The following is a 53,669-nucleotide window of genomic DNA, read 5'->3' as shown; positions in this document are numbered from 1 at the left end:
TTTCATTTCTACTGAATTACTTCCTTCAGCTCTCTGAGAAGGGCTTTGCGGCCTTTAAATCGTTCGTCTGCCCAGAGGCGTTCATAGGCTTCTTGCTTATCTTGTGGTAACTTTCTTCTATAAGTATTCAACAATTCATGAAGGGCGTAGTAATCATCCAGCCACAATCCTCCTTCTGGTAGGCGATGGCTAATTTCCCCTACTTCTTCATAGGCCATTCGGTCTAGGCGACGTTTTTGACTCTCTTGTTTTCTGACGCTATCTAGGATTCGATTGCGGAATTTTGTTTTGAAGTAGACATAGAGTTTCTTTTCTTCTTCTACTACTAGTTCTGGATGGGCCTCGAGGAGTTCATAGAGACAGATCAGTCCTTCTTGATCCCAATCCTCTTTTTCCCACAGGTGAAGATAGTAATCTTTTCTACATTTATGGACAATTCCTTTTACTTTCTCATAATACTTTTCAAGCATTTGCTTTCCCCCTTTCTCTGCTTGTAGTATAGCAGAGAAAGGGGGAAAGAAGGGCTTTGATTTCTGTCTTGTGTTTTTTTGAGTCTGTAATGTTATTGATTATAAGTTTGTAATTCACGTAAAGGTGACTAGTTTTTCATAATCTAATTTTCTGACAAAAAAAGCCCACTGTTGTAGGCTTTCTGTAAGATATTTCTTAAAATTAAAGCATTTTGTTGTAGAATTCAACGACAAGGGCTTCGTTGATTTCTGGGTTGATTTCATCACGTTCTGGCAAGCGAGTCAATGAACCTTCCAATTTTTCAGCGTCGAATGATACGAATGCTGGACGTCCAAGAGTAGCTTCTACTGCTTCAAGGATTGCTGGAACTTTCAATGATTTTTCACGAACTGAGATCACTTGACCTGGAGTTACGCGGTATGATGGGATATCAACGCGTTTTCCGTCAACAAGGATATGACCGTGGTTTACGAATTGACGAGCTTGACGACGAGTAGTCGCAAGACCAAGACGGTAAACAACGTTATCCAAACGACGTTCCAAAAGGAGCATGAAGTTGAAACCAAGGATTCCTTCTTTAATCTTAGTAGCTTGTACGAACAAGTTACGGAATTGTTTTTCACCTACACCGTAAGTGAAGCGAAGTTTTTGTTTTTCAGCCAATTGCAAACCGTATTCTGACAATTTAGAACGGTTGTTTGGTCCGTGTTGTCCTGGTACGTAGTTACGACGTGCCAATTCTTTACCTGTACCTGTAAGTGAAAGGCCAAGGCGACGAGCTTGTTTCCAAGATGGTCCTGTATAACGTGACATGTGTATGTCCTCCTGATATAAATAATATTTCGGTGGAAATAGTCACTTAGAAAGCCCTGATTCGTGCAGATGCCCTTCGCCTAAACAGCCAAGGTTACTTATCAGAAGACATCTGTTGACGAGCTTCATGCTTTCCTGCTGATATTTCACACAATGGATATTGTACCACGAATGGTTAGATTTGTAAAGGGGGTTTAAGCTTTATTTTCACTGCCAGAGAGATGGAGAACGAGAGTAAAGGTGCTTCCGAGGCCGTACTGGCTGCTGACTGTGATTTCTCCACCCAATTGATGGGCCAATTCACGCGCAATCGCAAGCCCTAAGCCATGACCACCTGTTTTCATGTTACGCGAAGTCTCTACACGATAAAGGCGTTTGAAAATATTCTCTAAATCCTCTGGGGCAATCCCCTGTCCCTCATCGGTCACACTGATTGAAAGCTGGTTATTTCCCAGCTTAGCCACCACTTCCAGCTTGGTTTCTGGAGCTGAGTATTTAAAAGCGTTATTGACCAGATTCACCAAGATACGAGAAAGTTTGGCATAATCTCCTTCAATCCGGGCAGACTCTGGGATTACCTGCAAATGAACATCTCGTTCCTCCTGCTCAATCAAGAACTGAAATTCACTCATGCACTCAATCAAGAGCTGGTCCAGAAAAATACTGTCTTTGCTGGTCGTTTCGACCTGATTTCTAGCTGTGTTTAGGGTCAAAAAATTCAACTCCTCAACCAGTTTATTGAGTCTTTCAGTCTGGCGTCCAATGGTTGCTAGATAATGGTCCTGTTCTCCTTCTTTGATAACCCCATCCAAAATCCCTTCTACCGTCGCTTGGATCGAAGTGATGGGGGTCTTGATATCATGCGATAGCTGGGCAATCATCAAGCCCTTTTCTCGCTCGCTTTCTTCCAAGGAATCAAAGGTCGCCTGCAAATCATGGGACATTTCATTGAAGGCTTGGCCTAATTGCTGAAATTCTACAGGCCCTTGAACCTCCAGATTTGATGGAAAGTCCTTGTCCGCTACCCGCTTGGCATGTTCCTTAAGTTTAGCCAATGATGTAAAGACTGGCGACAGAAGAAAGAGACTAATCCCAGCACCAACAAAACTAGCCACGAAAGTCATACCCACTAGGAAATAAATCTCTCTTTCTTCAATTAGCATTCGCTGGATGGCCCAAAAAACCACGATAATCGTTAGGAGTGTTGAAATGATATACCCCACTAAAATATAACTTTTTAATTTCATTGATTACCTCGTGCTTTCTCAATTTTGTAGCCCAAACCCCAGACAGTTTTTATAGTAGGCGTTTCTGCGCTAGCATGTTTAGCCAACTCCTGTCGAAGAGCATGAATATGAACATTCAAGGTATTAGTATCATCCACATAGGCCTCTTGCCAGACCTTTTCATAGAGGTCTGTCTTAGAAAAAACGCGCTCTGGATTGCTAGCTAGAAGCCATAGAAGTTCGAAGGATTTGACTGTCAAATCAAGCGCCACATCTCCGACTTGGACCTCATGACTACCGTGATTCATCCGTAAATCCCCGAGACTGACGACTTCTGTCTCACCTCCACGATGAAGGCGACGCAAGATATTGTGGACACGCAAAACCAGTTCACGAGGGCTAAAGGGCTTGGCAATAAAGTCATCTGCCCCTAAGCTCAGGCCATAAATCTTGTCCTGCTCGCTAGTCTTAGCCGTGATAAAGAGAAAAGGCTGATCTGGAGATTGATACTGAACCTCACTAATCAAATCATAACCATCCATCCGAGGCATCATGATATCTGTAATAATCAAATCAATTGGTTTTCTCTTGAAGATTTCTAAGGCCTCTACTCCATCATGGGCCACCAAAACCTGATATCCTGCCTGAACCAGATAACGTTGATGAATATCTGTGATTTCTACCTCGTCGTCAACGAGTAAAATTGTCTTTCCCATCTGTCTCTCCTTTGAAAAAAACAGTGCTATACCACAATAGTATAACACTATTTTAATCTCTTTACGAACATTCTAAACGATATCTAGATTTTTCATATCCTAGATAGAAAGTCTGTAGCTAGACTAGTCATTTTCTTCTTTTTTAGCTTTCAAACCGAGTCCACCTAGCAGGCCGGCCAAAGCTAATCCAAAGAATCCAAGAGTAGCCATTGATGTTTGGGCTTCACCAGTATATGGAAGCATGTCTTTTTGGTCTTTCATTTGATTAGCCATCATTGAACTTGATACCTTGTTATTAGATGCCATTTTGCTTGAGGCTGCTGAAGCTTGATCTTGTTTCATGCTTGGCGTTGCCATAGGCTGGCTAGCATTCATGGTTTTGTCCTGCTCTTTTTTAGGCATCATCTTATCCTGGCTAGCAGCTGGCATTTGAGATTTCATCGGATTGAGAGACTTATACCCATTCAAATTAACAGTCAAATCCTTAGTCGCTACAAGGTTGCTCAAGTCTGCCTTGCCGTCCTTCGCACCATAAACCTTGATAGTTGCCTTGTAGCTGTGAGTTCCATTTTGTTTCAAGAGATCAAGTAAGTCTTTATCAGATTTACCTTGAGTTCCTGCCAAATCTACTTCATAGAAGTAAAGACCTTTGCCCAATTTCTCTACTGGTGGGAGAGCTGGATTTTTAGCCGAACCATTGTCTGACCATGGAGCCTTGTCTGAGGCTTTCAAGATAAGGCGTGTCAACATACCGTCACCGGCGAAGAATTCATATGGAATGACTTGGTTAACACCGGCTGTGAATGGACCTGGGAAATTAGCTTTGTCCAAGTATGTAGCTGGAACATCTACTGTGTCTTTGGTATTGTCAGCCACGCCCTTTTGCACTTCAGCTGGAGTAGTCAAGCCATTCAAGTTCACTGTCAATTCTTTAGTTGCTACGAGGTTGCTCAAATCAGCTTTGCCATCTTTGGCACCGTACACCTTGATGGTTGCCTTGTAGCTTTTCGTACCATTTTGTTTCAAAAGGTCAAGCAGCTCTTTATCTGATTTACCTTGAGTACCTGCCAAGTCCACTTCGTAGAAGTAAAGACCTTTGCCCAATTTCTCTACTGGTGGGAGAGCTGGATTTTTAGCTGAACCGTTGTCTGACCATGGGGCCTTGTCTGAGGCTTTCAAGATAAGGCGAGTCAACATACCGTCACCAGCGAAGAATTCATATGGGATAACTTGGTTAACACCGGCTGTGAATGGACCTGGGAAGTTGGCTTTATCCAAGTAAGTAGCTGGAACATCCACTATGTCTTTGGTGTTGTCTGCCACGCCGTTTTGTACTTCAGCTGGGGTGATTGCTGGTTGCGCTTCACTTGCTTCATGGTCTTGTCCAGCAACTGTAGCTGCAGGACTTTCCACAGGTTTAACTGCATCTTCTATTTGGTTCTTAGAGTCAGCTTGGGATTGCACTTCTTCTTTTGGTGCTACTACTGGCTCTTTAGCAGTTTCGTCCGCTTTTTCTGGAGAGCTTGTAGTATCCAAGCTTGCTTTAAGTGTTGATTCTGCCTGTTCTGAAGGAAAAGCTACATCAACTGCTTTCTTGAGAACCTCTGCTGGTAAGTCGCTCTTTTCACTCACCGAAGTAGCATCTGTCCCAACTTGAGCAGGGGTCGGATTGACCACATCGGCACGTACAGAACTTGGTTGACCAACTAGGATAAAGAAGCCACTGGCCACAACAACTGAGGCAACACCGACACTGAGACGGCGAATAGACCAACGAGTATAGCTTTGATTTGGATTGAATTTCATAGGATTCTCCTTAGAGTTTTCTTTTTTTGATAGCTCTAGTATAATCTCCTAAAATTAAAAAGGATTAAGAAAAAGTTAAAATTTTTCTTAAATCCCTCTTATAAATTACTTATATTAGTTATCTATTCACTAATTTCAGCGAGTTTGTCTAAATGCTGATTATTAACTACTCCCATGATGTAGGTATTGGCTTGTAAGATATCGTCTGGTCCAAACTGGACATCTAGTGGCGAGTTTTCTTGATCTCGAAATCCTAGGACATTTAGCTTGTATCTTCCACGGAGATCTAGTTGATTTAAGCTTTGACCCACCCAGACTTGAGGAATTTCCATCTCAACAATGGAAACATTTTTATCTAACTGGAAAACATCAACACTATTATGGAAGAGAATCGTTTGAGCAAGTGACTGTCCCATCTCATATTCTGGTGAAATAACAAAATCTGCACCGATTTTTTCTAAAACCTTCTTTGCTGTATGGCTTTTAACCTTGGCAATAACTGTTGGAACACCTAGACTCTTACAGTGCATGACTGCAAGAACACTTGACTCTAGGCTTTCCCCTGTCGCAACCACTACAGTATCGCAAGTATCAATACCTGCTGAGCGCAGGAGTTCTTCATCGGTAATATCTCCTACAACACCGCTCGTTAATACTGGTTCAAATTGATTGATACGTTCTTCGTGATTATCAATGGCGATAATGTTCATATCTAGCTTTGAGAGCCCTTCTAGAACACTTGAACCAAACACACCTAGACCTAAAATTCCTATTGTACGTTCTGACATGATTTTCCTTTCTTATCCAATGGTAATATCTGCTTTCATATAATGCATCATATCTTTTTTGCTTGGTTGATAATCTGCTAGACTGACCAGCAAGGTCAATGGCCCGATACGTCCGATAAACATAAGCAACATGATGACGCTTAGAGCTAGCTGACCTAGATTCGGTGTTAGATTGGCTGTAACACCAACTGTCGCAAGGGCTGAAATAGTCTCAAACATGAGATGAATAAAGGGCGGATTGCCACTAGTTGTTAATCCAAGTAAGACTAAACCTAATAAAAATGTTAACAAAAAGATGATAAAGACACTAAAAGATTTTTGGACAGTTCGTGGATCGATGGTTCGTTTGGCAATATTTACATGGGGTAGACCAAGTAGCTCCGTTCTAGCGAAGAGGATTAAGACTAGGAAGGTTGTAATTTTCAAACCACCCGCCGTTCCTCCAGGAGCTCCACCTAAAAACATCTGAAGGATATAAATAAGTAGGGTAACAGGACGTGCTTGTGTAAAATCAATAGAAGCAAATCCTGCCGTCCGCATGCTAACGGTTTGGAAAAAGCTGACTAGAACTTTTTCTGGGAAACTGAGATTGCCAATTGTTCCAGTATTACCCCACTCTGTCAGTAGGGTAGTCACCGTTCCAAAAAGGAGAATTCCCACTGTCAGCATCAATACCAACTTCGTATGAAAGCGAAGTCTTCGCTTTCTTTTACTACCTACTTGTGTCGCTAGGTCAAACCAGACCATGAAACCAAGACCGCCTGTGATAATCAAAGCAGAAATTACAAGATTTACCAGTGGATCTGTTTGGTAGGCTACTAAACTGGTCGTTCCAAAATTATCAAAACCAGCATTACAAAAAGCGGAAATGGCTAGAAAAGCAGAGGTAAAAAGACCTCGCCCCCAACCAAACTCAGGAACAAAACGAAAACTAAGGAGCAGGGCTCCCACAGCTTCTACCAAAAAGGTGGTTAGAAAAATCGATTGGATGAAGCTTTTCAAAGATCGAGTTTCGCCATAATTAAAACTTTCCTGGATTGTTTCTCGGTTTCTAAGACTCAATTTTTGCTTACTCTGAATATAGAAAACTCCGATAAAGGTCATGAGACCTAAACCACCAATCTGAATTAAGAACATGCAGATTAGCTGACCCCAGATATTATAAGTGGACGCTACAGGTTGGGTAAAGAGCCCCGTCACACAGACCATAGACACGGTAGTGAAAAGGTGGTCAAAATAAGTTGCTCTGGAAGTTGCTACCTGTACAACGGGTAGGCTCAAAAGTAGGGAACCTAGTAAAATGACTAGGGCAAAACTCAAAAAAATTCGACGAGCAGGTGACATCTGAGCCAGACTCTGCTCTATTTTTTCTCTTAATGATTTGAATAACATAGCTACATTGTACCACAAAACAGTTAAAGCCGTCACATATGACTAACGATTTCAAGACAGAGTTCTAAGGCCTTGTCAAAAGCTTCTGCGCCCCAATCGCGACTATCATAATTTTCTAAATCCGCCAGAGAGTCGGCTGTAAATAGAAGTTGTCCCCAAACGACTCCTCGAAGTTGGGCAACTGCTGCAAGAGCTGCACACTCCATCTCCACAACAGCACAGCCTTCTTCCTTGCGATAGGCAACCTTTTCAGCTGTCTCTCTGTAAAAACCATCTGTCGACCAAGTCATTACCTCTTCATAAGGAATACCTAGTTGTTCCAAAACTTGCTCGATAGCAGAAATCGCTTGAACATGTACATCCATATAACGAGAAGGCGCTGCATAGTGGTAGCTCGTCCCCTCATCTCGCAGAGCGCGAACAGGGACGAGAAAGGCATTTTCCTCAATATCGGCTAGGACTCCACAAGTACCAGTGGAAATGATTTGCTCCACACCATAGCCAATCAACCAATCCATAAACTGGGCGGCCGGGGCAGAACCTACAGGAGCTTGGGCTAGACAAACTTTTTCACCTTTGTAGTCCATGACATAAACCGGGTAGGTCTTAGTGGCAGAAACAAACTCCCCTACGCAATCTGCTTCTACTTCCTGAGCATAACGGTCAATCTCCTCCTCCAAAAATGCATAGATGCACTTCTTTGGCAACTTCAAGTCTAACTCCTCATGCGTTGGCATAAGGACCGCTTGGGGATTGTCGTCAAACTCTAAAATGGGAATCGCATGTTTCTGAATCATAGAATACCTCCTCTAAATTTTTACTATTATATCAAATACAAAGGGAAAGTCAAGATGGGAGGCTAAGTCAAATCAGAAAAACCTACCTTAAGTAGGAAACAACAATTAAATGCTTTTTCCTCTACTAACAAAATTGCTAAAACTTAGGAATTATTTTATAATAGATTGAATTAAAAAAAGTGAGGGAGTTTTATGAAATTCTATTCCTATGACTATGTGCTCAGTCAGATCAGTCAACAGAATTGGGCCATGATTATCGTATCAGCTTTACTGCTTATCGTGACTGGATTTTTTGCATTTAAAGCTTTCAAAGATAAAAAAGGGAGCAAGTTCCGTGAATTATCGCTCATTTCTATTTTGACCTTAATCGCATTCGTTTTGATAAGCATTACGAATCTTCAAAACAGTCAATCCAATGATAATCAATTCCGCTCTTCCCTAAACTTTATCGAAGTCGTTTCAAAAGAATTAGGTGTAGATAAAAAAGAGGTCTATGTCAATACCTCAGCAGTAACTGATGGAGCTATTATTAAGGTTGGCGACAATTTTTATCGTGCCATTAGCGGGACTGACCAAGATAGCTATTTGTTAGAAAAGATGGAACTCTATAAATCAGACGTTGAACTCGTGGAGGTTGAAAAATGATAAGCTTTTTTGCTACGATTGCAATTAAATTGGCCTTGGGGCTACTTTCTCTTGTTTTTGTTATTAACGTAACAGGTAAAGGAAATTTAGCACCAAGTTCTGCAGTAGATCAAATCCAGAACTTTGTTCTCGGGGGTATTATCGGTGGGGTTATCTACAATAGCTCGATTACCATCATCCAATACGTAACAATCTTAATCATCTGGACTATTCTCATCCTGCTCCTTAAATGGTTGAATACCAATATTTCCTTTTTCAAACACTTAATTGACGGGAAACCAACTATTATCATCAAAAATGGTAAGTTAGATCCTGAAGCCTGTCGCACAAAAGGTCTTGCAGCTGCAGATGTAGCTCTTAAATTGCGCGCTCAAGGAATCTTCCAATTGAAGGATGTCAAGAGAGCTGTGATTGAGCAAAACGGACAGCTGATTGTCGTAAGAATGGGTGACGAGAATCCTAAGTACCCAATCATCACAGATGGTGTTGTCCAAGTTGAAATCTTAGAAACCATTGGCAAATCCGAGGAGTGGCTAACTGAGAAATTGAAAGAAGAAGGTTTCGAAGAAGTCTCAAATATCTTTATCGCTGAATATGATAAAGGTCAATTGAATATTGTAACCTATTAAAAAATAAACTGATGCTTTTCGTATCAGTTTTTTGCTTTTTAGCATAAAAGGGTATATACTTAAACCAATATCTGATGTAATTTAGATAATACAAAAAATTAACGGAGGTATCCCCCATGTCAATCGAAGAAAAATTCAACCAAGCTAAAGGTTCTGTTAAAGAAGGCTTTGGTAAACTAACTGGCGATACAAAAACTCAAACAGAAGGAGCTGCAGAAAAGGTAGCTTCAAAAGCTAAAGAAGTTGCTGAAGATGCAAAAGAAGCTGTCGAAGGTGCAGTATCTGGCGTAAAAAACATCTTTAAAAAAGACGGAGAATAATTCTTTCTCGTCCTAATAACATAAGAAACTCTTATTCCAAGCTGTTAATATGCTAGGGATAAGAGTTTTTTCTTTAAATTATTATGTTTTTTAATATTAGAAAATACTTCTTATGATGTGTTGCTCAACCTAAAGCAAAAAGAACTAATTCCTATACTCCTCCTATTTCCACAAACCACCTAAGATTTGTTTTTCCAATAAGCCTAAGTCCTCTTCTCTCATTTCGCCATTGACGCCAACGACATATAGTTGAGAGAAGTAAGCTAACAATGGACCTATACAGATGCGAACCATTTGAGGAATCGTTATCTCTGGATTTACACGTGGATCTGCTAGCAATTCCTTATGAAGCACTCGAAGTTTATCTTGAATAGCATTCCAGATAAAAATCTGTTCATTTTTTAGTTTTTTATTTGAAAAACTCTCTTGTAGAATGATTTTCATCAAGGCACGATTTTTTTTGAGATAGCTCATACGATTATGGACGAGATAACGAACCCTCTCTTCTGTCGTTTCAAAAGCTAAGAGTTCCTCAAAAAAACTACCGAGAATGCCTGGGACTACAGGATGTAAAATAGCCGTCAGTAAATCATCCTTCGTCTTAAAATACTTAAACAAAGTTGCCTGGCTTAGTCCAGCACGCTCCGCTATGTGAAGAGTTGAGGTCCCATGGTAACTCCTGGTTGATATGAGATCCACTGCTGCCTGCATGATTTTTTTCTTTCCTTGAGGGTAATTCGCTTCTTCTAAGTAATCTTCAAACGATTCAAAAACAGTCTTATCCATCCAATCTTCACACCTTTTTAGCATTATTTATGTTGATTTCTAAACTTTACGATAACGACGCAATCCAACAATATTGAGAATTGTTAAAATGATCAAGAAAATCATTAAAACACCAAGATTTGACAAAATATCACCAAGATTGTGTCCGTAAAGAATAATCTGGCTTATTGCATCACCAGAATAGGTTAATGGCAAAAATTTCCCCACAGTTGGAGCCCATTCTCCCATGGATGACAATGGAATAATTCCTGAGAAAAAAAGTTGGGGCATAATCACGAGAGGAATAAATTGCATCATTTGGAATTCTGATTTTGCTAGAGTAGACAAGAGAATTCCAAAAGCTAGTGCTACAAGAGCCAGTACCACATTAACTATTATAACATTTAAAATATTTCCTACAACTTCTACATCTAGTAGCCAAATTGCTGCTAAAACGACAACTGCCGTTTGAAAAATCGCAATAATACCGTAAGACAACATATAGCCATAGACGATTTCAGAACGTTTCACTGGGGTTGCTAACAAGCGATCCAAGGTTCCACTTGTTCGCTCTTTCAACAGTGCCATACCAGAAATCAAAAAGACAAAGAAGAAGACCACAAAGCCAATTAAAATTGGAATCATACGTGCAAAGAATCCAGTATTTTTATCTCCATATTGGTAAGATTCTTTGATTTCAGGCGCCTTTTCATCTAATTTCAATTGTGGAAGAGCTTGTTTGACACGAGATAATAACTGATCGGTGCCTTCATTGACGATACTTGTTCGTAACACTTGTCGTGTCATAGTTGTTTTAGAAGCATCCGTATTTGCGTAGTCGACCTGATACTCACCATCTTTATACGATATGACTGCATCTACTTTCTCGTCAGCTAGAGCTTTTTTAGCCTGATCTAAGTCTTGATAAGTCTCGACGTCCACATGATCGAGCTCATCCATTTTTGTTACCAAACCAGTTGGTAGATCTTGTGTCGCTAACTTGACATTCACGGTTGTACTAGCTGAAAACATGAGGTTCATCAGCCACATAATAAATACCGGCGCTACAAACATCATAGCCAAGGTTCGTTTGTCACGAAGCAATTCTTTGATAACTTTTTTAGCAATAGCAATGGTTCTCATCTTACTCTCCTTCTGCTTTCAAAAAGACTTCTTCAATACTTGAAACTTGATAACTATCTTTTAAGTGTTGCGGTGTATCAAAAGCAATGATTTTTCCACCTAATAATAAGCCGACCTTATCCGTTAACTCTGCTTCATCCATAACATGGGTAGTAACTAATATCCCTACCCCATTGTCTCTAAGCGCGAATAATTCTTTCCAGATTTTCTTTCGAAGAGAAGGGTCGATTCCAACTGTCGGTTCGTCCAAAATCAAGAGCTGAGGATTCCCCAGAAGCGCGACGGCTAAAGACAAGCGTCGCTTCATTCCTCCAGAATAACCGGATACCGTTTTATTCAAATGCTCTGTCAGATCCACAACTTGAGCCACATGGGCAATTTCAGCTGTCAGATCTCTTTTGGATAGCCCTTTTAGCTGACCAAAAAATTCTAGATTTTCTTGACCTGACAAGGCCTCATAAAGAGCATCAGACTGAGCCATATAGCCAATATCACCTAAAATATGACGATTTGGCATAGTATGGTCCAAGACTAAAGCGATACCGCTATCCGCCTTTTCCATTCCTAGCATGGTTTTAATCATAGTTGATTTACCAGCACCTGATGGACCGATTAGACCAATGATTTCTCCAGGCTGTAAATCAAAACCAACGTGATCTAAGACCATTTGACGACCAAAAGATTTTTCTAAATCTTTTAAATGTAACAATTTTTTCATTTGAATCCTCCTAGGTGAGTATTTACTCACTTTTGAAATATAAAACTATTATAGTGAGTATCCACTCACTTGTCAAGTTGAAAGTTGATAGTTGAAAAAAATCTCCCTTCTCTTTCGAGAAAGGAGATTTTTATTTTATGGTCGTCCACCAGGGCCTCCATTTCCTTGAGGGCCACCGCCAGGTGCCCCTCCGCCTCCAGGCATAGAACTGACAATCTCAGTTTGTTTTTCACCATTGAGATAGATATCTCCGCCTGTGTAGGTCGCTGTTCCATCAAAGTCAAAACCAGTTTGACCAGTCATTTTGATGGTTCCTCCATTAACTGTAATATTACCATTTGAGTCAATTGGATCCGTGTCCCCTTGACCAACTTCAACCGTCAAGTTCCCACCATTCATAGTGAAGAAAATTTCACTTTGTTGAGCATTTTTGTTGGCTGCATTGACACCATCATCCGTTGAATAGATGGCGATATCTCCACCGTTGATAGTAATTGACTTACCTTCAAGCCCTTCTGTAGAATTCTTAACGGTATAGGTACCACTATCAATAACCAAATCACCTGATGCGTGGATACCATCATCTCCAGCAGTAACAGTGATGGTATTGTCAGAGAGATACATGGTTCCTACAGATGTGTCCTCATCATTGTCGACCTTAACTCCGTCTTCCTTGGCATCGATAGTCATAGTTGTGCCGGTAATGTTGAGTTCATCATTAACATTAAAGGCATCCCCGACTGCTGTGATGTTGTAGCTTCCACCTGTGATGTGAAGTGTATCATTTGCCTTGATACCATTGTTTTTCTTACCATCTACATTGAGAGTTCCTTTACCGTTGATGGTCAAGTCCACTTTAGAGAAGAGCGCTGCATCCGCTTTTTCGTCACTATTAGTTGCTGAATCTGATAGGCTATTAGTTGTGCTATCTGCTAGAGTTAGGTAAACATGACCGGCTGATGTTGCAGATATAGCAGCATTGGTATTGGTCATGGTCACACCCTTTAGAACAATATGTACATCATCAGTCTTTTCGGCTTCAATCTTGATTTGAACTCCGTCGGATTGACCAGATATGACATAGGTTCCTGCCTTGGAGATTGTAACGGTAGATCCTGATACGGCAACTCCATCACCTGATACCTTCGCTGTTGATTCTGACAAGGTTACAGTTGCTGCTGTCTTTTCATCATAAGAAGTATCATAGTCCTTGTCTGTAAAATAGCTAGTTTTCTTAGCTTCTGTAGTTGATGTCGTTTTCGTTGTCGCAGTATTGCTAGCTGTTGTATTTGAAGTTGACTGGGTACAAGCTGTCACTAGTGCTAGAGTTGCTATACTCGTTAATAAGAATGTCCATTTTTTTGCTTTCATGCTCGTTTCCTCGACTTTCATTTTACATGCTCTTAGTCTACGTGACTTTCCTAAAATAAGCCTAAATTTTTTCTGAAAGTTTTCTTAAGTTTAGTTTCAATTAAGTTAAATTTAACAAAAGTTTTAGAAAAGCCTCCTAAAATCAAACACAAGCAAGTTTACCTTGTTTAAAAATAGTATAACCTAAGATTAGAGGAGAAGGAATTATGAAACCAATCGAAACAACTTTTAAACGGATTGAAACCAAATATATTATCTCCAAAGATAAACTAGACAAACTCATCCAAGATTTAAAGGAATATTTGGTAGAAGATGACTATCCAATTTCAACCATTTCAAATATCTACTTTGATACGGAAGACTTTGATGTCCTCCTAGATGATGATTTTGGAGCTAAGCGAAAAGAAAAGGTGCGGATGCGGACCTATCTCAGCCACCCCAAAGCAGATAGTCAAGTATTTTTAGAAATTAAAACCAAGGACCAAGAAGGAGTTGGTCGCAAATTTAGACTACTCTCAACTCCTATTTCTATCCTTAACTTTATGACCAAAGGGCACTTGGATGCTAGTATTACTGATACAGTTGTCATTGAAAAAGTGAAAAAGCTTCACCAAGATTACAAGCAGGCTATCAAGCCTCGTATGTACATCTACTACGATCGTTATTCATTAAAAGAAAAAAAATACATCGAGGGCTGCAACTATAATAAAATTCGTATCACCATTGACCAAAATCTAATCTATAGAGATGAAAATGTCAGTCTCTTTGCAGGAAATCAAGGGGCTCCTCTATTAGATGACAATACTGTGATTATGGAGATTAAAGCTCCTGGAAACAAACCTCAGTGGTTACAAGACATTCTAGACAAGTATGGTTTGATGGAGCACAAATTTTCAAAATACAGTTGTGCTTACCACAAATCTCAAGGTCTTCCTTATGCACCACGTCCCAGTATAGAAAGCGCAGGTATCGCTTATGCTTAATCTTTTTAATTCCATTTTCAACAACGCCACTGCAAGTGCAGATCCCTTCCAACTACTGCTGTCACTTCTAGTCAGTCTAGTCCTCGGTTTGGCACTTACTTGGACCTACAAATATCGAACCCTCTACACCAGAGAATTTGCTATCAGCTTGACTCTGCTTCCTTGCCTTATGACCTTGGTTATTTTTCTGGTCAATGGGAGCTTGGGTACGTCAATTGCTGTAGCCGGAACCTTTAGTTTGATCCGTTTCCGTTCTGCAACTAGTGGTTCAAGAGAACTGATTGCGATTTTCCTAGCCATGATTATCGGTCTAGCTTGTGGAACAGGCTATCTCTTCTTGGCTATTCTCTTCACCCTCTTTATCTTGGGTGTTTGGTTCCTTTTGGAAAATCAACAGGTCAAAACTGACAATCAACGCCGTAGACTTTTAACAATCACGGTAACTAATCAAGAGAAGATTCAAGATGCTATCCAATCTGCTCTTGACCAATTCTGCTCAGAAATTGACATGATTACGATCAATAGCACAAATGCAGGGGACAACCTTAGCATTGTCTATGAAGTCGAGCTAAAAACAGATGCCGATGATTTCCAAGTGACTAGCTATCTTACACAAAATATTGATCAATGCGATGTGGCATTGACTAAAAAAGCTAAAAAGAGAAAAAATCTCTAAAGACGAAAAACGAGGCTGGGATAAAAATTCCGACCTCGTTTTTTGCTAGCAATAAGTTTTTGATACTGATACTGAGACTGGTTAGGCTATTCGATTTCAAAGAGCTCTTTTGAAAAAGACTTCACTTTCTCTTTCTACAACTTTTAATTTCCTTTAACTGGAATCTCTTTGATAACTCGTGCTGGATTTCCTGCTAGAACTACGTTGTCACCAAAGGATTTTGTAATGACCGCTCCTGCTCCTGCAACGACATTATCCCCTAAAGTAACACCCGGAAGGACAATGACACCACCACCTGCCCAAAAGTTCTTACCAATCGTGATGGGTTTGCCAAATTCTAATCCCGAGTTTCGTTCATCGGGATCCAGCGGATGAAGAGGTGTTAAAAACTGACAATTAGGACCAATCATGGCATTATCACCAATAGTAATCGGACATACGTCCAACATGGTCAGATTCCAATTGGAATAAAAATTTTCTCCCAAATGAATATTGACACCATAATCCACCACCAAGCGAGTATTGATATAGAGATTTTCACCAGTAGAACCAAACCATCCTTTGATGATTCCCATACCTTTTACTGGATCTACCTCTTCATTAAAAGTGGCTTGCTTTTGTCGCGCTGTTTGTGCTAGAGAACGGAGGTCTGGGGCGAATGGGTGATAGGGTTCTCCCGCGATCATTTTTTGATATTCTGTTTTCATGTTTTAATTTCCTTGCTTTTTTAGATGATTGTAGCATAGTATTGTATCTCGAGCAAGTTAAAATAAGTCGCTCTTTATGAATTGAAAATGTGAGTAGAACGCAAACCTAACATTAAATACAAAAAGCGAGCAAAGCCAGTTTTCTGACAATCAGAATTCTGCCTTGTTCGCTTTTTTATCTAGTGGATCCTTCTTAAGAATCTATAGTGAATGATTAATCTTTTCATCTCAGACCTTAAGTAACACCTACTTATTCACTCACTTCAACAGTTTCAACGACTTCTTCTACAGTCGTATCAACTGGAGCTTCTTCTTGTGAAGATGCTAGGTAAGACTCTTCGTTGACTGCTTGTGGTTCAAGGTTACGGTAACGAGCCATACCTGTACCAGCTGGGATAATCTTACCGATGATAACATTTTCCTTGAGTCCAAGGAGATGGTCTTTCTTACCACGGATGGCCGCATCTGTAAGGACACGAGTTGTTTCCTGGAAGGAAGCAGCTGACAAGAAACTATTGGTTTCAAGTGAGGCTTTGGTGATTCCCATAAGGACTGGACGACCTGTCGCTGGTACTCCACCTGCGATGAGAACATCCTTATTAGCATCTGTAAAGTCATTAATATCCATGAGGGTGCCCATGAGGAGATCTGTGTCTCCTGGATCCATGACACGAACTTTACGGATCATTTGACGAACCATTACCTCGATGTGTTTGTCTCCGATTTCTACCCCTTGGCTACGATAAACTTTTTGTACTTCACCGAGGAGATATGTTTCAACTGACAAGACATCACGTACAGCAAGGAGACGTTTTGGTTGGATAGAACCTTCTGTCAATGCTGCACCACGAGAGACTTGGTCTCCAACTTCGACACGCATACGGGCTGTAAATGGTACCACATATTCACCTTCGCCAGTTTCACCCTTAACAAAGACTTTCTTGGTACGAGTTGAAGCATCTTCCTCGATAGCAGTAACTTGTCCTTTGACTTCTGTGATGACCGCTTCCCCTTTAGGATTGCGGGCTTCAAAGATTTCTTGGACACGAGGAAGACCCTGAGTGATATCGGTATTTGAGGCAACCCCACCCGTGTGGAAGGTACGCATTGTAAGCTGTGTACCAGGTTCCCCGATAGATTGGGCAGCGATAGTACCAACTGCTTCACCGACTTCAACCGCATCACCAGTCGCTAAGTTGATACCGTAACAGTGACGGCAGACACCATGACGAGTGTTACATGTAAATACGGAACGGATAGTTACTTCTTCCACACCCGCATTGACGATTTCACGCGCTTTGTCTTCTGTGATCAATTCATTTGGACCAATGATAACTGCACCCGTTTCTGGATGTTTAACAGTTTTCTTAGTGTAACGACCATTGAGACGCTCTTCGAGAGACTCAATCATCTCTTTCCCTTCTGTAATAGAACGGATCAAGAGACCACGGTCAGTTCCACAGTCGTCCTCACGGATGATAACATCTTGGGCAACGTCAACCAAACGACGAGTCAAGTAACCTGAGTCGGCTGTCTTGAGGGCCGTATCGGTCATACCTTTACGAGCACCGTGAGTTGAGAAGAACATTTCGAGTACTGACAAACCTTCGCGGAAGTTTGAAAGGATTGGCAATTCCATGATACGTCCGTTCGGAGCAGCCATCAGACCACGCATACCGGCAAGCTGTGAGAAGTTTGAGATGTTACCACGGGCTCCAGAGTCCATCATCATAACGATAGGGTTCTTAGGATCTTGGTTAGCAATCAAACGTTTTTCAAGTTTTTCACGGGCAGCACGCCATTCAGCTGTAACAGCATTGTAGCGTTCGTCATCTGTGATCATACCACGACGGAATTGTTTTGTGATTTGTTCTACACGTTTGTGTGATTCTTCGATGATTTCAGCCTTGTCTTCAACGACTGGAATATCAGCAATACCCACTGTCAAACCTGCAAGGGTTGAATGGTGGTAACCGAGGTTCTTCATACGGTCAAGTAGGGCAGAAGTTTCTGTCGTACGGAAACGTTTGAAGATTTCAGCGATGATATTTCCAAGGTTTTTCTTCTTGAATGGAGGGTTAAGTTCAAGATTGCTGATTGCTTCCTTGATATCTCCACCAAGTGGCAAGAAGTATTTAGCTGGAACGCCTTCTGTCAAGTTGGCATTATTTGGTTCTTGCAAGTAGGGTAGGCCTTCTGGCATGATATCGTTAAAGAGGATTTTACCAACAGTTGTAAGCAAGATTTTGTGTTTTTGCTCTTCTGTCCATGGTTTGTTGAGGCTGTCTGTTGCGATACCAACACGTGAGTGCAGGTGAACATAGCCATTACGGTAAGCCATAACAGCTTCATCACGGTCCTTGAAGACCATTCCTTCACCTTCGCGACCAGCTTCTTCCATGGTCAAGTAGTAGTTACCCAAAACCATGTCCTGAGATGGAGTAACAACTGGTTTACCATCTTTCGGATTCAAGATATGCTCAGCAGCCAACATCAAGATACGAGCTTCTGCTTGGGCTTCTTCTGAAAGCGGTACGTGGATGGCCATTTGGTCCCCGTCAAAGTCGGCATTGTAGGCTTCACAGACAAGTGGGTGCAAGCGAAGGGCCTTACCATCAATCAAGACAGGTTCGAAGGCTTGGATACCCAAACGGTGAAGGGTAGGTGCGCGGTTCAAAAGCACTGGGTGTTCTTTGATCACTTCTTCTAGGATATCCCAGATACGTTCATCTCCACGTTCTACCAAACGTTTAGCCGCTTTAACGTTTTGCACGATATCGCGAGCTACGATTTCACGCATGACGAATGGTTTAAAGAGCTCGATAGCCATTTCACGTGGCACACCACATTGGTACATCTTAAGAGTTGGACCAACGGCGATAACAGAACGACCTGAGAAGTCAACACGTTTACCGAGCAAGTTTTGACGGAAGCGTCCTTGTTTACCTTTGAGCATGTGGCTCAATGATTTAAGTGGACGGCTACCTGGTCCTGTGATCGGACGACCACGACGGCCATTGTCAATCAAAGCGTCAACCGCTTCTTGAAGCATACGCTTCTCATTTTGAACGATGATACCTGGCGCGTTCAACTCAAGCAAACGAGCCAAACGGTTGTTACGGTTGATCACACGACGGTATAGGTCATTCAAGTCAGATGAGGCAAAACGGCCACCATCCAACTGCAACATTGGACGAAGATCTGGTGGAATAACTGGAAGGATGTTAAGAATCATCCATTCAGGTTTGTTTCCAGACTTGTGGAAAGCATCCAAAACATCCAAACGACGGATAGCTTTCACACGTTTTTGTCCAGTAGCTGTTTTCAACTCTTCTTTGAGTTCAGCAATTTCTTTTTCAAGATCTACTTGTTTCAAGAGGTCTTGGATAGCTTCGGCACCCATTTTAGCAACAAATGACCCGTAGCCATATTCACGCAAGCGCTCACGGTATTCACGCTCTGTCATGATAGACTTGTGCTCAAGTGGTGTATCCTTTGGATCAATTACCACGTAAGCAGCAAAGTAGATAACTTCTTCGAGAGCACGAGGGCTCATATCAAGGGTCAAGCCCATACGGCTTGGAATCCCCTTGAAATACCAAATATGAGATACAGGAGCTTTCAACTCGATGTGTCCCATACGTTCACGACGAACTTTCGTACGCGTCACTTCAACCCCACAGCGGTCACAAACAATCCCTCTGTAACGAATACGTTTGTATTTTCCACAAGCACATTCCCAGTCTTTTGTAGGACCAAAAATGACTTCGTCAAATAGTCCTTCACGTTCTGGTTTCAACGTACGGTAATTGATTGTTTCAGGTTTTTTGACTTCTCCATAAGACCATGAACGGACTTTACTTGGAGAAGCTAGTGTGATTTGCATACTTTTAAAACGATTTACGTCAACCACTATTTCTTCCCTTTCTATTCTAAGTGAGCTACTTATTCTTGTTCAGTAGCTTCTTCTGTTGCTTCCGCTTTTGCGCCTTCTTCAGCTTCAAAAGCAGCTTTTGCTTCTTCAGCAGCTTTTTTACGTGCTTTTTCAAGGTCATCTACGTGGATGACATCTTCGTCCATGCCCTCATCAAGATCACGAAGTTCAACTTCTTGATCATCTTCGTCAAGGACACGCATGTCAAGACCAAGTGATTGCAATTCTTTAACAAGAACTCGGAAGGATTCTGGAACACCTGGTTTTGGAATTGGTTTTCCTTTTGTAATAGCTTCATAAGCTTTCAAACGTCCGTTAATATCGTCAGACTTGTAAGTCAAGATTTCTTGAAGGACATTTGACGCACCGTAGGCTTCAAGCGCCCAAACCTCCATCTCACCGAAACGTTGTCCACCAAACTGAGCTTTCCCTCCGAGTGGTTGTTGCGTAACGGTCGAGTAAGGTCCGACTGAACGAGCGTGCAATTTATCATCAACCATGTGGTGGAGTTTGATCATGTACATGACTCCGACAGAAACACGGTTGTCAAATGGCTCACCAGTACGTCCATCGTAAAGGATAGTCTTAGCATCGCTATCCATACCAGCTTCTTTAACAGTTGACCAAAGATCTTCAGAACTTGCTCCGTCAAAGACTGGTGTTGCGATGTGAATACCAAGAGTACGAGCCGCCATACCAAGGTGAAGTTCCATAACCTGACCGATATTCATACGTGATGGCACCCCAAGTGGGTTCAACATGATGTCGACTGGAGTTCCGTCTGGAAGGTAAGGCATATCTTCTACAGGAACGATACGAGAGACAACCCCTTTGTTTCCGTGACGTCCGGCCATCTTATCTCCGACCTTGATCTTACGTTTTTGAGCGATGTAGACACGAACCAGCATGTTAACACCTGATTGCAATTCATCTCCATTTGCACGTGTAAAGATCTTAACATCACGAACGACACCATCGGCACCGTGAGGTACACGAAGAGAAGTGTCACGAACTTCACGAGATTTGTCTCCGAAGATAGCGTGCAAGAGACGCTCTTCAGCTGAAAGATCTTTTTCACCCTTAGGTGTTACTTTACCTACAAGGATATCCCCTTCTTTAACCTCAGCACCGATACGGATAATACCCATTTCGTCAAGGTCTTTAAGGGCATCTTCACCAACGTTTGGAATTTCACGAGTGATTTCTTCAGGCCCAAGCTTTGTATCGCGAGTTTCTGATTCGTATTCTTCAAGGTGGACAGATGTGTAGACATCGTCTTTGACCAAGCGTTCGCTCATGATAACGGCATCCTCGAAGTTGTAACCTTCCCATGTCATGTAGGCAACGATTGGGTTTTGTCCAAGCGCCATTTCTCCATTTTCCATAGAAGGTCCATCTGCGATAAAGTCGCCTTTTTCTACAACGTCACCAACTTTAACAAGCGTACGTTGGTTGTAGGCAGTACCTGAGTTTGAACGACGGAATTTTTGGATATGGTAAACATCCAATGAGCCATCTTCACGACGAACTTCTACTTTGTCAGCATCGGCATAAGTAACTTTACCATCATACTGAGCAATAACAGCCGCTCCAGAGTCATGGGCTGCTTGATATTCCATACCAGTACCAACGTAAGGTGCTTTTGGATCAATCAATGGTACAGCCTGACGTTGCATGTTGGCACCCATGAGGGCACGGTTGGAGTCGTCGTTTTCCAAGAAAGGAATACATGCTGTCGCAACGGCAACTACCTGTTTTGGAGAAACGTCCATATAATCAACACTTGAAGCTGGGTATTCTTGGTTAACCCCTTGGTGACGTCCCATGACAACTTTTTCAGCAAAAGTGCCATCTGCGTTCAATTTAGAGTTAGCCTGTGCTACTGTGTACTCATCTTCTTCATCAGCAGTCAACCAAACGATTTCGTTAGTTACTTTTCCAGTTTCACGGTCAACCTTGCGGTATGGTGTTTGAATGAAACCATACTTGTTGAGGTGTCCGTATGAAGACAAGTTGTTGATCAAACCGATGTTTGGTCCCTCAGGTGTCTCGATTGGACACATACGACCATAGTGAGTGTAGTGCACGTCACGCACTTCATATCCAGCGCGGTCACGTGTCAAACCACCAGGTCCTAAGGCTGACAAACGACGTTTGTGTGACAACTCAGAAAGTGGGTTGTGTTGGTCCATGAACTGTGACAATTGAGAAGAACCAAAGAATTCTTTAATTGCTGCAGTTACTGGACGGATATTGATAATTTGTTGTGGTGTTAGTACTTCGTTATCTTGAACAGACATACGTTCACGAACGTTACGTTCCATACGTGAAAGTCCAAGACGCACTTGGTTGGCAAGCAATTCACCAACAGCACGAATACGACGATTTCCAAGGTGGTCAATATCATCCACACGACCAATACCTTCTGCCAAGTTGAGGAAGTAGCTCATTTCAGCCAAGATATCTGCAGGTGTTACAATGCGAACTTTATCATCTGGATTCGCATTACCGATGATAGTTACAACACGATCTGGATCAGTTGGTGCAACAACCTTGAATTTTTGAAGAACAACTGGATCTGTTACTACAGCAGCATCATTTGGAATGTAGACAATCTTGTTCAAATCGCCATCCAAATGGCTTTCAATGCTCTCAATCACGCTACGAGTCATGATTGTTCCAGCTTCTACCAAGATTTCACCTGTTTCAGGGTCTACCAATGGTTCAGCAATTGTTTGGTTAAGCAAACGTGTTTTAACATTGAGTTTTTTATTGATTTTGTAGCGACCAACTGCAGCCAAGTCATAACGACGTGGGTCAAAGAAACGAGCTACAAGCAAGCTACGTGAGCTTTCAGCAGTCTTAGGCTCACCTGGACGAAGGCGTTCGTAAATTTCCTTCAAAGCTTCGTCTGTACGAGAGTCCATTGGGTTCTTGTGAATATCTTTTTCAACAGTGTTACGAACAAGATCGCTATCACCAAAGATATCAAAGATTTCATCATCGCCTGAGAAACCAAGCGCACGAACCAAGGTCGTAAATGGAATCTTACGAGTACGGTCGATACGAGTGTAGGCGATGTCTTTTGAGTCGCTTTCAAGTTCCAACCAAGCTCCACGGTTAGGGATAACAGTTGAACCGTAACCCACTTTACCATTTTTGTCTACCTTGTCATTAAAGTAAACACCTGGAGAACGCACCAACTGTGATACGATGATACGTTCACCACCGTTGATGATAAAGGTTCCCATCTCAGTCATGATTGGGAAATCACCAAAGAATACTTCCTGTGTCTTGATTTCGCCAGTTTCTTTGTTAATCAAGCGGAAGGTTACAAAGATAGGTGCTGAGTAGCTGGCATCGTGGATACGAGCTTCTTCAAGCGTATATTTAGGTTCTTTGATTTCGTAGCCAACAAATTCCAACTCCATTGTGTCTGTGAAGTTTGAAATTGGCAATACATCTTCAAACACTTCCTTCAGACCATGGTCTAGGAAATCTTTGAATGAATCAGTTTGAATTTCAATCAAATTTGGTAAGTCAAGAACTTCTTTGATTCTTGAAAAACTACGACGGGTACGATGTTTCCCGTATTGAACGTCATGTCCTGCCAAGATGATTCTCCTTTTTAAATAAAGTTCCAAGCTTAGTGACCTAAGCTAGTAATTATCGTTAGATGGTTCTAAAAACCCTATCAACTTATCCCCCTCGACTAATTTTCAGAATCTTTAAATCTTTGTTACAAAGGTCGAAAAACCTGAAAAAAAGCACAAAAAGAGCAGCTAAATCCGACTTTTTCAGGAGATTTAACTGCTGTGAGCCTTGTCCGGACAATATTTCAGACAAAACCTACGACAAATGATTATTTATATTATACCCTATTTAGCTAGATTTTTCAAGGGTTTTAAAATATTTTTCTCTTCCTCTAATCCGTTAATTATCTACATCTTTCTCTGGAAAATCAGGTCCATATTTAGGAAAACGCTTGCCTTAACTATTCCCTCATGCTATACTGTTATTGAAATTAATAGACAGGAGACATTTTATGAAAACAGCTAAAACCACTGTTACAATCGTTTCTGCACTTGCATCTGTCATCTTATTGACCAGCTGCGCCACAAAATCCACAGAAACACAAACATCCGCTAATAACTCATCTGACAATCAGATTACAATGACTTACGACCAACTACGGTCTAGAGAAAATACCATGTCAACTCTCTGGTATCAAAAAGCGGCCGAAACAAAAGCCTTGTATCTACAAGGTTATAATGTTGCTACAGATCGTCTAAAGGAATTACTGAAAACAGAATCAGACAAGCCTTATTCGATTGTTTTGGACTTGGACGAAACTGTCTTAGATAACAGTCCTTATCAAGTTCAAAATGTCAAAGACGGAACAGCATTCACACCTGAAAATTGGGATGTTTGGGTCCAAAAAGCTACTGCAAAAGCCGTTCCAGGTGCTAAAGATTTTCTCCAGTTTGCCGACCAAAACGGTGTCCAAATCTACTATATTTCTGACCGCTCAGTCAACCAAGTAGATGCTACCATTAAAAATCTAGAAAACGAAGGTATTCCTGTACAAGGACGTGACCACCTCATGTTCCTAGAAAGTGGCGTAAAATCCAAAGAAGGTCGTCGCCAAGCTGTTCAAGAAAAAACAAATCTTGTATTACTATTTGGTGATAACCTTGTAGACTTTGCAGATTTTTCTAAAACTTCTGAAGCTGATCGTGACAAACAACTTGAAGAATTGCAAAAAGAATTTGGTGAAAAATTCATCATCTTCCCAAATCCAATGTATGGATCATGGGAAACAGCGGTCTACGGTGGTAATAAACTAGATGCCAAAGGACAAGTAGAAGAACGCGAAAAAGCCTTGCAAGGTTTTGACAAGTAAAGGAAGCTTGCTACTCAATAAACTCATAAGTACATAGAGGTAAGCAAAAGCTTCTCAACTTACAAGTTCAAAAAAGCGGACAAGAAAGAATTCTGATAACCAGAAAACTTTCCTGTCCGCTTTCGCTTTTATCATTGCGGGTTGTATCTCAGTGAGCCAAGCTAATCTGTCCTTTTCTCTATAGTAATTTTCTTCCCTAATTTTAAAGATTTCTATCTGTCCACTCTGACTCGGGTCACAATACCATCTCTGTCAGTCACACTAAACTCTGTAGACGAAAGCCACTGAGTTAAGGCCTTGCTCGTTTGAGATTGCGCAAATACTTTTAATAATTCCTCTTTATTCTCAACTTCAACGATATAGTAGGCAAGACCTGTCATTCCATGCTCACGAGGAGCTAAGTTCTTACCACCCCATTCATTGACAGCCAAATGATGATGATAATCTCCTGATGCTATCCAACTGGCATGTGGAATGGTGAATTTATCCTCAAGACCTAGAGACTCTTGATAGAATGAACTCGCTTCTCGGCTATTCTTAACAGATAGATGAACATGACCCATGCGAGTGCCACTTGCAATGACAAAAGGATCCAGTTCTTTGCCTAGTTCATAGATAGCTTGGGCGGATAGCTCTTCTGTCACCCCAATAATTCGTCCGTCCTCACGAATATCCCACTCGGTCACAGGCTTATCTCTGTATAGTTCAATGCCATTGCCCTCTAAATCTTCTAGATAGATAGCTTCACTATAGCCATGATCAGCTCCACCAACTAGTGGAATCTTTAGGTCTAATAAGTGTTTAAAAACATTTGCCAAATCTTCTCGACTCGGTAAAAGGAGAGCCATGTGATAAAGTCCGTAAGTCTGCTTGGGATTACTAGTATCATCTGTCTTTATCAGTTTAACAAGAGCTTTATCCCCAGCACCCAAAAGAGTCTCTCCTTCCGATTGACTCAATATCTCTAACCCAAGCAACTGATGATAAAAGGCTGTCTGACTTTCTAAATCCTTGACATTTAAAGCCACCTCGGCCAAATGAATCTGACTATTATATTGGTAAACCATAGAAAACCTCTCTTTGTTGTAACTTTTTTTGTTACATTAATTATACACCTTTCTCAACCAATGTCAAGCCAGATGCTCAACGCTGATAAAACAAGAAAAATCCTCCCATGTTGGAAGGATTGTTTGGATTTAATGAGCCAACATTTCTTGGGCGATTCCTTGACCAGATAAGCCATCTGGATAGTAGGTTGGCCAGTTATCCATTTCTTCAAAGAGGGCTTCCTGGCTAGTGCCTCCAAAGAAGATATGGAAATGCTCTGCCTTGACTGGGGCGATATTGTGGTCGCTAAACTGAACATACTTAAATTGTCCAGCATCCGCATCTGTCGCTTCAAAGAGATAACGAACTCCTCGATTCCCTTTCTTATAAGTCAAAATTTTCTTGCCGACATACTTGTATGTATATTTCTTACTTTGATCACCTTGGATGAATTCCATAGTGTTATCCGTGATATTAATCTTAGATACATCGGTTTGATAGCCCTTTTGATAGTAGGCTTTGTATTCATCCTTGGTCATTTTACCAGTCAATTTAGCCTTGTAGTCAAAGACTTGATCTAGAGTACCATCTTCAAGGAAAGGATAGACTGACTGCCAGTTGCCAGCATAGTCACTTAAGGTACGATCCTTGACATCTGTATCCTCAAAGTAACCATTTTGAACGGTTTTAGTTTCCTCTGCTTTTTCTGGTTCAATTTCTGCCCCTGCCTGGTCAGTTGTTTGCTTGAGGGCCTTGAGATTTTTCTCCATGACAGAGATATAGTTTTCTCCAGCTTTCATGTCCTCTTCGGTCAAGCTTTCCAGAGGATTCAGAACGTCTAACTTAACTCCTGTTTCTTTTGAGAGAGTATTAGCTAGGGCTTGTGAGGCATTTTCTTCAAAGTAGATATAAGAAATCTTGTTTTTCTTGATATATTCGGTCAATTCTGCCAAGCGGCTTGCTGAAGGCTCCGCATCTGGGGAAAGACCTGAGATAGAAACTTGATTGAGTCCGTAGTCTAAAGCTAAGTAACGAAAGGCAGCGTGTTGAGTCACAAAACTCTTTTGTTTTGCACTAGAAAATCCTTCAGTATAGGCCTTGTCCAAGGCTTGTAGTTTTTCGATATAGGCAGCTGCATTTTGCTCGAAAGTCGCCTTCTTATCTGGATAGTCAGCTGAAAGACTATCACGGATGTACTCTACAAGCTTAATGGCACGCGCAGGAGACAACCATACATGAGGGTCATACTCGTGATGATGACCTTCTTCACCGTGATCATGGTCTTCCTCTTCTTCACTTCCTGGAAGAAGCAACATATCACCAGTCGCCTTGATTGTTTTTACTTTTTTCGCATCTAGTGAATCTAAAAGCTTGGGAACCCATGTTTCCATGTTCTCATTTTCATAAACAAAGGCATCAGCATCTTGGATTTTAGCGACTGCCTTAGGCGACGGTTCATAGTCATGTGGTTCTGTTCCAGCCCCAATCAAGAGCTCGACATTAGCTGTGTCTCCCGCTACTTGCTTGGTAAATTCGTAGACAGGATAGAAAGTTGTGACAATATTTAATTTTCCGTCTGCTTGTTTTTGATTGGAACAAGCCACTAAGAATAGTGTCACAAGACTTGCCAAAAGTAGGCCTAGTTTTTTCATTTTCTTCTCCTATTTGATAAAACGTTTGAGTAAGCTGACTAACAAAAAGACAACTACAAAGATAATGGTAATACTTGCACTCGGTGGTGTCTCTGCATAATAGGATATATAAAGCCCTGCTACCATACCTAGAAAACCAATAACGCTGGCAAGAATCATCACCGAACTAAAGTTCTTCCCTAGACGTAAAGCGATACTAGCTGGCAAGACCATGATAGTTGATACCAAAAGTGCTCCCGCAGCGGGTATCATGAGAGCGATAGCAACCCCCGTCACCATGTTAAAGAGGATAGACATAGTACGCACTGGAAGGCCATCTACAAAAGCTGTATCCTCGTCAAACGTTAAGATGTACATGGGTCTTAAAAAGAGGAAGGTCAGTATTAAAACAACCGCTGCAATGACAAAGAGCCCAATGACCTGCTCTTGACTAATGGTCACGATAGAACCAAAAAGATACTGATCCAGACTCATCGAACTAGAACTCTTCCCCTTACTCATAACAATAAGTGAAACTGCAAGTCCTGTAGACATGAGAATAGCTGTCCCAATCTCCATAAAGCTTTTATAAACAGTACGCAGGTATTCAAGGAAGACCGCTGCAATCAAGACAATGGCAATGGTTGAGATGGTCGGAGAGATTCCCAAAACCAAACCAAAGGCAACACCCGAAAGTGAGACGTGACTCAGAGTATCACTCATGAGACTTTGACGGCGCAAAATGAGGAAGGTCCCAAGGACTGGTGAAAAGAGGCTCATGGCAATAACTGCCAAAAAGGCCCGCTGCATAAAATCATAAGAAAATAGATTAAGCATGCTCCACCTCCTGGTCATTTTCATGGACATTGAAACAACGCCATGGCGAATCTTGGTCACGAACAAGGTGGATATTGCGATCTGCGTAATCCTTGACTTCTTCAGGATCGTGAGTAATCATCAGAACAGCCTTGCCATGATGGTGAGCACTATGGTGCATGAGCTCATAAAATTCATTCTTGGTACCTGCATCCATCCCAGTCGTTGGCTCATCCAAGATAAAGATATCTGGATCTGAAGCAAACATACGTGCAATAACCGCTCTTTGCTTTTGCCCACCAGAGAGAGAACCAATCCGTTTATCCCGATGTTCCCACATACCGACAGAGTTTAAACTGGCCTTGATATGTTCCTCATCATGGGCATTCAAACGACGGAACCAACCCTTTCTTGGATAGCGACCTGATTTGACAAACTCATAAACAGTACTAGGAAAGCCTGCATTAAAACTGGCGATCTGCTGAGGAAGATAGGCGATTCTTAGCTTTTTCCCATGAATATTTATCTTTGAGATGGTTACTTTCCCAATTCTCGGTTGTAAAATACCTAGACTAGCTTTGATAAGAGTAGTCTTTGCCGCTCCATTTTCTCCTGTCAGTGTGACAAATTCCCCACTATCAACACTGTAATTGATATGCTCAAGCACAGGTTCCTTGTCATAATAGAAGGACAAATCCTCTACTGTGATGTATCTCATTACTTGATTTCTCCTACTAAAGCAGTTAAAAACCGCTGGATAATTTTTTGTTCGTTTGGTGTGAACTGAGTGGCAACCTGCTCATAAGTCGAGAGGGTATGTTCATGATGATGGTGGTGTTCCTCAGCAATAGGTCGAGCCAAGTCTGTCAATTGATAGAAGACAACGCGAGCATCCTTAGGATCCTTAGACGTTTCTAACATTCCCTCCTTAACCAGGGATTTGATAGCCTTGGTAACGGCAGCTTGACTAACATTGAGACGACGCGCCAACTCAGAGTTGGTGAGCGAATCCTCTGATAAAAGCATGAGAATATGCTCCTGGGTATTGGTCAAGGCTACATCACTGGTACAATGGCCAATCAAAATTTCATGCTGATTTTCCGCCTTGAGAATAATCTCATTTAAAAATTGATCGATATCTTTTGCCAACTGTCTCATGATTTGCTCCTTTCTCAGAACGGAATTTCTATAAATACAAGGTTTTCATACTCTTCAAAAATCAAATTCAAACCACGTCAGCTTCGTCTTGGCGTACTCAAGTACAGCCTGCGTCTCGCTTCCTAGTTTGCTCTTTGATTTTTATTGAGTATCACACCATTCCTTTACTAGTTAAGTATATCACATCCAAGCAAGGAGTCAAGAAAAAAGATGAAAACACCTGAGATGTTTTCATCTTTTAGAATTATTTTTCTTGTTTACGGCTAGTCCAGAGGGCTGTCGCTCCAAGAATCATACCAAGTAGCATCATGAAAATAGATTGCTCACTACCTGTATTTGGAAGTAATTTTTCTGATACGACTGTCTTGTTAGCAAACTTATCTGCAACCTTATAATCAACTTTTACAGTAGACGGTTGTGTCGGTTGTGTTGCTTGGTCTTCTTCTGATTTAGCTGGGTCTTGCACTTTTCCTTCTTCAGGCAATGTAAATGTTTTTGAATCCACAGAAATCGTGCGTGAGTTTGGATTTACCTTTTCATACTGAGTCAAATCAGCTGTTTTAAGGTAATCTTCAAAGGCAGCATCCATTGAAGGGCCTTCTTCTCTGGCACCACCAAGCATGGTATAACCATCACCACCTGCTGCAAGGAAGTCATTGGTTGCTAGGTAGTAGACTTTTTCCAAATCTAGTTTTTCATAGAGACCAGTCGTACGATTCTTAACTTGAATAGCCAAGACACGTTTGCCTGCAGCTAGATTTGTATCGTAGTAGACCTTGGCTCCTGAAATCTGTAAGAATCCGCCACTTGGTTCTAGCAATGGTTGGCCATTTTCATCCAGGACAATTTTTCCTGCCTTATCAACCTGCAAGATAGAGCCGAGTGATTTTTCAAACATATCCAGAACTTGCTGACCAGTTACTTGAATTTGTGAAATTGTGTTTCCAAATGGCAAGACTGCAATGACATTTCCTTTTGTGATTGGTTTACCTTTGGCAATAGTTTCACGCAAGCCTCCACCATTTGTCACAGCGATATCTGTTGGATGACTAAATCCTGTTTGACCATACTGGTAGAGAGAATCTGCCACAACATTTCCAAGGTTTGTTTCGCGGACACGAACATTTTCACGGTCACCGTTCAATTCAACTGGGCTATTTGAAACAACTTCTACAGCATTTTCAGCATCATATTTTTCTTTGATTTCTTTGACCATGGCTGCAATCTTTGGATTGGCTTCTAATTTCTTAGCATCTGCAGCAGGTACCTGGCTTGGATTTCCTAATAATTGACGAGATTTGTAAGTGATTTTACCGACATTATGGAGATAGCTTCCTGTCTGGTTGTAGGTCACATTGTCACCATAGGTAGTAGATTCTACTGTATGAGAGTGACCATCAATCACTGTAACACGCTTACCTTTCAACAAAGGATTTTTTGAAAGTGCTTCTGCAAGTGTTGAACCACGCCATTCTACAGGTGTTGTTGTATCAACTCCCAAGTGAGCGAGAACAACATAGTGTTTGTAGTCTTTGCCTTCTGCCAAGGCTTTAGCTTGAATTTCTTCGATAACCTTGTTAACCTCTGCAATAGGCTCTGTAAAGGTTACGCCTTTAACATTTTTAGGGTGAGTCTTAGTAGCTGTTTCAGGTGTTGTCACACCGATGACGACAAACTCATCACCTGCAATATCCTTGTTCTTATCAACAATTGTTGCTGCTTCAAATAGACGAGCTCCATTTACATAAGTATTCGAGCTAAGCAGTGGAAAGTTCAAGATTTCTTTGTATTTTTTAGCTTCGTCAAGTCCAAAGTCAAACTCATGATTTCCTACAGCCATAGCATCGTAGCCCATCTCATTTAGGATTTTGGCACGTGCTTCACCCTTTGTAGAGTTTGAAATTGGCAGACCTTGGAAGGCATCCCCTGCATCCACCACTAGAGTCGTTTGATTGCCCTTTTCGCGCTCCTTCTCAATAACTGTCGCGAGCTTGGCATCTCCAATTACTCCTTTTTCTTCTACAATGCGACCATGCACGTCATTGGTATGCAAGATAACAGTATCTGCTTCTTCTTTTTGAGGTGCAACCTCTTCAGCTGGCGTTGCTGGACTTGTAACAACCTCAGGAGTCGCTGCTACTGCTGGTGCTTCTGCAGTGCTCACAACTTCTGTAACTTCTGAAGAACTAGTATTTTCTTCAGCATAGACCTGTCCAGCTAAAAAGGCTGGAGCTAATAGGGCTGTCGATAGGACAGGCAACAAGAAACGTTTATTCATATTGAAATCCCTTTCTCTTCTTTCTTTTACCATTATACGCTATTTAGCATCATTTTAAAACTTTTAGCCTTTCTTAGGATAATCTATCCGACATTTCATTAAAAAAGTTTGAACTAAAAGTTCAAACTCCTCTTCTATATTATTGAAAATCTTTAATATTCCCATCGTAATTTGCCCAATCCTGGCTAAAGAAGCGGTCATTCATTTGGTAACTAGGAGCTGTTGTCGGATTGCTCAAAAAGGGATTTACCACCTTATCAAACGCCAACCAGCCCAACCAACCGATATGAATCGTATCCTTAACAAAGTAGGGATCTCCACCATTTTTTGAAAAGTCAGCGATATTGGTGAAACCCTGACTTTCCAACTGGTAACGAATTTTTTCAATAGAGTGTTGATACATTTCTTCGCTCAAACCTGTATAGTTCATCCATTTTTGATTGACAGGTTGAAAGACAAAGAGCACATTAACCTTAGACTTGGCAAATTGATCAAGTACTAGCTGTAAATCATTGTACTCAGTTGATTGGAGAAAGTTATAATTCTTTTGATAGCCTTCTAAATTTTTTAAGTCCTTCTTAAGTTGAGTGGTATAAAAATGGTTATCCATCCCCAAATCATTATTGGTCGTATTTTCTTCTGCATCCTTACGAGCAATATTTTCCAATTCTTCATAAGAAAATTGCTCTGGGAGACTGCTCAAATATTTTTCAATATGATCTTTGTACTTTAATCGACCATGAATGGAAAATTGACCAAAAAGAGCAGCTTGTCTTTCATTGAACTCGGCAGAGAGATTAACCATCGTTTGATCAAAGTCTGACAATTGTTCATTCTTGGCCAGCTTCTCAACAATCCCCTTCATCGGTACTCTTGGATTTTTCTTCAAGAGTCTAGTAGCCGCATATTGAGCAGCCAGATCTCCGGATTGATTTTCCAAAAAGGCCGTCAACTGGTCATTGTTAAAAAAGCTTTGAAAAGTAGGCGCATCGTGCTCCTCTTTTGTAAACCATTGTGGAGAGATTACAAATACCGCTTGTTTGTTTTCAAGCTCAGATGTGATTTGTTGTAGTCCAAAGTACTGACTAAGAGAAGCTGCTCCTGCCTGCCCCATAAAATAAGGACGATAGGAGCGGTTATACTTTTCCGCTAATACTCCTGGATGCATGCTATCAAAGCGAATCCATTCACTCGAACCCAAAAAGGGTATAAAACGTATATTAGGATCCGTAAGAGCTCTTACTTTTTGACTTCTTTCCTTAAAGCTTTCTGCACTTATCGAAGCGGCAGAGTATTTTTCCTCCATGAGATTATGACTTGGACTACTTGGATAGAAACAGATAAGAAGGCACACCAACAAGCCCGCTACAAAGACAGGCCCGAAAATCAGCCACAAGCGTTTAAGCATTCTTTAACTCCGTAATCCCTGCTACGATTTTATTAGCTGTATTCCAGTCATCACGACCAAATTCTGTAACTGGGACACGAATATCAAAGCGGTTTTCGATTTCCACAATTAATTCAACTGTCCCCATACTATCCAAGACACCTGCATCAAAAAGATCCTCATCCATCATGTCAGAAACATCTTCCATAAACAATTCATCAATAATTTCAATAACTTCTGATTTGATATCCATTTTTTAATTCCTTTTATTTTTTTAACCATAAATCATTCAAAAATCCAGAAAAGATTAAGAATGAAACCATCACGACATGGAAGGTTATCACCATGCCAAGCAACTGAACCCAACGGTTCTCAGGCAAGGGAGGTCGCCCTGCTTTCTTACGTTCTTTATTGAGCGTTCTTTTCTTTCGAACCCAGGCATCATTAATGACTAAGCCCACTCCATGAAAGAGTCCGTAGGCGATGTAAAACCAAGTTATCCCATGCCAGAACCCCATAAGGAGCATATTCAGGATATAGGCGACACTTGAGGTCACATTTCGATTCTTAAAAAGCTTCTTTCTCGTCATCACCATGACCATGCGCATAAAGACAAAGTCACGGAACCAGAAGGATAAACTCATGTGCCAACGATTCCAAAACTCTTTCAAATCTCTTGACAAGAAAGGTTTGTTGAAGTTGATCGGACTACGAATCCCCATCAGATTTGAAATAGCTAGAGCAAACATGGAATAACCCGCAAAGTCAAAGAAGAGCTCCAGACCAAATGTGTACATGACTGCAACTACGTAGTAGTTAAAGAAGCCACCTGTTTGTAAAGCTAAATTCTTTAGCGGTGGCAATAAAATCTCGCCTAAAATATGAGCTAGGATAAATTTATATAGAAAACCCCACATGATATACCGAACGGACTCGGCTAGCATATCTAGCAACTCATCGCGCTCTGGTATCGTCTGATAATTTTCATTAAAACGTTTGAAACGATCAATAGGACCACTTGAAAATGTCGGCATAAAGAGAAGAAAACGCAAATACTCCCACAGGTTCAAATCCTTAATGACTCCATCTCGAAGTTCGATGATGATTCCCACCGAACGAAAAGTCAGGTAAGAAATTCCCAAAAATCCAAGCAAAGATTGCGTTCCATTGATAGCAGGTTGCACCTTGACAAAGATAATCGGAAGGAGGGACAGAAAACTAACTAGGTAGAAGACCCACTTGCCATCCTTACTTTTTCGATAATGCTTGTAGAAAAGAACCAGTACCATTTGCCAAATTAGATAGATTCCTAAGGCAGCTATTTGATTAGTCTTGCCACCCGTCAACATGGTAACGATAAAGAATAGACTAACCAGTATTTCATACCAGGCAAAACGTTTTTTGAAAAAAAGACCGATAAAGATGGGCAAGGTAGCAGTAATCACGTACAAAAAGTACTGCGGATTCCCATACGGCTCAATATGAGGCAGCTGTTTCAGGAAATCCATCATCTATTATTCACCTCGTTAATCAATCCTTTGATATCAATCTTGCCATTTGGAGTCAGTGGCAATTCCTCTCTATAAAGAAACTTAGATGGCATCATGTAAGACATCATAATATCTTCCAAGTCTTCCTTGATAGCTTTCGTGATATCAATTTCGCGCTCAAATTGTTCTTTGACGCCATCTTTTAAGATAACATAGGCCAAGAGGTTTTGAACCTTGTGGTCTTTGTTGTAACGTGGAACTGCAACAGCGGATTCAACATACTGAGATTTATTCAAGTTTTGAGAAACATCTTCTAGCTCAATGCGGTAACCGTTAAACTTGATCTGGAAGTCCATCCGTCCACCATAGAGAAGGAGACCTTCATCTGTCATAGTTCCCACATCTCCCGTATGATAGGCTGGAAGACCTTCAAATTCGAAGAAGGCTTCAGCTGTTTTTTCAGGATTGTTCATGTAGCCTTTTGAAACAGCAGGTCCAGATACGATGATCTCCCCTTGTTCTCCATTTGGCAATTTGTTCCCTTCCTCATCAATGATAAAGGTTGGAGAATCTTCTTTGGTGTAGCCAATTGGAAGACGTTTCAAAGTTACTAACATCTCATCTGTAATAGCGACTGCTGACAAAGCAACTGTTGCTTCCGTTGGTCCATATGCATTAATGATGCGTGCATTTGGAAAACGCTTGCGCAATTTCTGAGCTGTTTTAACTGTCAACTCTTCCCCATCAAAGTAAAAATGAGTAATGCCTGGCATCTTTTCAGCATTGAAATCTTCAGACAACATGGCCATATCTGCAAAAGATGGTGTTGAAGTCCAGATAGCAATCGGAAGAGAAAAGATGGTCGCAAAGAGTTGCTTAAAGTCTTGAGTAATGGCTGATGGGAGGGCAAAAAGTGTACCACCAAGTGCCAAGGTCGGTGCCCAGTACATGACAGACAGGTCAAAAGAATAAGGTGGCTGAGCCAGCATTTGTGGACGACTTGGCGTCGCAAATTCCTTATCCGTAATCATCCAGTTGGTAAAGCTGAGAAGGTTATTATGCGAAATCTGCACCCCTTTTGGTTTCCCAGTTGTCCCTGAGGTAAAGATGATGTAGTAGTTATCATTCCCTTTGACCGGATGCGTCATCTCATAGCTTGCCCCTTGAGCAAAGGCTTCTTGAACCTGAGCTAGATTCATCATCGGTGTAGAAACCTGCTTCAATGGAAAGTCTGAGATAGCAATAATCAAACTTGGCTCTGCCACTTCTAAAATAGCCGAAACTCGCTCCAAGGCCGAATGACTGTCAATTGGAATGTAGGCATGACCTGACTTGGTCAAGGCTACAAAGGTAGCCAACATCTCATACTCCTGACCACCAAAAACGACTACTGGAGATTTTTCAGGTAATCCTAGCTGATCAATGGTTGCAGCCAAACTATCTGAATCAGCCTTTAAATCACCATAGGTACGTTCCTCACCAAGAACATTATAGACTGGAAAGGTAGGTTGAGTTTGGGCGAAATATTCAATCACTTCAATCATATCTTTTATCGGCTTATTAGACACGATGATTTTTCTCCTTTAAACTAAAATTCATTGTAAATAAAGCTTCCCTGACTTTGTCCTAGGTAACTAAAAAAGTAAAGCAAACCAAGTAGAACAATAAAATACAGGACCGTTTGCCCTAAAAAAACATAAATTGGTTTCTTTTTATCCATAATTAACTTCTTTTTGTAAATTTTCAATAATTTTATGCAAATATACAATTACTATTTTTTCTTGTTCCCATTTTACCACTTTATTCCCTCTATTTTCAACTGTTTACCATAACTTAAAAGTTCGTTTTAGGTTATTTTAAGACAAGTTGAAATATTAATGTTTTGCCCTCAAAAAACAACAAAGTTTGAGAAGCCAATCTCAAACTTTGTTACAAATAGCTCTTTTATCTTAGAAAAGTGAGAATACAAGCACGGCCAAGGCTGCACCGATAACAGGTCCCACAACTGGAATCCAGGCATAAGACCAGTCTCCATCTCCCTTATTTGGAATTGGCAAGATGCTGTGCATGATACGAGGACCAAGGTCACGCGCAGGATTCAAGGCATAACCTGTTGTCCCACCTAATGATAGACCGATACCGACAATCAAAGTTCCCACTGCAAAGATTCCGATACCAGGCTGAAGGTCATAAAGCCCCAAAGCAAAGATTGTCAACACCAAAACAAAGGTTCCAAGGATTTCACTGATCAAGTTAGAAACTGTATCCTTGATGGCTGGCCCAGTACTGAAGGTTGCCAGGATATTGCCTGCATTTTCTTCTGCATCATAATGCGGTTTGAATTGCAACCAAACCAAAATCTGACCGAGCATAGCTCCTGCAAACTGGGCTAGGATATAAGGGAATACTGATGCCCAAGGCAGGCCACCTTTTAAGGCCACACCAATGGTCACAGCTGGGTTTAAATGAGCTGGACTGAGCTTGCCAGACACAAAGGCTGCGACAGCAACGGCAATCCCCCAACCCATAGTGATGACAATCCATCCTGAATTGTTACTCTTAGTTTTGGGAAGAACTACACCTGCAACAACACCATTTCCTAGAAGAATCAGGATTAAAGTTCCCAAAAATTCTCCAAATAATTCTTTCATCATATCTTTGTCTCCATTTAAAAGAAGGAGAGAGAAAGCAAGGAACGCTTGTCTCCCTCTCTTCTAGTTTTTCTTAATTTTTTAATGCTGCCAAGTCATTTTGAGCAAGAGCTGCTTCGACATCAACACGGTAAGTTGTTTTCTCTTCTTCTGTCCAGTCATAGAATCGTCCCATTTCATCCAAAACTGGCTCAACGATGCTATCCAAGCTATCACGCATAAAGAGCATATGGTTGGTACGACGAAGAAGGAAGTCAACTGGGCTAAGAGCCAACTCATTGCGCATTGCATAGTGAAGGGACAAGGTGTCTGCCAAACTGAGTCCTGGAGCTTGTTCCAAGCTGTGAGCAAGGGCAAAGACCTTTGGTGCATTTGAACCGTAAAGATTTGCCAGATAATGTGCTTCCTTGCTATCCAAACCACGTGATACTCCAAGTTGCGCAAAGGCTTCGATTTCTGAATCTACATTTGCTGGATTCAATTCTCCACCTGAAACAGGATAAGTCTTAGAGTTGATGAGTTTAAAGCTGCGGTCAAACTCTGCTTTCAAAATCTCAACTACGCGCTCCATAGCCCCTTCAGCCATCTTACGGTAGTCTGTGATTTTACCACCAGCAAGGGTCAAAAGGCCATTGTCATCACGATCCAAGCTCGAACCACGAGAAACTGCAGATGGATCCAAATATTTCTCAGATGTGCTGCTTTCAAGCTTGCTGACAGCAGATTCAACATCTTCACGCGTTTTTTCTTTCGATAGATAAGCTTCGACAGTCGCAATCAAGTTGTTAAAGCTTTCGTCGCTAATAGTGCCGTTATTTCCTCCATTGTAGTCAGAAGCGCTATTTCCTGCAATCAATGGACGAAGACCTGCCCAGCTGCTTTCGATATCATCAATGGTGATGTTAGCTTCTGGGAAGCGATTGTTGACAATGCCAAGCAGATAATCCACATCTTCTTGAGTCACTTTTGGATGCTCTAAATCACCTGTGTAGTCTGTATCTGTTGTACCGAAGTAGGTCTTGTTTTCACGTGGAAGTACAAAGACCATACGACCGTCACCCAAACCTGTGTCAAAGTAAACTGGCTGTGAAACCTTGATCTTACTTGAATCCACTACTAGGTGAACTCCCTTAGTTGGACGCATTTGTGAGAATTGGGTTCCCTTATTAGACAAATTACGTACCTTGTCGCTCCAAGGACCTGTTGTGTTGATCACCAGACGGGCCTTGATTTCAAAGACTTGGTCTGTCAACAAATCACGGGCTACGACACCAGTAATCTTGCCACTTTCGTCAAAGAGGAAGCCTTCTGCCTTAACGTGGTTGGCAATGAGGGCACCGTCTTGGTTAGCACGTTTGATGTTTTCAATCACGAGACGGGCATCGTTGTTACGGAAGTCAAGGTAAACCCCACCTCCTACCAAACCTTCTTTCTTCAAGTTTGGCTGGCGTTCCAAAACTTCTTCCTTGCTCAAAACCTTGTTAGCAGCTGGCGTGTTATTAACCCCTGCTAAAAGGTCATACAAGTCCATGGCTACTTTGAGACGGAAGAGGCTAAAGGTCGCTCCATCCTCATCGTAAACTGGCAAGAGCATTGGGTCTGGTTTTGGAATGTGTGGAGCAATTTGTTGAACCACTGCACGTTCAGAAACCGTATCTGACACCACTTCTACGTCAAATTGCTTGAGGTAACGCAGACCTCCGTGAACCAATTTTGTTGAACGACTGGATGTTCCTTCTGCGAAATCCTGCATTTCAATCAAACCAGTATCAAGACCACTAGCTGCCGCCTGTAAAGCTACACCAGCCCCTGTGATCCCCCCACCGATAATCAAGAGATCCAAGGTACGTTCCTGCATTTTTTGAATTGATAATTCACGTGTTTTCTTTGAAAATTCCATATTTACACACTTTCTAACTGAGTCGCTTTATTCTCCTAGTATTAGTTGTTATTAGTCGTCGATTTCCGCAAAGACTTGAGTTGCTTTCACAGCTTTCTTCCAGCCCTTGTAGAGTTGTTCCTTGCGAGATTCGTTCATGGATGGCTCAAAAAGTTCTCCTGTCTCATTCAAGAGTTTCAACTCATCCAAGTCCTTCCAGTAGCCTACTGACAAACCTGCTAGGAAGGCTGCTCCTAGAGCAGTTGTTTCCAAGTTTTTGGCGCGGGCAATATCGATTCCTAAGATGTCAGCCTGGAACTGCATGAGGAAGTTGTTCATAGCTGCACCGCCATCCACCTTCAAGACTTGGATAGCTGTCTGAGCATCCACTTGCATCGTGTCAATGATGTCACGCACTTGATAAGCGATAGACTGCAAGGTTGCTTTGATAAAGTCTTCTTTGCTTGTTCCACGAGTCAAGCCAAAGACAGAACCACGAGCGTTTTGGTTCCAGTATGGAGCACCTAGACCTGTAAAGGCCGGAACGACATAAACTTCGTCGTTATTGTGAGAATCACGAGCATATTTTTCAGACTCTGGTGAATTTTCGACCATGCGAAGTCCGTCACGAAGCCACTGAATAGCACTTCCTGCGATGAAGATAGAACCTTCCAAGGCATAGTAAACCTTGCCATTGATTCCGTAACCAATCGTTGTCAAGAGGTTATTTTCAGACAACTGCATCTCTTCACCAGTATTCATGATGATGAAAGAACCTGTTCCGTAAGTATTTTTGACCATACCAGGCTCAAAAGCCAACTGTCCAAAGAGGGCTGCCTGTTGGTCCCCAGCCATACCTGAGATTGGCACTTCACCGCCGTAGAAATGGAAAGGAGCTGTCTTACCGTAGATTTCAGAGTTAGAACGAACTTCTGGAAGCATAGCCTTTGGAATGTTGAGGATTTCCAAAATCTCATCATCCCATTTGAGTTCTTTAATGTTATAGAGCATGGTACGAGCCGCATTTGAGTAGTCGGTCACGTGAGCCGCACCATCAGTCAATTTCCAAACCAACCAAGTATCGATAGTACCAAAGAGCAACTCACCCTTTTCTGCTCGCTCTTGAGCGCCTTCTACACGGTCCAAGATCCAACGAACCTTGGTCGCAGAGAAGTAAGCATCGATGATCAGACCAGTCTTCTCATGGAATTTCTCTACATAACCTTGTTTTTTTAGTTGTTCAGCCAAAGGCGCTGTCTGGCGAGACTGCCAAACGATGGCATTATAGATAGGAAGACCTGTCTTTTTATCCCAAACAACTGTCGTTTCACGCTGGTTGGTAATCCCGATAGCTTGGATTTGATTTGGCTTGATACCACTTTCGATAAAAGCCCCAGCGATTACTGACTGCACAGAGTTCCAAATTTCATTGGCATTGTGCTCAACCCAACCTGCTTGTGGAAAGATTTGTGTGAATTCTTTTTGACTTGAGCTGACCTTTTCCCCTTTTTTGTTAAAAATAATGGCACGAGAACTGGTAGTTCCTTGGTCAATGGCCATAATGTATTTTTCTTGTGACATGTGCTGTCCTCCTGATAAAGATCTTGAGGTTATTTCCTCTTTACAGTAACTAGTATACAAAATAAAGCGCTTTCTTGTTTATCAAGTTTTTTAAAATTTTAAAAAAAATTGATAAGATTGTGAGAATTTCACAAAAAAGACCTGGATTCCCAAGCCTTTTAAGCAAATAATATCTGACGAATCGCTGCCAAATCTTCCATATCTAAGTCATTTTTTAAATAATATACTGGAGTCTGGTCTTTTTTATGAATAGGATTATTGGTAACCAGCAAATCGTAGTGCCGACTAGGGTCATAGGCTTCAATAGTAATAAAACGATTGTATTCCAAATAGCGTTTCAAGATAGCAGTCATTCTTGAAAAGACAAGAAAACCCGCTGTTACATCTAGACCAATCCGCATATGATGACCGTCATTTTCTGCCATGTATTCCATCAATTGAAGCAATTCCCAAAGTATTTTTTTATCCAAGTCCGTCCCCTGCTGAAAGGCAGGTAAAGCATGAAAAATCTCCTCTGCTATCTCTTTAAAATCATGTTCCATCAGCAAATAAGGATGACGATTCTCTAACTGGTACTTATAGCGGTCTTGTAAAATATAGCCCTTGAATAGATAGACTTGCCCACAAAATTGACTCAGTTCATAGGTGACATGGTCTTCCGTATAACCGCCTAGCAAGCCCTCTTTCTTCATTTTTTGAATCAGTTGCGTCAACAAATCTGCCAGCCGCCCTCCAAACCCAAGGATATACTCCATGGTATGTAGGGGCAAAATGCGATGAGAAAGAAGAAAAGAGAAGAAAATCATCATCTCACCATCCTCAGTTCCCAAAGGAATATGTTGCCCAGCAAAAAAGGACGGTGTCTTTCTCAACAAGCGAAGGTAGAAAATATTGTCAAAATAGCCTCGCATTTTATCTTCTATGACTTGAAATTGACAGGCATTGACACGTAAACGTTGTTGGCTGATATGATTCCACAAAATCAAGTCTAACTTCTGCCCCGAAGACAATTGAGCACCACAGATTTCTTCTAAACTAGCAATCTCCCGCCTTCTCTCAGGCTTTTGCATTTCATTTCCCCAGTCCTTACTCGACCAAACCTTACGTAAAAGACAGAAATAAAAGTAACGAATCTGGTGCTCTGGACCTCGCAAACGTCCGTTTTGGATAGATAAATCAAATTCGGATAAAATCTGATTTAAACCAGATAAGTGGCGCCCAAGCGTGGCCTCACTGACCATCAATTCTTGAACCAGCTGATGGGCTTGAAACTGCTGGTGATAGAGCAGATATAGTAAAATCTGGTATTTCACCGCATTGTCTAAAAATAGGCGACGAATATCACGCCCCTTAGTAGTCGCACCGACTGACAAGTTGACCTGCTCTTCCTGTAGATGAATCTGTACATCTAGACCAACTGTTTGCGCTCTTTCATTTGTGAATAAGATGTACTTGGTCACAGTCGCTTTAGAGAAGCCCGTCTCCTCCATCAGTGCTTTTAAGGTCGTTTGTGACTCCTGCAATAAAAAAGAAAGGACTAAAAATTGACCAGCTTCAGCCTTTTCCATCAAATCTCCTAAATACATTTGTTACCCCTTTCATTTCCTTCTTCAAGCATAGCATAAATTAAAAAAATGCTAAAATAATCTGTTTATCTTTTCGGTTTTTCCCTAGTTTCAAACTCAAATAATCCTCAGAATCAGCAAACACCCCACTCCCCCTTTGGGCATTTTTATGCTAAAATAGTAGCTATGGATAAAATTATTAAAACTATATCAGAAAGCGGGGCCTTTCGTGCTTATGTTCTTGATAGCACTGAAACCGTCCGCACTGCTCAAGAAAAACATCAAACTCAAGCTAGCTCAACTGTTGCACTTGGCCGCACCCTTATCGCCAGCCAGATTCTCGCAGCCAATGAAAAAGGAAATACCAAGCTAACGGTTAAAGTTCTTGGAACTAGCTCTCTAGGAGCCATCATCACCGTAGCTGATACCAAGGGGAACGTCAAAGGTTACGTTCAAAATCCTGGTGTTGACATCAAAAAGACTGCAACTGGTGAAGTTCTAGTCGGACCTTTTGTCGGCAATGGTCAATTTCTCGTTATCACAGACTACGGCACTGGAAATCCTTACAACTCCATGACTCCGCTTATCTCTGGAGAAATCGGAGAAGATCTTGCCTTCTACTTGACAGAAAGCCAACAAACTCCGTCAGCAGTTGGACTCAATGTCCTTTTGGACGAAGAAGACAAGGTCAAAGTAGCAGGCGGTTTCCTTGTTCAAGTTTTGCCAGGAGCCAAGGAAGAAGAAATCGCTCGTTTTGAAAAACGCATCCAAGAAATGCCTGCCATTTCAACTCTTCTAGAAAGCGACGACCATATCGAAGCTCTTCTAAAGGCTATCTATGGCGACGAACCATACAAACGCTTGTCTGAAGAAGAGATTCGTTTCCAATGTAACTGCAGCAAAGAACGATTTATGAAGGCTCTTTCTAGTCTTCCAAGCTCAGACTTGCAGGAAATGAAGGACCAAGATCATGGCGCAGAAATCACTTGTCAATTCTGTCAAACAACTTACAACTTTAACGAAAATGATCTGGAGGAACTCATTCGTGACAAATCTTAATACACCTTTTATGATTGGCAATGTTGAGATTCCCAATCGTACCGTTTTAGCACCCATGGCCGGCGTGACCAACTCAGCCTTTCGTACCATTGCTAAAGAACTTGGGGCAGGCCTCGTTGTCATGGAGATGGTCTCTGACAAGGGAATCCAATACAACAACGAAAAAACTCTTCACATGCTTCATATCGATGAAGGAGAAAACCCAGTCTCTATCCAACTATTTGGTAGTGATGAAGACAGCCTAGCACGCGCAGCAGAATTCATCCAAGAAAACACCAAGACCGATATCGTGGATATCAACATGGGCTGTCCAGTTAACAAAATCGTCAAAAACGAAGCTGGCGCTATGTGGCTCAAGGATCCAGACAAGATCTACTCTATCATTAACAAAGTTCAATCAGTCCTTGATATCCCTCTCACTGTCAAAATGCGTACGGGCTGGTCTGACCCATCTCTAGCTGTGGAAAATGCCCTCGCCGCTGAGGCTGCAGGTGTTTCTGCACTTGCTATGCACGGTCGTACTCGTGAACAAATGTACACTGGTCACGCTGACCTCGAGACTCTCCACAAGGTTGCACAAGCTCTGACAAAAATTCCATTTATCGCTAACGGTGACATTCGCACTGTCCAAGAAGCCAAACAACGCATCGAAGAAGTCGGTGCTGACGCTGTTATGATTGGTCGAGCTGCCATGGGAAATCCCTACCTCTTCAACCAGATCAACCATTACTTTGAAACTGGAGAAATCCTTCCTGATTTAACCTTTGAAGATAAGATGAACATCGCTTACGAGCATTTGAAACGCTTGATTAACCTCAAGGGAGAAAAGGTTGCGGTCCGTGAATTCCGTGGACTCGCTCCTCACTACCTCCGTGGAACATCTGGCGCAGCCAAGCTCCGTGGTGCTATTTCGCAAGCTAGCACACTAGCAGAGATTGAAGCTCTATTGCAATTAGATAAGGCCTAAACTTCTATACTACCTATAGAGTATTAGTTTGACTTTCCTAATCGATTTGTTCATACCTTATTTTAATCTACTATAATAGTCACATAACACCAAAAATCTCTTAGATTCATTTCTAAGAGATTTTTTCTTTATTCCCTCACAACCATCCTTCTTCTTCGGCAGTTTTGGCTGCTTCGGTTCGGTTGCTTGCGCCTAGTTTGGAGAGGATATTGGTCATGTAATTACGGACGGTGCCGTTTGAGAGGTAGAGCTTATCCGCAATTTCTTGGTTGGACAGGCCTTGGGCAACTCCATGCAAAACAGCGACTTCTTGCTCGGTCAAGGGATTGGGATGGGTCATCATGACTTCCATCAGCTCTGGAGAATATTCCTTGCGTCCCTCTAACACCGTATGCAGGGTTTGCATGAGTTCGGCGATGCTTCGCTCTTTCAAGACATAGGCGTCGACTCCTGCTTTGACCGCTCGTTCAAAATAACCTGGGCGTTTAAAGGTCGTAACGATAACCACCTTGATTTCAGGCACTTCTTGTTTGATCCACTCGAGCGCTTCTAGTCCTGTTTTGACTGGCATTTCGACGTCAAGGATGGCAATATCTACTGTTTCTTTCCCCAAAACCTCGATAGCTTCAGCTCCATTTTTCGCCTGCAAGACAGTCTCCACATCTGGTTGAAAGCTTAAGAGCTGGCACATGGCATCTCTAAGCATACTTTGATCTTCTGCGACTAATACTTTCATCTACTTTCTCTCCTTATAAGGCAGATGCACGCGCACCTCTGTTGGATGTTTCAAACTGACCAGCTCTACTTGACCTGAGAAGGCTGCTACACGATCTCGGACTGTATGGAGTTCATTCCCTTTTACAGTTGCAAAACCTTTCCCGTCATCTCTAACTGTCAGGAGCAATTCCTGATCTGTACGTTCCAGTTTTAGATAGGCTTTATTAGCGCTGGCATGCTTGATGATATTGGTCGCCAGTTCTAACAAAATCATAGCAGCCGTCGACTCCACATCTTGGGTCAGGCTAGCCTTGTCCAATTGATTGTCAACCTCAACTTCAATTCCAGCAATCTCCAGCATCTTCTTGACAGTCTCAAGCTCTGATGCTAAAGTCCGTAATTTCAGATTTTCCACGATGGTTCGCACTTCATTCATGGAATCCTTGCTGATCTGGTGAATTTCTTTTAATTCCTTCTCCACCTGTGGATAGGCCTGCATCTGAAATAACTGCAGGGCCAGATCTGTCTTGACACTCAGCATGGCAAAGGTATGCCCCAGGCTATCATGCAAATCCTGACCGATACGACTACGTTCATTTTCAGCAAGCAATAGATTTATCTGGGCATTTTGCTTGGCCTGAGCTTCTTTCAAATCCTCGACAATGCGAATCCGAACCAAGCCCAATGTCATCAAATCGACAAAAGTAAGAATCCCAAGTTCAAAGGCTACAGCCTCAGTTTCGACTGACTGAAACATCATGAGTTGTCCAACAACAAGAACTTGAGCAAGAAGGAAAGTCCAGACATGAAGAGAACGTAGGCTACGCACTCTAAAATGATAAATCAAGAGATTGGCAAGGAAAAAGAAGAACCAGACATAGTTGCCATAAATAAAGACGGTATTCCCAGCTACATAGGCTAGCATGATAATCCAAAAGAGCCAGGATAATCGCTGGCTCTTGGTTGTCAAAACGCCTAAGTAAGCCACCACAAATAGAATATCAACTAGTAAATGCCAGCTAGGAATCTCCCCAACTACTGCAGAGAGGATAGGAAAAACCATAAAAATCAAACTGGCCCAAAACATATAATGTATGCTTTTCAGTCTTTCAAGCATTAAGCATTCTCCTTATGACCTTGAAGGTAAATAGTCAAACCAAATAAAACTGCTGAAAAAACAAGTAGATAAATTGTGGCTGATAGATTGATGCCACCCTCGTTTAAGAAGGTCTTGATCAATTCCATCAACTGATAGCTTGGTAGACGCTTCCCGATTGCTTGCATCCAGTCTGGAAATAAAGAGACGGGCATCCAGAGTCCACCTAAAACAGCCAAGCCAAAGTAAAGAAGATTACCTACGACAGACATCAACTGACTAGTTGGTAAGAGAGTCAAGGTCAAACCAAGCGCTACAAAGGCAATACTTCCTACTATCAGCAAAAGTGCAGCCCCAATCCAGTTTCCAAGAGACATATCCACACCTCTTACAAAATGCCCAACTGAGAAAACAACCAGAATTGAGACCAAATAATCAACCATCATACTTGTTATCTTTGATAGATAATATTCTACCATATTTACAGGAGTATGGCGTAATGTTTTCTGCCAGTTGTTGATCTTATCGGTATGTAAAACAGCTGGGAATGAAAACATAGCTGTCGACATCATGGAAAAGGCCGTCATAGAGATAAGGTAGTCGCGCATAAAATTAGCCGGCCCACTTGGTGTATCCTGGTACATGCCTGAAAAGAATAAATAGAAGGCCGTCGGCATCCCTACAGATAATAGATAATAGACTAATTGTCGTTTGGTCAATAGAAATTCTATCTTGTTTAGTGCAATCCATCGTTTCATCTTAGTCATCTCCCTTTTGTGTTTCTTCAAAGATTGTATCCAGCAAGCTACGGTTAGTGACTTCAATTTCTTGAATCCTACATCCTGCCTGGACTAACCGTTCCCAGAAAGCATCCGCTTCGCGTGTGACTACTTGCAGGGCATCTTGTTTTTGTGACCAGTTTTCAACCAAGTTAGACTGTTCGACGACTTCCTTGTAAGCTAGAGGTAGGACAAAGTGCTTTTCAATCTCCTCACTGCGCATGGCTAGAGGTGTCGTATCACGGATCAATTCTCCCTTATTTAAGACCAAAATCCGGTCTGCTGTATGCTCTACTTCCTCGATATAATGAGACGAATAGAGAATGGTAACTCCCTGCGCTTTTAAGTCTTGGACAATTTCCCAAAAACGTTGACGGGTTGAAGTATCCATGGCCGCAGTTGGCTCATCTAAAAAGACAAGTTTTGGTCGCCCAATCAAGGTCAAGACAAAAGAGAAGAGACGTTTTTGCCCACCTGACAATTTTTCTGCCAACTGCTCTTTTTGTTGCTTGTCAAACTGCAATAGTTGATCAATCTCCTGGTTGCTCAAGGGATTTGGGTAAATGCTTTGAAAGAAAGCAATCAACTCTTTAACCTTTAATTTCTGAACAATGACATTTTCTTGAGGGAGGTAGCCTCTAATATAGTCTAACTGAGAATTCGTCACTGGCAATCCTTGGATGGATACTTGACCGCTGGTGACCAGTTTATCTCCAAGCAAACAGTCCAAGAGTGTTGTCTTACCAGCACCATTGGGCCCAATCAAGGCGACACATTCACCTTCAGCCACCTCAAAGGAAATATCCTTCAATATAGCCTTGCCCTTGATGTTTTTATTTAAGCCTTCTACCTTAATCATGTTCATGATATTCTCCTTTCAACCACTCCTTTCCCATCGGAAAGGCGATAAAAATCATAAATCCTAGACCCCAGGCACCGCGAATGGCTTGGTGAAGGAAGGCTTGGTCAAACCAACCTGTAAACATTTCGACCAACCATACCACTAGTGATAGTCCAATAAAGAAATAGAGAATCGCTTTTTTCATTTTTCAAACTCCTTTTTCACATCTGAGACCAATTTCAAACCTTCTCGGATCAACCAAGACATCATGCCAAATCCTGCAAATAACTCCCAAGGAAAATGATAGAAGCCTTCGTCCAATCCTGAGAACATGAGATAAGTCATGACTCCTGCTGCTACTAAACTCATTGCGATAATTACTTTATGTTTCATTTTTTCTTCCTCCATTTGATACATCTATTATAATTCTTTGAAGCTAGTGCCACTAGAAGCTTCTGTCATGAGGAAATATGACAAATGTCACAAAAAGTTCACTCAGCTAGGAAAATAGAATTCTCTACAAATCAAAAAAGGTCAGGAAAATCCCGACCTCTTTCGTTTTCTATTTAATCTTTATTCCACACTGAAAAGGTATGGATAAACCGGTTGTTGACCTTGGTGGATTTCTACTTCTACATCTTCGAATTCTTCTGCGATTTCTTGGGCAATTTGGTTAGCCAATTCTTCACTTCCATCTTCACCGATATAGAAGGTTACGATTTCACTATCTTCATCCAACATATGTTTCAAAGTTTCAGTCAGAGTTTGGTGCATATCAGGGTTTGATACGAGGATCTTACCATCTACCATACCAAGATTGTCATTTTCATGGATTTCCAAACCATCGATAGTCGTGTCACGAACGGCTGTTGTTACACTACCACTGACCACATCACCAAGAGCTGCAGTCATGCGTTCTTTGTTTTCTTCGATAGTCTTGCTTGGATCAAAGGCAAGAAGACTAGTCAATCCTTGAGGAAGGGTACGAGCTTCTACCACTACTGCTGGTTGTTCTAAGACTTCAGCTGCAGATTGAGCTGCCATGAAGATGTTTTTGTTGTTTGGCAAGAAGATAATGTTGCGAGCATTGACTTGCTCAACAGCCTTGATAAAGTCTTCTGTCGAAGGGTTCATGGTTTGTCCACCTTCGATAACATAGTCCACACCTTGAGCACGGAAGATGTCTGCCAAGCCTTGTCCAGCTACTACTGCGATAAGAGCATATTCTTTTTCTTCAGCTGGTTTGCTGACTTTAGCTTCTTTTTCCACTTGTGCTTCATGTTGGTTACGCATATTGTCAACTTTTACCTTGACCAAGCTACCATATTTGAGACCTTCTTGCATGACAAGACCTGGATCTTCTGTATGGACGTGAACTTTAACGATTTCATCGTCATTGACAACAAGAAGTGAATCCCCAAGTTCGTTCAAGTAGTTGCGGAATTCATCGTAGTTAAACTCTTTAGCATAAGTTGGACCTTGCTTAAGGGCAACCATGATCTCAGTACAGTAACCAAAGGTAATGTCTTCTGTTGCCACATGTCCAGCTACAGATTTATGGTGTTCTGCATTGATCATCTCACTCATGTTGGCTGGAGTGGCAACAAAGTCTTCAGAAGCGCTATATTCACCAGTAAGAGCTGAAAGGAAACCTTCGTAGATGAAGACCAAACCTTGACCACCTGAGTCCACAACGCCAACTTCCTTCAAGACTGGAAGCATGTCTGGAGTCTTAGCAAGGGCTGTTTTAGCTCCTTCCAAAGCTGCACGCATAACCTCAATAGCATCGTCTGTCTGCTCGGCTTTTTTCTTAGCACCGATGGCAGCACCACGTGATACAGTCAAGATTGTTCCTTCAACTGGCTTCATAACAGCCTTGTAGGCTACTTCAACACCAGATTGGAAGGCAAGAGCTAGGTCTTTTCCTGTTAACTCTTCTTTGGTTTTGATGGCTTGTGAAAATCCGCGGAAAAGCTGAGATGTAATAACTCCTGAATTCCCACGCGCACCCATCAAAAGACCTTTTGCAAGAATGCTTGCTACCTCTCCAACAGTAGAAGCTGGTTTGTCTGCAACTTCTTTAGCACCATTTTCAATGGTCATTCCCATATTTGTACCAGTATCTCCATCTGGAACTGGAAAGACGTTTAATGAATTGACATATTCAGCTTGCTTATTCAAGCGAGTTGATGCAGCTTGCACCATTTCTTGAAATAAGCTAGTAGTAATTTTTGACACGGTTATTCTCCTACAACTTTGATATTTTGAATGTAGACATTTACAGTCTGAGCAGTAATTCCAAGTTGGTTTTCCAAACTAAAACGAACACGCTCTTGAATGTTTTTTGACACTTCGCTAATCTTTGTTCCGTAGCTCAACACGGTATATACATCAACTGCAATACTGCCATCTTCGGCCGCCTTTACGACGACACCTTTAGAATAATTTTCCTTACCTAGAAGGGCTTGGAAGTTATCTTTGAGGGCTTTCTTACTTGCCATACCGACCACACCAAAAATCTCAGTTGCTGCACCGCCTACAACGGTAGCAATCACTTCATCTGTTAGTTCGATTTGACCATCTTTTGTATTAATTTTTACAGTCATTTTTTCTACCTCAACTAGTTGATACTCTATTTTATCATATTTCAAGCCAAGTGTAAAAGCAGAATACTGTATCGGCGGATATTTGCTCCTTTGACGAGACTTTTTGAGCTTAGAGCAAAAGAAAAAGACCTGATGGCCTTTTACTCTTTATTAAACGCGTTCTACTTTACCTGATTTCAAAGCACGAGCTGAAGCCCAAACTTTTTTAGGTTTACCATCGATAAGTACAGTAACTTTTTGAAGGTTTGGTTTTACGGCACGTTTTGTTTGGTTCATCGCGTGTGAACGGTTGTTTCCTGATACAGTCTTACGACCTGTAAAGTAACATACTTTAGCCATTTGTGTTTTCCTCCTATTAGATCTAATATAGCGGATGTGCTAGCACCACATACTGTACTATGTTATCACACTTTCTCTTTTTTGGCAAGGGGATTGGAATATTTTTTTATTTAACATAAACAACTCCTAATTTCCCAAAAACAACGTCTCCACGGATAATCAAAGTTTTGCTGGTTGGGGCTGTCGCCACTTCGACCTGCGGATTGCTAAACACTGATTCTACCCTAAGATCCACTTTCCAATGTTGAGGGATATAAATGGTTGCACTTCCAAAAACTACGTCCACACTTAAGATTGCTACATCACCCAAAATATTTGCATTATCATAGTAAATCTTAGCATCTCCAAAAACAGCTTCCACTTGGTCTTCTACCAAGTTTTGGTCTTGATTATAAAAAGCCCCACTACTAAAAATGATTTCCTTATCAGTAGAAACTTTTTTCTCTCTATTGCTCCACAAGGTCTTTCCACTCCATGTCTTGTTCGAGTGAGTCAGCATACTTACTCCTAGAACGATGAGAACTCCCGCCCAGAACAGTGATTGATTGGGAATCGGTAAAATGTCATAAAAATGATTGGCTATCATTAAAGCTACTAAAGCTGTAAAAGAGGCTGAAGTTAAGTGGCGACGCAACAAAGCTTCAACTGATTGATAGGCAAAAAATGCAATACCGATCAAAGGCCAAATGTGTCCTCCTAGAGAAGGAATCCCAAAATTCCCCTGCAATAATACTAAGGCTGCCAATACTAGCAATACAATACCAAATGCTTTCTTTTTCATGTTCTTACCTCATGTTTCTTAGATTTTCTTTTAGGAGGGATTGGTAGTGCCGTGACACGTGAACCTCCTTGTGGGTCTGATAAAAGGAAATAGTTCCTGTACCTGAGAAGGACTTGTCCACAGAGTAAATCTGCCGGATATTGGCAATGGTCGACTTGGATACCCGACTGAAATAGCGTGGCAGAATGGACTCCAACTCATAAAGCTTGAGTCGAACCTCGTAGGCTTCTTTCTGGGTATGAGCGTAAATCTTGCTACCTTCTGTCTCAAAAAAGAGAATTTCTGACAAGTCTAAGTAGTACTCACCCGTCCCCTTATAAAAGATCAACCTAGGAGCCTTGGTTTCTTGTAAGAGTCGTTGCAAATCAGCTATTTCATCTGTCAGGGCTGCAGCCTTGATGACAATCTCTGTCTCAGTTAATTCACTATCAATCTCGATTCGTAACTTCATCCTATCTCCTTTCTGCATCTACTATACCAAAGCCCATAAGACTTTACAAGGGCAAAAAAGCAAGTGGTCACTTTTGACCCGTAAGTGGTTACGAGGCCAAGCCCACTTGCTTTGCTTTTTAGAAAATAAAGAAAAGAATTCCCCAGATTAGACCACAGGCATAGCCGACTAAAACATCCTTGGGATAATGAACGCCACCCAAGACCCGCACAAGACCGAGAAGAGCTGACAAGACCAATAAAATCAATCCCACTGGTAAACTTGCGTGAAAACAAGCCATGGAAATGATAGTCGCTGAAAAGACGTGGCGACTAGGCATTGAATTGCCAGAGCTGTCCTTGTCTAATAGTGGGACAATTCCCCAAGTTTCATAGGGACGCGGTTGATTAATCCACTTACGCACCAGCGTCAATAGAACAAAACCCAATGCTGGCACTAAGATATAAGCGTAAAAGTCGTTCCCCAAGTTCTTGCTCATAAGACTCGTCCCCAACAAAGTCAAGTAGGCTAAGGGCATCAGAACTGTCATCATGCGATTAAAAACTCGCATCAATTGTAATAGCTGTGGATGACGAAGGAGACTTGATTTTGTTTTATCGTACCACTCTTGATAGTTTTTCATGTATTTCTCGGTATTCCTATTCTTTTCACAAGAAACCTACTAGCTTCTCCTACTCTAGTATAGTGCAGAAAAAGAAGGCCGTCAAGCCTTCTTTGGTTTTATTCTTCTACTTCATCTTCTGTAAATTGACTATTGTATAGGTCAGCATAGAAACCACCTTGAGCCATGAGCTCATCGTGATTGCCTTGCTCAATGATATTTCCATCTTTCATGACCAGGATTAAGTCCGCATTACGGATAGTTGACAAGCGATGGGCGATGACAAAGGATGTGCGTCCTTCCATCAAACGATCCATGGCTTTCTGAATCAACTCCTCTGTACGTGTATCGACTGAAGATGTCGCTTCGTCCAGAATCAAGAGTGGAGAATCTTTGAGAAGGGCACGAGCGATGGTCAAGAGCTGTTTCTGCCCGACTGACAAGGTCACTGTATCATCCAAAACAGTATCGTATCCATCTGGTAAGGTTGTGATAAAGTGGTGGATTCCTACTGCTTTGGCTGCTTCAATCACGCGTTCTTCACTAATCCCAGTTTGATTATAAATGAGATTGTCTCGAATGGTTCCTTCAAAGAGCCAAGTATCCTGCAAGACCATTGAAAAGGCATCGTGTACTTCTGAACGTTTCATCTTCTTGGTATCCACACCATCAATGCGAATGCTTCCCTTATCAATCTCATAGAACTTCATCAAGAGGTTGACAATAGTAGTCTTACCCGCTCCAGTCGGCCCAACAATGGCAACTTTTTGCCCTGCATGAGCTGTCGCAGAAAAGTCATGAATGATGGTTCGCTCAGGAGTGTAACCAAAGGAAACTCGGTCAAAGATAACTTCACCCTTCATACCAGTCAATTGTCTTGCCTTATGAGATTCGTCTTCCATCTCAGCTTCGCCTAGAAACTCAAAGACACGGGTCATAGCTGCACTGGCCTGTTGCAAACTTGTAATCCCTTGGGCAATCTGTGATAAGGGTTGAGAGAAGGTACGAACATAAACCATGAAGGCTACGATGATACCAATACTGATATGTCCTTCAAGAGCTAGAACTGCACCGACGATGATCACCAAAACATAGCTAAAGTTCCCAACAAAGATCATTGCTGGCATCATGATTCCAGAAATAAAT

At 41.6% G+C, this 53,669-nt stretch carries 51 protein-coding genes (1 of these 51 only partly in view); 8 read left to right on the top strand and 43 right to left on the bottom strand.

Annotated elements, in window-relative coordinates; genetic code table 11:
- Window positions 1-8: 8 nt before the first annotated feature.
- The 8 genes from QEZ38_RS05860 to QEZ38_RS05825 all read right to left on the bottom strand — a co-directional run bounded on the left by QEZ38_RS05860 (window position 9) and on the right by QEZ38_RS05825 (window position 8,009).
- Complete coding sequence (locus QEZ38_RS05860; protein WP_281335309.1) at window positions 9-470, bottom strand: sigma-70 family RNA polymerase sigma factor; 462 nt, start codon at window positions 468-470, stop codon at window positions 9-11.
- A 202-nt stretch (window positions 471-672) separates the two neighbouring features.
- Window positions 673-1,284 (bottom strand): 30S ribosomal protein S4, encoded by a 612-nt coding sequence (rpsD, locus tag QEZ38_RS05855; protein WP_008810013.1) that lies wholly within the window; start codon window positions 1,282-1,284, stop codon window positions 673-675.
- 194 nt (window positions 1,285-1,478) lie between these two features.
- The gene (locus QEZ38_RS05850) at window positions 1,479-2,531 is read right to left on the bottom strand and encodes a sensor histidine kinase (protein ID WP_075232390.1); all 1,053 of its coding nucleotides are present in this window, start codon (window positions 2,529-2,531) and stop codon (window positions 1,479-1,481) included.
- Window positions 2,528-3,226, bottom strand: a complete 699-nt coding sequence (locus QEZ38_RS05845; RefSeq protein WP_075232389.1) for a response regulator transcription factor — start codon at window positions 3,224-3,226, stop codon at window positions 2,528-2,530. Before QEZ38_RS05845 ends, QEZ38_RS05850 begins: the two co-directional genes overlap by 4 nt.
- 123 nt (window positions 3,227-3,349) lie before the next feature.
- Window positions 3,350-5,032, bottom strand: a complete 1,683-nt coding sequence (locus QEZ38_RS05840; protein ID WP_281335308.1) for an SSURE domain-containing protein — start codon at window positions 5,030-5,032, stop codon at window positions 3,350-3,352.
- 122 nt (window positions 5,033-5,154) lie between these two features.
- Complete coding sequence (locus QEZ38_RS05835) at window positions 5,155-5,820, bottom strand: potassium channel family protein (protein WP_075230255.1); 666 nt, start codon at window positions 5,818-5,820, stop codon at window positions 5,155-5,157.
- 12 nt (window positions 5,821-5,832) lie between these two features.
- Window positions 5,833-7,212, bottom strand: coding sequence for a TrkH family potassium uptake protein (locus QEZ38_RS05830; RefSeq protein ID WP_075230256.1), 1,380 nt, complete (start codon window positions 7,210-7,212; stop codon window positions 5,833-5,835).
- 32 nt (window positions 7,213-7,244) lie between these two features.
- Window positions 7,245-8,009 carry a nucleoside phosphorylase gene (locus QEZ38_RS05825; protein WP_281335307.1) on the bottom strand — a complete coding sequence of 255 codons (765 nt, stop codon included), beginning with the start codon at window positions 8,007-8,009 and terminating at the stop codon, window positions 7,245-7,247.
- A gap of 192 nt (window positions 8,010-8,201) precedes the next feature.
- Between QEZ38_RS05825 and QEZ38_RS05820 the strand changes: the two genes are divergently transcribed.
- The 3 genes from QEZ38_RS05820 to QEZ38_RS05810 all read left to right on the top strand — a co-directional run bounded on the left by QEZ38_RS05820 (window position 8,202) and on the right by QEZ38_RS05810 (window position 9,603).
- Entirely contained in the window at window positions 8,202-8,654 is a 453-nt protein-coding gene (locus QEZ38_RS05820; protein ID WP_281335306.1) for a DUF3290 family protein, read from the top strand.
- A complete protein-coding gene (locus QEZ38_RS05815; RefSeq protein WP_281335305.1) occupies window positions 8,651-9,283 on the top strand; it encodes a DUF421 domain-containing protein in 633 nt (210 codons plus the stop codon). The genes QEZ38_RS05820 and QEZ38_RS05815 overlap by 4 nt, the downstream gene beginning before the upstream one ends.
- A 116-nt stretch (window positions 9,284-9,399) precedes the next feature.
- Window positions 9,400-9,603: a CsbD family protein gene (locus tag QEZ38_RS05810; RefSeq protein WP_006153995.1), complete on the top strand. Its 204-nt coding sequence runs from the start codon at window positions 9,400-9,402 to the stop codon at window positions 9,601-9,603.
- A 162-nt stretch (window positions 9,604-9,765) separates the two neighbouring features.
- Here QEZ38_RS05810 and QEZ38_RS05805 read toward each other — a convergent pair whose 3' ends face one another.
- The 4 genes from QEZ38_RS05805 to QEZ38_RS05790 form a co-directional block, all read right to left on the bottom strand.
- A complete protein-coding gene (locus QEZ38_RS05805) occupies window positions 9,766-10,389 on the bottom strand; it encodes a TetR/AcrR family transcriptional regulator (RefSeq protein WP_049508119.1) in 624 nt (207 codons plus the stop codon).
- 39 nt (window positions 10,390-10,428) lie between these two features.
- The gene (locus QEZ38_RS05800) at window positions 10,429-11,511 is read right to left on the bottom strand and encodes an ABC transporter permease (RefSeq protein WP_006154045.1); all 1,083 of its coding nucleotides are present in this window, start codon (window positions 11,509-11,511) and stop codon (window positions 10,429-10,431) included.
- A 1-nt stretch (window position 11,512) separates the two neighbouring features.
- Window positions 11,513-12,229: an ABC transporter ATP-binding protein gene (locus QEZ38_RS05795; RefSeq protein WP_021144116.1), complete on the bottom strand. Its 717-nt coding sequence runs from the start codon at window positions 12,227-12,229 to the stop codon at window positions 11,513-11,515.
- Window positions 12,230-12,364: 135 nt separating this feature from the next.
- On the bottom strand, window positions 12,365-13,600 hold the full coding sequence (locus tag QEZ38_RS05790) for a carbohydrate-binding domain-containing protein (protein WP_281335304.1): 1,236 nt from the start codon (window positions 13,598-13,600) through the stop codon (window positions 12,365-12,367).
- A 206-nt stretch (window positions 13,601-13,806) separates the two neighbouring features.
- Here QEZ38_RS05790 and QEZ38_RS05785 point away from each other — a divergent pair, with 206 nt between their 5' ends.
- Window positions 13,807-14,583, top strand: coding sequence for a polyphosphate polymerase domain-containing protein (locus QEZ38_RS05785; protein WP_248034404.1), 777 nt, complete (start codon window positions 13,807-13,809; stop codon window positions 14,581-14,583).
- The gene (locus QEZ38_RS05780) at window positions 14,576-15,259 is read left to right on the top strand and encodes a DUF4956 domain-containing protein (protein ID WP_248034405.1); all 684 of its coding nucleotides are present in this window, start codon (window positions 14,576-14,578) and stop codon (window positions 15,257-15,259) included. The genes QEZ38_RS05785 and QEZ38_RS05780 overlap by 8 nt, the downstream gene beginning before the upstream one ends.
- Window positions 15,260-15,402: 143 nt before the next feature.
- On the opposite strand, the gene QEZ38_RS05775 is transcribed toward QEZ38_RS05780, so the two are convergent.
- From QEZ38_RS05775 to rpoB, 3 genes are all read right to left on the bottom strand, one after another.
- Window positions 15,403-15,966, bottom strand: coding sequence for a sugar O-acetyltransferase (locus QEZ38_RS05775; RefSeq protein WP_248034406.1), 564 nt, complete (start codon window positions 15,964-15,966; stop codon window positions 15,403-15,405).
- A gap of 250 nt (window positions 15,967-16,216) precedes the next feature.
- Window positions 16,217-19,879 carry a DNA-directed RNA polymerase subunit beta' gene (rpoC, locus tag QEZ38_RS05770; RefSeq protein WP_281335303.1) on the bottom strand — a complete coding sequence of 1,221 codons (3,663 nt, stop codon included), beginning with the start codon at window positions 19,877-19,879 and terminating at the stop codon, window positions 16,217-16,219.
- A 32-nt stretch (window positions 19,880-19,911) separates the two neighbouring features.
- Window positions 19,912-23,514 carry a DNA-directed RNA polymerase subunit beta gene (rpoB, locus tag QEZ38_RS05765; protein WP_281335302.1) on the bottom strand — a complete coding sequence of 1,201 codons (3,603 nt, stop codon included), beginning with the start codon at window positions 23,512-23,514 and terminating at the stop codon, window positions 19,912-19,914.
- Window positions 23,515-23,945: 431 nt separating this feature from the next.
- Here rpoB and QEZ38_RS05760 point away from each other — a divergent pair, with 431 nt between their 5' ends.
- Entirely contained in the window at window positions 23,946-24,803 is an 858-nt protein-coding gene (locus tag QEZ38_RS05760) for a 5'-nucleotidase, lipoprotein e(P4) family (RefSeq protein WP_281335301.1), read from the top strand.
- Window positions 24,804-25,015: 212 nt separating this feature from the next.
- Here QEZ38_RS05760 and QEZ38_RS05755 read toward each other — a convergent pair whose 3' ends face one another.
- The 15 genes from QEZ38_RS05755 to QEZ38_RS05685 form a co-directional block, all read right to left on the bottom strand.
- Window positions 25,016-25,870 (bottom strand): VOC family protein, encoded by an 855-nt coding sequence (locus QEZ38_RS05755; RefSeq protein ID WP_281335300.1) that lies wholly within the window; start codon window positions 25,868-25,870, stop codon window positions 25,016-25,018.
- 129 nt (window positions 25,871-25,999) lie between these two features.
- Window positions 26,000-27,502 carry a zinc ABC transporter substrate-binding protein AdcA gene (locus QEZ38_RS05750; protein WP_281335299.1) on the bottom strand — a complete coding sequence of 501 codons (1,503 nt, stop codon included), beginning with the start codon at window positions 27,500-27,502 and terminating at the stop codon, window positions 26,000-26,002.
- Between the two features lie 9 nt (window positions 27,503-27,511).
- Window positions 27,512-28,318: a metal ABC transporter permease gene (locus tag QEZ38_RS05745; protein ID WP_061863957.1), complete on the bottom strand. Its 807-nt coding sequence runs from the start codon at window positions 28,316-28,318 to the stop codon at window positions 27,512-27,514.
- The gene (locus tag QEZ38_RS05740; protein ID WP_075232376.1) at window positions 28,311-29,015 is read right to left on the bottom strand and encodes a metal ABC transporter ATP-binding protein; all 705 of its coding nucleotides are present in this window, start codon (window positions 29,013-29,015) and stop codon (window positions 28,311-28,313) included. Before QEZ38_RS05740 ends, QEZ38_RS05745 begins: the two co-directional genes overlap by 8 nt.
- On the bottom strand, window positions 29,015-29,455 hold the full coding sequence (gene adcR, locus QEZ38_RS05735; RefSeq protein ID WP_075232375.1) for a zinc-dependent transcriptional regulator AdcR: 441 nt from the start codon (window positions 29,453-29,455) through the stop codon (window positions 29,015-29,017). The genes QEZ38_RS05740 and adcR overlap by 1 nt, the downstream gene beginning before the upstream one ends.
- 244 nt (window positions 29,456-29,699) lie before the next feature.
- Window positions 29,700-31,733: a cell surface ecto-5'-nucleotidase Nt5e gene (nt5e, locus tag QEZ38_RS05730; RefSeq protein WP_281335298.1), complete on the bottom strand. Its 2,034-nt coding sequence runs from the start codon at window positions 31,731-31,733 to the stop codon at window positions 29,700-29,702.
- Window positions 31,734-31,872: 139 nt separating this feature from the next.
- Window positions 31,873-33,141 carry a D-alanyl-lipoteichoic acid biosynthesis protein DltD gene (dltD, locus tag QEZ38_RS05725; protein ID WP_153224532.1) on the bottom strand — a complete coding sequence of 423 codons (1,269 nt, stop codon included), beginning with the start codon at window positions 33,139-33,141 and terminating at the stop codon, window positions 31,873-31,875.
- Window positions 33,134-33,373, bottom strand: a complete 240-nt coding sequence (gene dltC, locus QEZ38_RS05720; protein ID WP_000351968.1) for a D-alanine--poly(phosphoribitol) ligase subunit DltC — start codon at window positions 33,371-33,373, stop codon at window positions 33,134-33,136. Before dltC ends, dltD begins: the two co-directional genes overlap by 8 nt.
- A gap of 13 nt (window positions 33,374-33,386) precedes the next feature.
- Window positions 33,387-34,631, bottom strand: coding sequence for a D-alanyl-lipoteichoic acid biosynthesis protein DltB (dltB, locus tag QEZ38_RS05715; RefSeq protein ID WP_153224533.1), 1,245 nt, complete (start codon window positions 34,629-34,631; stop codon window positions 33,387-33,389).
- Complete coding sequence (dltA, locus tag QEZ38_RS05710; RefSeq protein WP_281335297.1) at window positions 34,628-36,178, bottom strand: D-alanine--poly(phosphoribitol) ligase subunit DltA; 1,551 nt, start codon at window positions 36,176-36,178, stop codon at window positions 34,628-34,630. The genes dltB and dltA overlap by 4 nt, the downstream gene beginning before the upstream one ends.
- 20 nt (window positions 36,179-36,198) lie before the next feature.
- Window positions 36,199-36,330, bottom strand: a complete 132-nt coding sequence (locus tag QEZ38_RS05705; RefSeq protein WP_000358457.1) for a teichoic acid D-Ala incorporation-associated protein DltX — start codon at window positions 36,328-36,330, stop codon at window positions 36,199-36,201.
- A gap of 229 nt (window positions 36,331-36,559) precedes the next feature.
- Window positions 36,560-37,264, bottom strand: coding sequence for an MIP/aquaporin family protein (locus QEZ38_RS05700; RefSeq protein ID WP_281335296.1), 705 nt, complete (start codon window positions 37,262-37,264; stop codon window positions 36,560-36,562).
- Between the two features lie 70 nt (window positions 37,265-37,334).
- Window positions 37,335-39,161, bottom strand: a complete 1,827-nt coding sequence (gene glpO / locus QEZ38_RS05695) for a type 1 glycerol-3-phosphate oxidase (protein WP_281335295.1) — start codon at window positions 39,159-39,161, stop codon at window positions 37,335-37,337.
- A 51-nt stretch (window positions 39,162-39,212) separates the two neighbouring features.
- Window positions 39,213-40,721, bottom strand: a complete 1,509-nt coding sequence (gene glpK / locus QEZ38_RS05690; protein ID WP_281335294.1) for a glycerol kinase GlpK — start codon at window positions 40,719-40,721, stop codon at window positions 39,213-39,215.
- Between the two features lie 158 nt (window positions 40,722-40,879).
- Window positions 40,880-42,307, bottom strand: a complete 1,428-nt coding sequence (locus tag QEZ38_RS05685; protein WP_153224537.1) for an AcpB/EbpR/MafR family transcriptional regulator — start codon at window positions 42,305-42,307, stop codon at window positions 40,880-40,882.
- Window positions 42,308-42,472: 165 nt separating this feature from the next.
- Between QEZ38_RS05685 and hslO the strand changes: the two genes are divergently transcribed.
- Window positions 42,473-43,345, top strand: coding sequence for an Hsp33 family molecular chaperone HslO (gene hslO, locus QEZ38_RS05680; RefSeq protein ID WP_153224538.1), 873 nt, complete (start codon window positions 42,473-42,475; stop codon window positions 43,343-43,345).
- Window positions 43,332-44,312, top strand: a complete 981-nt coding sequence (gene dusB / locus QEZ38_RS05675; RefSeq protein ID WP_000183319.1) for a tRNA dihydrouridine synthase DusB — start codon at window positions 43,332-43,334, stop codon at window positions 44,310-44,312. Before hslO ends, dusB begins: the two co-directional genes overlap by 14 nt.
- 136 nt (window positions 44,313-44,448) lie before the next feature.
- Here dusB and QEZ38_RS05670 read toward each other — a convergent pair whose 3' ends face one another.
- The 13 genes from QEZ38_RS05670 to QEZ38_RS05610 form a co-directional block, all read right to left on the bottom strand.
- Window positions 44,449-45,048: a response regulator transcription factor gene (locus QEZ38_RS05670; protein ID WP_281335293.1), complete on the bottom strand. Its 600-nt coding sequence runs from the start codon at window positions 45,046-45,048 to the stop codon at window positions 44,449-44,451.
- The gene (locus QEZ38_RS05665) at window positions 45,049-46,146 is read right to left on the bottom strand and encodes a sensor histidine kinase (protein WP_281335292.1); all 1,098 of its coding nucleotides are present in this window, start codon (window positions 46,144-46,146) and stop codon (window positions 45,049-45,051) included.
- The gene (locus tag QEZ38_RS05660; protein WP_281335291.1) at window positions 46,146-46,883 is read right to left on the bottom strand and encodes an ABC transporter permease; all 738 of its coding nucleotides are present in this window, start codon (window positions 46,881-46,883) and stop codon (window positions 46,146-46,148) included. Before QEZ38_RS05660 ends, QEZ38_RS05665 begins: the two co-directional genes overlap by 1 nt.
- Before the next feature lies 1 nt (window position 46,884).
- On the bottom strand, window positions 46,885-47,769 hold the full coding sequence (locus QEZ38_RS05655; protein WP_281335290.1) for an ABC transporter ATP-binding protein: 885 nt from the start codon (window positions 47,767-47,769) through the stop codon (window positions 46,885-46,887).
- Window positions 47,756-47,950 carry a hypothetical protein gene (locus QEZ38_RS05650; protein ID WP_281335289.1) on the bottom strand — a complete coding sequence of 65 codons (195 nt, stop codon included), beginning with the start codon at window positions 47,948-47,950 and terminating at the stop codon, window positions 47,756-47,758. Before QEZ38_RS05650 ends, QEZ38_RS05655 begins: the two co-directional genes overlap by 14 nt.
- The gene (locus QEZ38_RS05645) at window positions 47,947-48,153 is read right to left on the bottom strand and encodes a hypothetical protein (RefSeq protein WP_025171227.1); all 207 of its coding nucleotides are present in this window, start codon (window positions 48,151-48,153) and stop codon (window positions 47,947-47,949) included. The genes QEZ38_RS05650 and QEZ38_RS05645 overlap by 4 nt, the downstream gene beginning before the upstream one ends.
- Before the next feature lie 165 nt (window positions 48,154-48,318).
- Window positions 48,319-49,983 (bottom strand): DAK2 domain-containing protein, encoded by a 1,665-nt coding sequence (locus QEZ38_RS05640; RefSeq protein WP_281335288.1) that lies wholly within the window; start codon window positions 49,981-49,983, stop codon window positions 48,319-48,321.
- Between the two features lie 2 nt (window positions 49,984-49,985).
- On the bottom strand, window positions 49,986-50,351 hold the full coding sequence (locus tag QEZ38_RS05635; RefSeq protein WP_000216431.1) for an Asp23/Gls24 family envelope stress response protein: 366 nt from the start codon (window positions 50,349-50,351) through the stop codon (window positions 49,986-49,988).
- Window positions 50,352-50,501: 150 nt separating this feature from the next.
- A complete protein-coding gene (rpmB, locus tag QEZ38_RS05630) occupies window positions 50,502-50,690 on the bottom strand; it encodes a 50S ribosomal protein L28 (protein WP_001140948.1) in 189 nt (62 codons plus the stop codon).
- A gap of 106 nt (window positions 50,691-50,796) precedes the next feature.
- The gene (locus QEZ38_RS05625) at window positions 50,797-51,471 is read right to left on the bottom strand and encodes a LiaF transmembrane domain-containing protein (protein ID WP_281335287.1); all 675 of its coding nucleotides are present in this window, start codon (window positions 51,469-51,471) and stop codon (window positions 50,797-50,799) included.
- A 4-nt stretch (window positions 51,472-51,475) separates the two neighbouring features.
- Window positions 51,476-51,922 (bottom strand): LytTR family DNA-binding domain-containing protein, encoded by a 447-nt coding sequence (locus QEZ38_RS05620; protein WP_281335286.1) that lies wholly within the window; start codon window positions 51,920-51,922, stop codon window positions 51,476-51,478.
- Window positions 51,923-52,040: 118 nt separating this feature from the next.
- A complete protein-coding gene (locus QEZ38_RS05615) occupies window positions 52,041-52,544 on the bottom strand; it encodes a phosphatase PAP2 family protein (RefSeq protein WP_281335285.1) in 504 nt (167 codons plus the stop codon).
- A gap of 98 nt (window positions 52,545-52,642) precedes the next feature.
- Window positions 52,643-53,669, bottom strand: the 3' portion of a protein-coding gene (locus tag QEZ38_RS05610) for an ABC transporter ATP-binding protein (RefSeq protein WP_281335284.1). The gene runs 734 nt beyond the window's last position; the window shows 1,027 of its 1,761 coding nt (coding positions 735-1,761); its start codon lies beyond the right edge, outside the window — the gene reads right to left on this strand; it ends in the stop codon at window positions 52,643-52,645.

This window comes from Streptococcus taonis, from assembly GCF_029948085.1.
GTDB classification, from domain to species: Bacteria; Bacillota; Bacilli; order Lactobacillales; family Streptococcaceae; genus Streptococcus; species Streptococcus taonis.
Note: the sequence above shows the minus strand (reverse complement) of the source record. Positions and strands in the feature narration are given on the sequence as shown.

What these genes read in the sequence shown, in the direction of transcription:
- QEZ38_RS05650 (WP_281335289.1), bottom strand. Translation starts at nt 47,950, where the DNA reads ATGAAAAAAGCGATTCTCTATTTCTTTATTGGACTATCACTAGTGGTA.
- QEZ38_RS05860 (WP_281335309.1), bottom strand. Translation starts at nt 470, where the DNA reads ATGCTTGAAAAGTATTATGAGAAAGTAAAAGGAATTGTCCATAAATGT.
- QEZ38_RS05755 (WP_281335300.1), bottom strand. Translation starts at nt 25,870, where the DNA reads ATGGTTTACCAATATAATAGTCAGATTCATTTGGCCGAGGTGGCTTTA.
- rpmB (WP_001140948.1), bottom strand. Translation starts at nt 50,690, where the DNA reads ATGGCTAAAGTATGTTACTTTACAGGTCGTAAGACTGTATCAGGAAAC.
- QEZ38_RS05670 (WP_281335293.1), bottom strand. Translation starts at nt 45,048, where the DNA reads ATGAAAGTATTAGTCGCAGAAGATCAAAGTATGCTTAGAGATGCCATG.
- QEZ38_RS05790 (WP_281335304.1), bottom strand. Translation starts at nt 13,600, where the DNA reads ATGAAAGCAAAAAAATGGACATTCTTATTAACGAGTATAGCAACTCTA.
- QEZ38_RS05705 (WP_000358457.1), bottom strand. Translation starts at nt 36,330, where the DNA reads ATGGATAAAAAGAAACCAATTTATGTTTTTTTAGGGCAAACGGTCCTG.
- QEZ38_RS05780 (WP_248034405.1), top strand. Translation starts at nt 14,576, where the DNA reads ATGCTTAATCTTTTTAATTCCATTTTCAACAACGCCACTGCAAGTGCA.
- QEZ38_RS05820 (WP_281335306.1), top strand. Translation starts at nt 8,202, where the DNA reads ATGAAATTCTATTCCTATGACTATGTGCTCAGTCAGATCAGTCAACAG.
- QEZ38_RS05835 (WP_075230255.1), bottom strand. Translation starts at nt 5,820, where the DNA reads ATGTCAGAACGTACAATAGGAATTTTAGGTCTAGGTGTGTTTGGTTCA.
- QEZ38_RS05665 (WP_281335292.1), bottom strand. Translation starts at nt 46,146, where the DNA reads ATGCTTGAAAGACTGAAAAGCATACATTATATGTTTTGGGCCAGTTTG.
- QEZ38_RS05660 (WP_281335291.1), bottom strand. Translation starts at nt 46,883, where the DNA reads ATGAAACGATGGATTGCACTAAACAAGATAGAATTTCTATTGACCAAA.
- QEZ38_RS05620 (WP_281335286.1), bottom strand. Translation starts at nt 51,922, where the DNA reads ATGAAGTTACGAATCGAGATTGATAGTGAATTAACTGAGACAGAGATT.
- glpO (WP_281335295.1), bottom strand. Translation starts at nt 39,161, where the DNA reads ATGGAATTTTCAAAGAAAACACGTGAATTATCAATTCAAAAAATGCAG.
- QEZ38_RS05635 (WP_000216431.1), bottom strand. Translation starts at nt 50,351, where the DNA reads ATGACTGTAAAAATTAATACAAAAGATGGTCAAATCGAACTAACAGAT.
- QEZ38_RS05800 (WP_006154045.1), bottom strand. Translation starts at nt 11,511, where the DNA reads ATGAGAACCATTGCTATTGCTAAAAAAGTTATCAAAGAATTGCTTCGT.
- QEZ38_RS05815 (WP_281335305.1), top strand. Translation starts at nt 8,651, where the DNA reads ATGATAAGCTTTTTTGCTACGATTGCAATTAAATTGGCCTTGGGGCTA.
- QEZ38_RS05775 (WP_248034406.1), bottom strand. Translation starts at nt 15,966, where the DNA reads ATGAAAACAGAATATCAAAAAATGATCGCGGGAGAACCCTATCACCCA.
- QEZ38_RS05850 (WP_075232390.1), bottom strand. Translation starts at nt 2,531, where the DNA reads ATGAAATTAAAAAGTTATATTTTAGTGGGGTATATCATTTCAACACTC.
- QEZ38_RS05805 (WP_049508119.1), bottom strand. Translation starts at nt 10,389, where the DNA reads ATGGATAAGACTGTTTTTGAATCGTTTGAAGATTACTTAGAAGAAGCG.
- QEZ38_RS05810 (WP_006153995.1), top strand. Translation starts at nt 9,400, where the DNA reads ATGTCAATCGAAGAAAAATTCAACCAAGCTAAAGGTTCTGTTAAAGAA.
- glpK (WP_281335294.1), bottom strand. Translation starts at nt 40,721, where the DNA reads ATGTCACAAGAAAAATACATTATGGCCATTGACCAAGGAACTACCAGT.
- QEZ38_RS05700 (WP_281335296.1), bottom strand. Translation starts at nt 37,264, where the DNA reads ATGATGAAAGAATTATTTGGAGAATTTTTGGGAACTTTAATCCTGATT.
- rpsD (WP_008810013.1), bottom strand. Translation starts at nt 1,284, where the DNA reads ATGTCACGTTATACAGGACCATCTTGGAAACAAGCTCGTCGCCTTGGC.
- adcR (WP_075232375.1), bottom strand. Translation starts at nt 29,455, where the DNA reads ATGAGACAGTTGGCAAAAGATATCGATCAATTTTTAAATGAGATTATT.
- hslO (WP_153224538.1), top strand. Translation starts at nt 42,473, where the DNA reads ATGGATAAAATTATTAAAACTATATCAGAAAGCGGGGCCTTTCGTGCT.
- QEZ38_RS05760 (WP_281335301.1), top strand. Translation starts at nt 23,946, where the DNA reads ATGAAAACAGCTAAAACCACTGTTACAATCGTTTCTGCACTTGCATCT.
- QEZ38_RS05825 (WP_281335307.1), bottom strand. Translation starts at nt 8,009, where the DNA reads ATGATTCAGAAACATGCGATTCCCATTTTAGAGTTTGACGACAATCCC.
- QEZ38_RS05795 (WP_021144116.1), bottom strand. Translation starts at nt 12,229, where the DNA reads ATGAAAAAATTGTTACATTTAAAAGATTTAGAAAAATCTTTTGGTCGT.
- QEZ38_RS05840 (WP_281335308.1), bottom strand. Translation starts at nt 5,032, where the DNA reads ATGAAATTCAATCCAAATCAAAGCTATACTCGTTGGTCTATTCGCCGT.
- dltB (WP_153224533.1), bottom strand. Translation starts at nt 34,631, where the DNA reads ATGATGGATTTCCTGAAACAGCTGCCTCATATTGAGCCGTATGGGAAT.
- QEZ38_RS05625 (WP_281335287.1), bottom strand. Translation starts at nt 51,471, where the DNA reads ATGAAAAAGAAAGCATTTGGTATTGTATTGCTAGTATTGGCAGCCTTA.
- QEZ38_RS05845 (WP_075232389.1), bottom strand. Translation starts at nt 3,226, where the DNA reads ATGGGAAAGACAATTTTACTCGTTGACGACGAGGTAGAAATCACAGAT.
- QEZ38_RS05740 (WP_075232376.1), bottom strand. Translation starts at nt 29,015, where the DNA reads ATGAGATACATCACAGTAGAGGATTTGTCCTTCTATTATGACAAGGAA.
- dltC (WP_000351968.1), bottom strand. Translation starts at nt 33,373, where the DNA reads ATGGATATCAAATCAGAAGTTATTGAAATTATTGATGAATTGTTTATG.
- QEZ38_RS05685 (WP_153224537.1), bottom strand. Translation starts at nt 42,307, where the DNA reads ATGTATTTAGGAGATTTGATGGAAAAGGCTGAAGCTGGTCAATTTTTA.
- QEZ38_RS05785 (WP_248034404.1), top strand. Translation starts at nt 13,807, where the DNA reads ATGAAACCAATCGAAACAACTTTTAAACGGATTGAAACCAAATATATT.
- QEZ38_RS05645 (WP_025171227.1), bottom strand. Translation starts at nt 48,153, where the DNA reads ATGGAGGAAGAAAAAATGAAACATAAAGTAATTATCGCAATGAGTTTA.
- QEZ38_RS05655 (WP_281335290.1), bottom strand. Translation starts at nt 47,769, where the DNA reads ATGAACATGATTAAGGTAGAAGGCTTAAATAAAAACATCAAGGGCAAG.
- nt5e (WP_281335298.1), bottom strand. Translation starts at nt 31,733, where the DNA reads ATGAATAAACGTTTCTTGTTGCCTGTCCTATCGACAGCCCTATTAGCT.
- dltD (WP_153224532.1), bottom strand. Translation starts at nt 33,141, where the DNA reads ATGCTTAAACGCTTGTGGCTGATTTTCGGGCCTGTCTTTGTAGCGGGC.
- QEZ38_RS05745 (WP_061863957.1), bottom strand. Translation starts at nt 28,318, where the DNA reads ATGCTTAATCTATTTTCTTATGATTTTATGCAGCGGGCCTTTTTGGCA.
- QEZ38_RS05830 (WP_075230256.1), bottom strand. Translation starts at nt 7,212, where the DNA reads ATGTTATTCAAATCATTAAGAGAAAAAATAGAGCAGAGTCTGGCTCAG.
- QEZ38_RS05615 (WP_281335285.1), bottom strand. Translation starts at nt 52,544, where the DNA reads ATGAAAAACTATCAAGAGTGGTACGATAAAACAAAATCAAGTCTCCTT.
- QEZ38_RS05750 (WP_281335299.1), bottom strand. Translation starts at nt 27,502, where the DNA reads ATGAAAAAACTAGGCCTACTTTTGGCAAGTCTTGTGACACTATTCTTA.